General features: G+C 67.8%; 50 protein-coding genes. 27 read left to right on the top strand and 23 right to left on the bottom strand.

Going from position 1 to position 52,856, the window contains the following annotated elements:
• Window positions 1-2: 2 nt before the first annotated feature.
• The 5 genes from ABD743_RS24440 to ABD743_RS24420 all read right to left on the bottom strand — a co-directional run bounded on the left by ABD743_RS24440 (window position 3) and on the right by ABD743_RS24420 (window position 6,241).
• Window positions 3-866 carry an ABC transporter permease gene (locus ABD743_RS24440; RefSeq protein WP_344724518.1) on the bottom strand — a complete coding sequence of 288 codons (864 nt, stop codon included), beginning with the start codon at window positions 864-866 and terminating at the stop codon, window positions 3-5.
• Window positions 847-1,881 carry an ABC transporter permease gene (locus tag ABD743_RS24435; protein ID WP_344724517.1) on the bottom strand — a complete coding sequence of 345 codons (1,035 nt, stop codon included), beginning with the start codon at window positions 1,879-1,881 and terminating at the stop codon, window positions 847-849. Before ABD743_RS24435 ends, ABD743_RS24440 begins: the two co-directional genes overlap by 20 nt.
• Before the next feature lie 43 nt (window positions 1,882-1,924).
• Window positions 1,925-3,493 carry an ABC transporter substrate-binding protein gene (locus ABD743_RS24430; protein WP_344724516.1) on the bottom strand — a complete coding sequence of 523 codons (1,569 nt, stop codon included), beginning with the start codon at window positions 3,491-3,493 and terminating at the stop codon, window positions 1,925-1,927.
• A gap of 24 nt (window positions 3,494-3,517) precedes the next feature.
• On the bottom strand, window positions 3,518-4,822 hold the full coding sequence (locus ABD743_RS24425; RefSeq protein WP_344724515.1) for a Rieske 2Fe-2S domain-containing protein: 1,305 nt from the start codon (window positions 4,820-4,822) through the stop codon (window positions 3,518-3,520).
• 150 nt (window positions 4,823-4,972) lie between these two features.
• Complete coding sequence (locus ABD743_RS24420) at window positions 4,973-6,241, bottom strand: Rieske 2Fe-2S domain-containing protein (RefSeq protein ID WP_344724524.1); 1,269 nt, start codon at window positions 6,239-6,241, stop codon at window positions 4,973-4,975.
• 380 nt (window positions 6,242-6,621) lie between these two features.
• On the opposite strand from ABD743_RS24420, the gene ABD743_RS24415 reads away from it, so the two are divergent.
• The 5 genes from ABD743_RS24415 to ABD743_RS24395 all read left to right on the top strand — a co-directional run bounded on the left by ABD743_RS24415 (window position 6,622) and on the right by ABD743_RS24395 (window position 11,067).
• Window positions 6,622-7,656, top strand: a complete 1,035-nt coding sequence (locus tag ABD743_RS24415) for an amidohydrolase family protein (RefSeq protein ID WP_344724514.1) — start codon at window positions 6,622-6,624, stop codon at window positions 7,654-7,656.
• 8 nt (window positions 7,657-7,664) lie between these two features.
• The gene (locus tag ABD743_RS24410) at window positions 7,665-8,666 is read left to right on the top strand and encodes an amidohydrolase family protein (RefSeq protein WP_344724513.1); all 1,002 of its coding nucleotides are present in this window, start codon (window positions 7,665-7,667) and stop codon (window positions 8,664-8,666) included.
• Between the two features lie 8 nt (window positions 8,667-8,674).
• Window positions 8,675-9,712: a DODA-type extradiol aromatic ring-opening family dioxygenase gene (locus tag ABD743_RS24405; protein ID WP_344724512.1), complete on the top strand. Its 1,038-nt coding sequence runs from the start codon at window positions 8,675-8,677 to the stop codon at window positions 9,710-9,712.
• 148 nt (window positions 9,713-9,860) lie between these two features.
• Window positions 9,861-10,238 carry a hypothetical protein gene (locus tag ABD743_RS24400; protein ID WP_344724511.1) on the top strand — a complete coding sequence of 126 codons (378 nt, stop codon included), beginning with the start codon at window positions 9,861-9,863 and terminating at the stop codon, window positions 10,236-10,238.
• A 25-nt stretch (window positions 10,239-10,263) separates the two neighbouring features.
• Entirely contained in the window at window positions 10,264-11,067 is an 804-nt protein-coding gene (locus tag ABD743_RS24395) for an IclR family transcriptional regulator domain-containing protein (RefSeq protein WP_344724509.1), read from the top strand.
• 12 nt (window positions 11,068-11,079) lie between these two features.
• On the opposite strand, the gene ABD743_RS24390 is transcribed toward ABD743_RS24395, so the two are convergent.
• Window positions 11,080-11,706 (bottom strand): CoA transferase subunit B, encoded by a 627-nt coding sequence (locus ABD743_RS24390; RefSeq protein WP_344724507.1) that lies wholly within the window; start codon window positions 11,704-11,706, stop codon window positions 11,080-11,082.
• Window positions 11,703-12,449: a CoA transferase subunit A gene (locus ABD743_RS24385; protein WP_344724506.1), complete on the bottom strand. Its 747-nt coding sequence runs from the start codon at window positions 12,447-12,449 to the stop codon at window positions 11,703-11,705. Before ABD743_RS24385 ends, ABD743_RS24390 begins: the two co-directional genes overlap by 4 nt.
• A 472-nt stretch (window positions 12,450-12,921) precedes the next feature.
• Between ABD743_RS24385 and ABD743_RS24380 the strand changes: the two genes are divergently transcribed.
• The 4 genes from ABD743_RS24380 (at window position 12,922) to ABD743_RS24365 (ending at window position 17,729) form a co-directional block, all read left to right on the top strand.
• Entirely contained in the window at window positions 12,922-13,968 is a 1,047-nt protein-coding gene (locus ABD743_RS24380) for a helix-turn-helix domain-containing protein (RefSeq protein WP_344724505.1), read from the top strand.
• A gap of 312 nt (window positions 13,969-14,280) precedes the next feature.
• Entirely contained in the window at window positions 14,281-15,615 is a 1,335-nt protein-coding gene (locus ABD743_RS24375; protein ID WP_344724504.1) for a cytochrome P450, read from the top strand.
• Between the two features lie 105 nt (window positions 15,616-15,720).
• Window positions 15,721-16,068 (top strand): DUF485 domain-containing protein, encoded by a 348-nt coding sequence (locus tag ABD743_RS24370; protein ID WP_344724503.1) that lies wholly within the window; start codon window positions 15,721-15,723, stop codon window positions 16,066-16,068.
• Window positions 16,068-17,729: a solute symporter family protein gene (locus ABD743_RS24365; RefSeq protein WP_344724523.1), complete on the top strand. Its 1,662-nt coding sequence runs from the start codon at window positions 16,068-16,070 to the stop codon at window positions 17,727-17,729. The genes ABD743_RS24370 and ABD743_RS24365 overlap by 1 nt, the downstream gene beginning before the upstream one ends.
• Before the next feature lie 127 nt (window positions 17,730-17,856).
• On the opposite strand, the gene ABD743_RS24360 is transcribed toward ABD743_RS24365, so the two are convergent.
• The gene (locus ABD743_RS24360) at window positions 17,857-18,726 is read right to left on the bottom strand and encodes an arylamine N-acetyltransferase family protein (protein WP_344724502.1); all 870 of its coding nucleotides are present in this window, start codon (window positions 18,724-18,726) and stop codon (window positions 17,857-17,859) included.
• Between the two features lie 402 nt (window positions 18,727-19,128).
• Here ABD743_RS24360 and ABD743_RS24355 point away from each other — a divergent pair, with 402 nt between their 5' ends.
• The 12 genes from ABD743_RS24355 to ABD743_RS24300 all read left to right on the top strand — a co-directional run bounded on the left by ABD743_RS24355 (window position 19,129) and on the right by ABD743_RS24300 (window position 28,649).
• Window positions 19,129-19,596 (top strand): GNAT family N-acetyltransferase, encoded by a 468-nt coding sequence (locus ABD743_RS24355; protein WP_344724501.1) that lies wholly within the window; start codon window positions 19,129-19,131, stop codon window positions 19,594-19,596.
• Between the two features lie 193 nt (window positions 19,597-19,789).
• Window positions 19,790-20,809 carry an LLM class flavin-dependent oxidoreductase gene (locus tag ABD743_RS24350; protein WP_344724500.1) on the top strand — a complete coding sequence of 340 codons (1,020 nt, stop codon included), beginning with the start codon at window positions 19,790-19,792 and terminating at the stop codon, window positions 20,807-20,809.
• A gap of 126 nt (window positions 20,810-20,935) precedes the next feature.
• Window positions 20,936-21,373, top strand: coding sequence for a nitroreductase family deazaflavin-dependent oxidoreductase (locus tag ABD743_RS24345; protein ID WP_344724499.1), 438 nt, complete (start codon window positions 20,936-20,938; stop codon window positions 21,371-21,373).
• Window positions 21,374-22,081: 708 nt separating this feature from the next.
• Window positions 22,082-22,546: an MSMEG_3727 family PQQ-associated protein gene (locus ABD743_RS24340; RefSeq protein WP_344724498.1), complete on the top strand. Its 465-nt coding sequence runs from the start codon at window positions 22,082-22,084 to the stop codon at window positions 22,544-22,546.
• 15 nt (window positions 22,547-22,561) lie between these two features.
• A complete protein-coding gene (locus ABD743_RS24335; RefSeq protein ID WP_344724497.1) occupies window positions 22,562-24,253 on the top strand; it encodes a pyrroloquinoline quinone-dependent dehydrogenase in 1,692 nt (563 codons plus the stop codon).
• Window positions 24,254-24,313: 60 nt separating this feature from the next.
• Window positions 24,314-24,415, top strand: a complete 102-nt coding sequence (gene pqqA, locus ABD743_RS24330; protein ID WP_169395332.1) for a pyrroloquinoline quinone precursor peptide PqqA — start codon at window positions 24,314-24,316, stop codon at window positions 24,413-24,415.
• A gap of 107 nt (window positions 24,416-24,522) precedes the next feature.
• Complete coding sequence (gene pqqB, locus ABD743_RS24325) at window positions 24,523-25,413, top strand: pyrroloquinoline quinone biosynthesis protein PqqB (RefSeq protein WP_344724496.1); 891 nt, start codon at window positions 24,523-24,525, stop codon at window positions 25,411-25,413.
• 14 nt (window positions 25,414-25,427) lie between these two features.
• Complete coding sequence (gene pqqC / locus ABD743_RS24320) at window positions 25,428-26,162, top strand: pyrroloquinoline-quinone synthase PqqC (protein ID WP_379659252.1); 735 nt, start codon at window positions 25,428-25,430, stop codon at window positions 26,160-26,162.
• Window positions 26,152-26,466, top strand: a complete 315-nt coding sequence (gene pqqD / locus ABD743_RS24315) for a pyrroloquinoline quinone biosynthesis peptide chaperone PqqD (RefSeq protein ID WP_344724494.1) — start codon at window positions 26,152-26,154, stop codon at window positions 26,464-26,466. The genes pqqC and pqqD overlap by 11 nt, the downstream gene beginning before the upstream one ends.
• Window positions 26,466-27,548, top strand: coding sequence for a pyrroloquinoline quinone biosynthesis protein PqqE (gene pqqE, locus ABD743_RS24310; RefSeq protein ID WP_344724493.1), 1,083 nt, complete (start codon window positions 26,466-26,468; stop codon window positions 27,546-27,548). The genes pqqD and pqqE overlap by 1 nt, the downstream gene beginning before the upstream one ends.
• 108 nt (window positions 27,549-27,656) lie before the next feature.
• A complete protein-coding gene (gene rd, locus ABD743_RS24305) occupies window positions 27,657-27,884 on the top strand; it encodes a rubredoxin (protein WP_344724492.1) in 228 nt (75 codons plus the stop codon).
• Window positions 27,885-27,887: 3 nt separating this feature from the next.
• On the top strand, window positions 27,888-28,649 hold the full coding sequence (locus tag ABD743_RS24300) for a ribonucleotide-diphosphate reductase subunit beta (RefSeq protein ID WP_344724491.1): 762 nt from the start codon (window positions 27,888-27,890) through the stop codon (window positions 28,647-28,649).
• A gap of 29 nt (window positions 28,650-28,678) precedes the next feature.
• Here the strand turns inward: ABD743_RS24300 and ABD743_RS24295 are convergent, their stop codons facing one another.
• The 9 genes from ABD743_RS24295 to ABD743_RS24265 all read right to left on the bottom strand — a co-directional run bounded on the left by ABD743_RS24295 (window position 28,679) and on the right by ABD743_RS24265 (window position 37,313).
• Window positions 28,679-30,076: a DNA-binding protein gene (locus ABD743_RS24295; protein WP_344724490.1), complete on the bottom strand. Its 1,398-nt coding sequence runs from the start codon at window positions 30,074-30,076 to the stop codon at window positions 28,679-28,681.
• Between the two features lie 584 nt (window positions 30,077-30,660).
• Window positions 30,661-31,569 carry an NmrA family NAD(P)-binding protein gene (locus ABD743_RS24290; RefSeq protein WP_344724489.1) on the bottom strand — a complete coding sequence of 303 codons (909 nt, stop codon included), beginning with the start codon at window positions 31,567-31,569 and terminating at the stop codon, window positions 30,661-30,663.
• Window positions 31,570-31,783: 214 nt separating this feature from the next.
• The gene (locus ABD743_RS24285) at window positions 31,784-33,358 is read right to left on the bottom strand and encodes a GMC family oxidoreductase (protein WP_344724522.1); all 1,575 of its coding nucleotides are present in this window, start codon (window positions 33,356-33,358) and stop codon (window positions 31,784-31,786) included.
• A gap of 31 nt (window positions 33,359-33,389) precedes the next feature.
• Entirely contained in the window at window positions 33,390-33,635 is a 246-nt protein-coding gene (locus ABD743_RS44550; RefSeq protein WP_425566971.1) for a TetR family transcriptional regulator C-terminal domain-containing protein, read from the bottom strand.
• A gap of 88 nt (window positions 33,636-33,723) precedes the next feature.
• A complete protein-coding gene (locus ABD743_RS44545; protein WP_379659254.1) occupies window positions 33,724-33,951 on the bottom strand; it encodes a DUF899 family protein in 228 nt (75 codons plus the stop codon).
• Between the two features lie 31 nt (window positions 33,952-33,982).
• Window positions 33,983-34,468, bottom strand: coding sequence for a lipocalin-like domain-containing protein (locus ABD743_RS24280; protein WP_344724488.1), 486 nt, complete (start codon window positions 34,466-34,468; stop codon window positions 33,983-33,985).
• Between the two features lie 176 nt (window positions 34,469-34,644).
• A complete protein-coding gene (locus ABD743_RS24275; protein WP_344724487.1) occupies window positions 34,645-35,871 on the bottom strand; it encodes a CaiB/BaiF CoA transferase family protein in 1,227 nt (408 codons plus the stop codon).
• A 7-nt stretch (window positions 35,872-35,878) separates the two neighbouring features.
• Complete coding sequence (locus ABD743_RS24270) at window positions 35,879-36,703, bottom strand: enoyl-CoA hydratase/isomerase family protein (RefSeq protein WP_344724486.1); 825 nt, start codon at window positions 36,701-36,703, stop codon at window positions 35,879-35,881.
• Window positions 36,704-36,815: 112 nt separating this feature from the next.
• A complete protein-coding gene (locus tag ABD743_RS24265; protein WP_344724485.1) occupies window positions 36,816-37,313 on the bottom strand; it encodes a winged helix-turn-helix transcriptional regulator in 498 nt (165 codons plus the stop codon).
• 955 nt (window positions 37,314-38,268) lie between these two features.
• Between ABD743_RS24265 and ABD743_RS24260 the strand changes: the two genes are divergently transcribed.
• On the top strand, window positions 38,269-41,031 hold the full coding sequence (locus tag ABD743_RS24260) for a LuxR C-terminal-related transcriptional regulator (protein ID WP_465270068.1): 2,763 nt from the start codon (window positions 38,269-38,271) through the stop codon (window positions 41,029-41,031).
• 712 nt (window positions 41,032-41,743) lie between these two features.
• Here the strand turns inward: ABD743_RS24260 and ABD743_RS24255 are convergent.
• The 4 genes from ABD743_RS24255 to ABD743_RS24240 form a co-directional block, all read right to left on the bottom strand.
• On the bottom strand, window positions 41,744-42,901 hold the full coding sequence (locus ABD743_RS24255) for an acyl-CoA dehydrogenase family protein (protein ID WP_344724483.1): 1,158 nt from the start codon (window positions 42,899-42,901) through the stop codon (window positions 41,744-41,746).
• A gap of 187 nt (window positions 42,902-43,088) precedes the next feature.
• A complete protein-coding gene (gene trpA, locus ABD743_RS24250) occupies window positions 43,089-43,898 on the bottom strand; it encodes a tryptophan synthase subunit alpha (RefSeq protein ID WP_344724482.1) in 810 nt (269 codons plus the stop codon).
• The gene (gene trpB, locus ABD743_RS24245) at window positions 43,895-45,229 is read right to left on the bottom strand and encodes a tryptophan synthase subunit beta (RefSeq protein ID WP_344724521.1); all 1,335 of its coding nucleotides are present in this window, start codon (window positions 45,227-45,229) and stop codon (window positions 43,895-43,897) included. The genes trpA and trpB overlap by 4 nt, the downstream gene beginning before the upstream one ends.
• A 100-nt stretch (window positions 45,230-45,329) precedes the next feature.
• Window positions 45,330-45,620 carry an ester cyclase gene (locus ABD743_RS24240; RefSeq protein ID WP_344724481.1) on the bottom strand — a complete coding sequence of 97 codons (291 nt, stop codon included), beginning with the start codon at window positions 45,618-45,620 and terminating at the stop codon, window positions 45,330-45,332.
• Between the two features lie 1,536 nt (window positions 45,621-47,156).
• On the opposite strand from ABD743_RS24240, the gene ABD743_RS24235 reads away from it, so the two are divergent.
• Window positions 47,157-48,107, top strand: coding sequence for an alpha/beta hydrolase (locus tag ABD743_RS24235; RefSeq protein WP_344724480.1), 951 nt, complete (start codon window positions 47,157-47,159; stop codon window positions 48,105-48,107).
• 232 nt (window positions 48,108-48,339) lie between these two features.
• Here the strand turns inward: ABD743_RS24235 and ABD743_RS24230 are convergent, their stop codons facing one another.
• Both ABD743_RS24230 and ABD743_RS24225 read right to left on the bottom strand, forming a co-directional pair.
• A complete protein-coding gene (locus tag ABD743_RS24230; protein WP_344724520.1) occupies window positions 48,340-49,215 on the bottom strand; it encodes an alpha/beta fold hydrolase in 876 nt (291 codons plus the stop codon).
• Window positions 49,216-50,061: 846 nt separating this feature from the next.
• A complete protein-coding gene (locus ABD743_RS24225; RefSeq protein WP_344724479.1) occupies window positions 50,062-50,529 on the bottom strand; it encodes a peroxiredoxin in 468 nt (155 codons plus the stop codon).
• A gap of 355 nt (window positions 50,530-50,884) precedes the next feature.
• Here ABD743_RS24225 and ABD743_RS24220 point away from each other — a divergent pair, with 355 nt between their 5' ends.
• From ABD743_RS24220 to ABD743_RS24205, 4 genes are all read left to right on the top strand, one after another.
• Entirely contained in the window at window positions 50,885-51,265 is a 381-nt protein-coding gene (locus ABD743_RS24220; protein WP_344724478.1) for a hypothetical protein, read from the top strand.
• Window positions 51,266-51,377: 112 nt separating this feature from the next.
• Window positions 51,378-51,890: a fluoride efflux transporter FluC gene (locus ABD743_RS24215; RefSeq protein ID WP_344724477.1), complete on the top strand. Its 513-nt coding sequence runs from the start codon at window positions 51,378-51,380 to the stop codon at window positions 51,888-51,890.
• Window positions 51,891-51,895: 5 nt separating this feature from the next.
• Window positions 51,896-52,264, top strand: a complete 369-nt coding sequence (gene crcB / locus ABD743_RS24210; protein WP_344724519.1) for a fluoride efflux transporter CrcB — start codon at window positions 51,896-51,898, stop codon at window positions 52,262-52,264.
• A 28-nt stretch (window positions 52,265-52,292) separates the two neighbouring features.
• Window positions 52,293-52,778, top strand: a complete 486-nt coding sequence (locus ABD743_RS24205) for a universal stress protein (protein WP_344724476.1) — start codon at window positions 52,293-52,295, stop codon at window positions 52,776-52,778.
• Window positions 52,779-52,856: the final 78 nt, after the last annotated feature.

Here is a 52,856-nt window from a genome sequence, read left to right as displayed (position 1 = left end):
TCCTACCAGGCCATGATCGACCTCGCGACCCTCCGGATGTGGCTTTGAGGACAGCTCCTAGGGATGAGCACCAGCGCAGGGTCGGTCGAGAGGTTGGACTGGCCGCGGGCGATCATGTTTCCCCACGTGGGGTCGGGTGGCGGGATTCCGAGTCCCAGAAAGCTCAATGTCGCCTCGACGACGATCACGACCCCGAATGCCAGCAGGCTGGCGGTGAGCACGGGCGCCGCCGCGTTCGGCGCGATGTGACGGAAGAGGATCGCGAGGTCTCGCTGCCCGGCCACGCGGGCGGCCGAGATGTAGACGTGCTCGCGCTGCTTGAGTGTCGTGGCCCGGGCGATACGGGCGTACATCGGGACGGTGACGATCGTCAGCGTCCCGACAAGATTCGGCAGGCTCGGGCCCAGGTAGGTGGCCACGACAATTGCGAGTACCAGTGCCGGGAAGGCCATGAAGACGTCCAGCACCCGCATGATCGTCGCGTCGATCAGGCCGCCCTTGAAGCCGGCGAGGATGCCGATGAAGCCGCCGATCACGATCCCCGCCACATTGGTGCAGAACCCGACGATCAGCGAGGTCTGCCCGCCATGGAGCAGCCGGGACAGGATGTCGTTACCGAGTGGGTCGGTGCCGAGGACGTGTCCCGGCGAGAACAGCGGCTGCAGCGCCTCGGACAGTGATCCGTCATTCGGTCCTGGGAGGGACGGGATCATCGGCAGTAGGAAGCACGCCAGCGCGATCAGTCCGAACAGCACACCAGGCACCCAGAGGTCCAGATCGGCCGGAAAGCGCGCGCTGCGGGTGCGGCTCGGTGCGGCCGCCGCCGGCAGTCCGGCGACCGTGGGTTCAGGAGTTCGGACGGCCATGGCGGATCCTCGGGTCGAGTACTGCGTACAACAGGTCCGTGACGAGGTTGGCCAGCACGACGGCCGCGGCGATGATCAGCACCATCGTCTGGACCATGGGGATGTCCTGGAAGGTGATGGCCTGCATCAGCCCCTGGCCCATCCCCGGTATGGCGAAGATCTGCTCCAGGACCACCGTGCCACCGATGAACAGTCCGACCTGCCCGCCGACCACGGTGAGCAGGGTGAATACGGAGTTCCGCAGGGCATGCTTGAGCAGAACGCCCCACGGTGGCACCCCCTTGGCGCGTGCGGTGCGGATGTAGTCCTCGCCCTCCAACTGGTCGACGAGGTCGGCCCGCAGCTGACGGCTGTCACCGCAGAACATCACGAACACGAGCGTCGCGACCGGGAGCGCCAGCGATCGAAAGTGTTCAACCGGGTCGTCCGCGAATCCGACGTACCCCAGTGCCGGTACGACGCCGAGGAATACCGCGAACACGTAGATCAGCACGAGAGCGAACACGAAATGCGGCGCCGACAGGCCGATCATGCTGACGCCGATGCTGATTCGGTCCACCACTCCGCGCGGGCGGCGGGCCGCGAGCACCGCGACCGTGATCGTCAGCAGGACACTCAGCACGATCACATAGACGAGGATCTCCGCCGACACCAGTAGCCGCGGCATGATCTCCACGGCGATCGACTGCCCACTGGTCAACGACGGGTCGAAGTTCCCCGTCAGCACCCCGCCGAGCCAGCGGAGGTAGCGCTCGAAGAAGGGCTGGTCGAGATGAAGACGGGCCCGGAGCGCCGCGACGTCCTGCTCCGTCGCGTTCTCCCCCAGCAGCGCCTGAGCCGCGTCCCCCGGCAGCAGGTTGAGCAGGCAGAACGACAGGAACGTCGTTCCCCACAGCACCGGAACGGCCTGGAGCAGGCGCTTTCCCACCACACGGACCGTCGGCGACCCGAGCAGGCCACTGCCGATACCGATCCGCCCCCTCCGCCGGGTCGGCGACATGGCGTCGGCACTCACGATCGTCTCCCGTCCGTCGGGTTGGGTTCTCGGCCGGGACCGGCTACGCGCCGCGCGACGACACGCGTTCCCATGACGCCCATTTCGCGTTCTGGTCGAGCCCGATCACCGACTTGCGAGCGATGTAATAGCCATTGGTCTGATAGAGGAAGGTCGCGTAGGCCTCGTCGTTGATCACCTGGAACGCCTGCGAGTACAGGCCCTGTCGGACCGCCGGGTCATCCGACGAATGTGCCTGGTCCAGCAGCGCATCCAGCTTCGGGTCGGCCACTCCGCTGTTGGGACCCTTGCTGTGGAAGAAGTAGTCCGTGCCGAGCCGCAATGCGGGGTCGATGGCCCCGGAGAATCCGAGATAGACCTGCCAGTTCCCCGTCCGGTAGTTCTCCAGGAGGGTGGCCAACGGCTCGGGCGAGATCTCGGTCTCGATGCCGGCCTTCCGCCACATTGCCTGAATCGCCTCGGCCGTCACCAGAGTCTGGCTCTGAGCGGCGCCGAAACCGCCGAGCTTGACGTGCAGCCCACCGATCTCCCTCACCAGCTCGCTGGCCTTGGCGAGGTCGAACGTGCGGGTGCCGGGCACCTCCTCCTGAAAGAACAACCCGCCCTCGGCCGTCGGGGACTGCGTCGGCTTGTAGAGCCCCTTGCCGATGACGTCGGTGAGCGACTGGATGTCGGTCGCGTAGATCAACGCCTGCCGGGCCCGCGGGTCCGCCAGTGGTGGGTCGAGCGAGTTGAACTGCAGCTGTGCCGCCGCGATCGCAGGAATCGGGATGACGTTCAGCTGCGCCTGCGCCTTCGTGAGGATGTCGACGCTCGATATGCCGACGACGGCGTCGGCGGTCGAGGACTGCACTGCGGCGTACGCGCTTTCGTCGGAGCCTGCGGCCTGGAAGACGAGCCTGTCGAGGTAGGGCAGGTCCTTTTCCCAGTACGTCGGGTTGCGCTCCAGTTCGAGCCGCTGGCTCGCCTGGTTGCTGACCACCTTGAACGGCCCGGCACCGACCGGACGCTGGCCGAAGTCGGCGGCGCCGGCCTGCTCGAACGCCGTCGGGGACCCCATCCAGTTCATCGCGGTGTTGACGAACGCCGGGATCAGCGGCGGGTAGGGCTGGGAGAGCGACAGCACGACCCGCTCCGGGCCGTCCGCCGCCACCGAACCGACCACGGTGAACAGCGACGCGCACGGGCAGGCCGTGGCCGGGTCGAGGGCACGGCGCATGTTCCAGACGGCTGCGTCCGCGTTCAGCGGGGTGCCGTCGGAGAACATCAGCCCTGGCCGCAGCTCGACGGTCACCGTGAGGCCGTCGGTGGACTTGGTGAAACCGGATGCGAGACTCGGCTGGATCTCCCCGCCGGGACCCTGATGGAACAGCTCACCGAAGATGCTGTTGCGGAGTTCCGCGTTCGCCGTACCCGGCATCACCGGATCCAGGTTCGGCCACGTGTTGAACCCACCAGCCGTGATCACCGTCATCGAGCCACCGCGCGTCGGCGTCGCGGCGGCGGCGTCCCCACCTGCCCGAGTCCCCGCCGATCCACAGGCGGCCAGCACCATCAGCGCCGCGAGAATCGGCAAGATCGGTGAACGCATCAGTGCGACCAGTCGCCTCACGTCGTCTCCCTCGTTCGCCGCCGCTCACGGAGCAGTGGGCGACATTCCCTGGTCGGCCAGCAGCGCGTCGGCCTGCTCCTCGAGCAGCCGCTGGAAGTCGGCGTGCTCGGAGATCACGTCGAGCCCACGGGTGTTGAACAGCTCTGCACGTGCAGGCAGAGTCGGCTCGATGCCGTTCTCGAGGTCACGGGCCATCCGCAGCAGGGCGCGGCGCATCGCGACGATGGCGATGTCGCTGACCCCCAGGTGTTCCGCGCTGCGGTCCATGATCGCGCCCATCGACTCGGTGACCGCGCGGTCCTCGGCACCGGTGCCGCCCTTGACCCCGACGAACTTGTTCTTCTCGGCCTCGCGGTCGATCAGGTAGTCGTTGTCGAGGTTCGTCATGCCCCGCGGGTGGTCGATCAGATGCCCGGTGGAGAGCCGGTACGCCTCGGTCGACACGCTGGGCTCGTACCACTCGCCCTTCCTGAGGGCGCGGCTCGGGTTGTAGTAGACCCCGAACGACATGGTGTTCTCGTCGTCGATCGGCACGTTGATCTTGGCTGTACCGAACTGACCCGCCGACGGCAGCTGGGTCGCTGCCGGCGCGAGCCACTGCGTGATCCGCCAGTAGTAGTTGCCGTCGGCCAGGGTGCGACGGCCGCCGTAGAGAAAGCCGTAGTCGGTCTGCTTGACCGAGAGCCGCGGCGCCGTGTCCTGGATGACGAAGTGGCGATAGCCCTCGACCATCTGCGGTGGCTGCGGCGCGGTCTCCGGGTCGAGGAATCGGTGCAGGTAGGACACGTGCGCGGTGTCCACGTCGCCCTCCAGCGCCTGCAGGTAGTTCGACTCCTGCAGGAACGAGCTGGAGAGCCGCCGGTCGGCCGGCAGATCCATCCACTCATACCCGGGAAGCGGCGGCTGCTTGTCGCGTGGCCCCATGTAGACCCAGACGAACCCGCCGCGCTCCACCACCGGATAGCCGATCGTGCGCAACCTGTCCTTGTACGTGCTCTCCGCCGGCTCGGTCGGCATGTCCACGCACTGCCCGGACACATCGAACTTCCAACCGTGATACGCGCAGCGCAAACCGCCTTCCTCGTTACGGCCCCAGAACAACTGCGTCCGCCGATGCGGACACAACGCCTCCAGCGCGCCGACCTGGCCGGCGGTGTCCCGGAAGAGGATCAGGTTCTCACCGAGGATGCGGACCCGCAGCGGTGCACCGTCCGGCTCGGGCAGTCGCGCCGCCGTCACCACCGGGTGCCAGAACCTGCGGTAGAGGTTGCCCACCGGAGTACCTCGGCCGACCTTGGTCAGCAGGGCGTTGTCTTCCGTGCTCAACATGGGATCGTTCACCTCTCCGTTGCATGCCCGGCGGCCGCCGGGCACCACGCGACATGCACGAGGGCCGGCGGCCGGAGGCACCTTCACGGTGCGCGGCGGCGTTGCCGAACGATCGAGCTGTGGGTGGGGTGCCGGCGGCCGACGGGCTCGTCAGCGAGCGGGCGTCGCCGTCGGTCCGAGCAGGAGGTCGTCCGCGTGCGCCTCGAGCAACCGCTCGTAGTCGGCGTGTTCGGTCAGGATGTCCCTGCCGCGAACCCGGAACAGCTCCGGCCGCCGGGCGGCGGCCGGTTCCGTGCCCTCGTCCAGTTCGCGCAGCATGGTCAGCAGGCCCCTGCGCAGCGCCACGACGGCGATGTCACTGACACCCAGGTGCTCCTGGCTGCGGTCGAGCTCCCCCATCGACTCGGTGACTGCGCGGTCCTCCGCGTTCGTCCCGCCCTGGATGCCGACGAACTTGTCCTTCTCCGCCTCGCGGTCGATCAGGTAGTCGTTGTCGAGGTTGGTCGGGGCCCGCGGGTGGTCGATGACGTGACCACCGGCGAGTCGGGTGGGTTCGCCGGCGACGTTGCGACGGCGCTGGATGTCCGGACCCGGTGGCAGCGGGCCGGTGCGGCTCCAGATCAGGCCGGCGGAGAGTGTGTAGTTGTCGTCGATCGGCACCCGGATCAGCGCCTGCCCCAGGTCACCGGTCGTGGGGAGGTAGGTCGCCGCCGGGGCCATCCACGGGGTGAGGCGCCAGTAGTAGGTGCCGTCGGCCAGGGTGCGTCGGCCACCGTAGAGAAATCCGTACTCGGTGCGCTTCACGCTCAGCCGCGGCGAGATGTCCTGGCCGACGAAGTCCCGGTAGCCCTGGTTGAACACCGCCGGCCTCGGCGCGGTCTCCGGGTCGAGGTAGCGGTGCAGGTAGGACACGTGCGCGGTGTCCACGTCGCCTTCGAGCGCCTGCAGGTAGTTCGACTCCTGCAGTCCGGTGAAGACCATCCGTTGCGACTCCGGGAGGTCGAGCCACTCGTACTCGGGGAAGCCCGGCTGCTTGTCGCGCGGCCCCATGTAGACCCAGACGAACCCGCCGCGCTCCACCACCGGATAGCCGATCGTGCGCAACCTGTCCTTGTACGTGCTCTCCGCCGGCTCGGTCGGCATGTCCACGCACTGCCCGGACACATCGAACTTCCAACCGTGGTAGGCGCAGCGCAAACCGCCTTCCTCGTTACGGCCCCAGAACAACTGGGTCCGCCGATGCGGACACAACGCCTGTAGGACGCCCACGTCACCATTGCTGTCGCGGAAGGCGATCAGGTTCTCACCGAGAATCCGGACCCGGACGAGTGGGCCGTCCGGTCCGATGATCCGGGAGCTGAGAGAAATGGGTTGCCAGAACCGCCGGAACAAGGTGCCCATCGGCGTACCGGGACCCACTCGGGTCAACAGTTCATTGTCGCTCTGCGCCAACATGAAAGCGCAACCTCCTCGAGCGTCATTGCGCGAATCCTGCGAGGTGTCCGCCTAGCGAACGCATGTACTGAAGCCGAACGTACTCGGAAGGGTGACAGGGCGTCAACCCTCCGCAATCGGGCCACCCGTCGGCCCGAGCGCCGCCCGCCAGACTCAGCCTCCTTGCGGCTTTCGCCAGGCCATGGCCTCGTCGCACCTGAGCCGTCGATCGCCCCCGGGCTCCGGAGGGCGACGCGGGTGCGTCCGTTGACGGAAGCCATGAGGGTTGGCTAGCGTTCTCCACAAGAACGGCCGTTCGGCCAGCGAACACACCCGCCCCAGGTGAAGAGAGGCGAGGATCGCTCGTGGAAAAGATCGATGCATTCTGTCACATCATGCCGCCGGAGTACTACACGCGATTCTTCGAGCTCGATGGATCGATCGCTGCGGCCAACCTCCGCAACCGAGTGTCGGCCATCCCGTCATTACACGACATGGACGTTCGATTCCGCCTGATGGACGAGTTCGGCGACTATCGCCAGATCATCAACATCGCCGCCCCACCGGTCGAGGACCTGGGCTCCCCGGCAATCTCGAAGGAGATGTCCCGTATCGGCAACGAGGCGATGGCCGATCTGGTGCACAAGCACCCCGACCGCTTCGCGGGCTTCACCGCATGCGTCCCGATGGATGATCCCGAGGCCGCCGTGGAGGAGCTCGACTACGCCTGCAGCGAGCTCGGCGCACTGGGTGCCCAGATCTACACGAGCATGCACGGGCATCCGATGGACGAGGATCGTTTCGACGTCTTCTACGCGCGTGCGGCGCAGCTGGACAAGGTGATCCAGGTCCATCCGTGCCGCAACTCGACGTGGGCCGACTACCCGTCGGAGACGGTCTCCAAGTTCGAGCTCTGGTGGGCGCTGGGCTGGGAGATGGACCTGTCGATGTTCATGGGCCGCATGGTGTTCTCCGGCGTGCTGGAGCGGTACCCGTCCATCAAGTTCCTGATCCACCACGGCGGCAGCATGATTCCGCACTTCTCCGGACGGGTCGGCCCCGGACTCGACCAGCTGGGCGCCCGCACGCCGCCGGGACAGAGGGCCGATGTCGAGCACTTCCCGCTCTCCAAGCGGCCGCTCGACTACTTCAAGATGTTCTACGTCGACACAGCGATGTTCGGCGCTGCTCACGCACTGCGGTGCTCGATCGACTTCTTCGGGGTCGACCACGTGCTCTTCGGGTCCGACTGCCCGTACGACCCCGAGAAGGGCCCGGGCTACATCCGCTCGACGATCAAGAACCTCGGGGAGATCGGGCTCGACGACTCGGACCGTCGGACGATCTTCAACGGGAACGTGCGGAAGGTCTTCAACGACACACTCGACGCGGGAGTGTAGGTGCGCAGATGATCATCGACGTCCACGGGCACGTCAGCGCGCCTGCCGAGCTCTACTCCTACAAGTCCAACCTCCTGTCCAGCCGCGGTGCACACGGTCGCGGCGGCGCCGGGATCAGCGACGACCAGCTGCGTGCGGCTCTGAGGGCACCGAACCGCAGCTTCGGCGGCGTCTCACACCTCGACCACCTCGACGAGGCCGGCATCGACCTGCAGCTCATCTCGCCTCGGCCGTTCCAGATGATGCACAGCGAGTCGCCCGCCTTTCTCGTCGAGTGGTTCACCGCGGAGACCAACGACACCATCGCGCGGATCTGCAGCCTCGAGCCCGACAGGTTCCGCGGCGTGTGCGGGCTGCCGCAGAGCATGGAGCTCGAACCCGCCGCCTGGACCCAGGAGCTGCGCCGCTGCGTCCAGGACCTGGGCTTTGTCGGCGCACTGCTCAACACCGACCCGTACGAAGGTCTGCGGCAGCCACCGGGGCTGGGCGACCGGTTCTGGTACCCGGTGTGGGAAGCGCTCTGCGAGCTCGACGTGCCGGCGATGATCCACTCGGCCGGCTGCCGTCCTCCGGCCCGCGAGAGCTACTCATTGCACTTCATCCAGGAGGAGACGCTCGCGGTGGCGGCCCTCCTGCAGTCCTCGGTCCTCACCGACTTCCCGGAGCTGAAGATCGTCGTCTCGCACGGCGGGGGCGCGATCCCCTACCAGCGCGGACGCTTCAGTGCCGGCGCGATCCGGAGTGGCGGGCGCTTCGAGGACCAGCTGCGCAAGCTCCACTTCGACACCTGCCTCTACACCCGCGACGCGATCGAGCTGCTGCTGGGTGCGGTCGGGGTGGACCGCTGCGTCTTCGGCAGCGAGAAGCCGGGCACCGGATCGGTCCGTGACCCCGAGACCGGACGCTGGATCGACGACATCCACCTGCTCGTCCGGGACATCGAAAGCCTCGACGCAGGAGAGCAGAAGGCCATCTTCGAGGCCAACGCGCGCGCTCTCTACAGGCTCTGAGCGCGCGGATGGCCGACATCGTCGTGGGCATCGGCACCTCGCACGGACCGCTGCTCAACACACCGCCTGCCGAGTGGGGCCAGCGTGCCTCGGCCGACCGCCGCGACCCGCGGCTCGTCTACCGGGGCGAGGAGTTCACCTTCGAGGAGCTCGTGAGCGCCCGTGGCGTGGACTTCAGCGCGGAGTGCGCCCCCGAGGTCTGGCGTCGCAGGCACGCCGCGTGCCGCGCGGCCATCACAGAGGTAGGCGCGGTGCTCGGCACAACAGAGCTCGACGCGCTCGTGGTGGTGAGCAGCGACCACAAGGAGGTCTTCACCGACGAGCTGCTGGCGCCGTTCAGCTTCTACTGGGGCGACTCCGTGCCGCATGTTCCGTTCACGGCGGAGGCGCTGGACGGGATGGCACCGGGGCTCGCGATCGCCGAAGTCGCCAACGTCCCCGACGAGCCGACGGTCCGGCCGTGTCACAGCGAGCTGGCCGTGCATCTGATCCGCATGGCCTCAGCGGCAGGCTTCGATCCCGCCGCGTCACGGACGCTGCCACCCGGGCGGTACGGCGACGGCGGCATCCCGCACGGCTGGGGTTTCATCTACCAGCAGGTACTCGGCGGCACCACGTCGATCCCTGTCGTGCCCGTGTTCGTCAACACCTTCTGGGAGCCCAACCCGCCGAGCGCGATGCGCTGCTACGACTTCGGTCGTGCACTGGGGGCGGCCATCCGCTCCTTCCCCGGCAACGCCCGCGTCGGGGTGGTGGCCTCCGGCGGGCTCAGCCATATGGTCGTCGACGAGGAGCTGGACCGCGGGTTCCTGGACTCGCTGATGACGCGTGACCCCCTGTACCCAACCCGGCTGAGCCCAGAGGTGCTCCGGTCCGGATCCTCCGAGCTGCGCAACTGGATCGTCGTGGCGGGCGCGCTCGCGGACACCGATCTGCGGCCGCGGTTGATCGACTACCAGCCGTGTTATCGGTCCGAGGCAGGAACCGGATGCGCAATGGGCTTCGTGGCGTGGGAACGGCCCGCCGCGACGGGCGAAACACGATGAGGCCGCTCGCCTGAACCTCTGATGGGCAGACGGGCGTCCTTGACCAGCAGTTCCGGCCAGCACTAGGGTTCGCATTACGGATGAACGTTCGCCCTTCGAACCACCTGGGCCGTTCGTATGTGGCCCGACAACGTATGGGGAGAATCTGATGCGGTCGACAGACGGGGTGAACGGCACGTCCACGGGAGGCGCCGGCGCTCCGCCCGAGCCGGTCAACCCGTGGTTCGTCGTCGACGTCGAGCGACTGGACCGCGCGACCGTGGCGCGGGTGGTGCGCCAGGTCGCGGCGTCGGAAGGGCTCGACCAACTCGCCTACCGGGAGACCGAGATCGACGCGCTGTGGAGCCTGGCCGACATGGCGGCGCGCGCGGGACTACCGGGCGCCGAGGTCGCGCTCTCGCTGCTCTGGACCGCGCACGATGCCGTCGGCGTGGGTGACGTGGACGTCGCAGTCGAGGCCCTCAGCAAGCTGCAGGATCTGGGCGGGCTCGAGGACCTCAACGACGCAGGCCGGGCCGCACTCTAGCCCGCGGCAAGACGGAGACGACCCGATGAACGATGGTGGCACTGCGCCCGTGGAGTTCGTCCAGTCCCTGGAACGTGGTCTGGCGGTCATTCGGGCCTTCGACGCCACGCACGCGCAGCTGACGCTGAGCGAGGTTGCGCAGTCGACCGGCCTGTCCCGGGCGGTCGCACGGAGGTTCCTGCACACCCTTGTCGCGCTCGGCTACGTCCGCACCGACGGCCGCGTATTCGCCCTGCGGCCGCGCGTGCTCGACCTCGGTTACGCGTACCTGTCGAGCCTGACCTTGCCCGAGATCGCCCTGCCACACCTCGACCGGCTCGCGCACCAGGTCAACGAGGCGTGCTCGATCACCGTCCTCGACGAGGACGACATCGTCTACGTCGCAAGGGTGCCGAGCCCGCGCATGATGAGTGTCGCGATCCGGGTAGGGACCCGATTCCCCGCCTACGCAACGTCGACGGGCCGGGTGCTGCTCGCCGGACGGCCGGACGACTGGCTGGAGGGCTACCTGCGTCGCGTTCCGCTCATCCCCATCACCGGCAACACCACAACCCACGTGCGGGACCTGCACGCGACGGTGAAGCGCTGCACGCTCGACGGATACTGCCTCGTCGATCAGGAGCTCGAGGAAGGCGTCCGGTCGCTGGCCATTCCCCTGCACGCCGATGACGGCACGGTCGTCGCGGCGATGAACATCTCCGCGCCTGCGAACAGCCAGGACCCGATGAAGATGGTCGACAGGCTCCTCGCGCCACTGCAGGAAGCGGGCCGGCTGGTCGAGGAGGACTTCAAGTTCCTCCCCCAACAGAAGGACTTGCTTCTGCGCTGAACGCCGCGCCCCTCAGTGCAGTGGTGCGCCGGTGGCGGCTCGTACCTCGTCGGGGGTGACGCCGGGGGCGGTCTCGATGAGTGTGAGGCCCTCGTCGGTCACGTCGATCACGGCGAGGTCGGTGATGATCCGGTTGACGCATGCGGCGCCGGTGAGCGGCAGCGTGCATTCCTGCACGATCTTCGGTGAGCCGTCCCGAGCGGTGTGTTCCATCATCACGATCACCTGCCGGGCGCCGTGCACGAGGTCCATCGCCCCGCCCATGCCCTTGATCATCTTGCCGGGCACGGCCCAGTTGGCGAGGTCACCGCGAGCACTGACCTGCATCGCCCCGAGCACGGCCACGTCGACCTGCCCGCCCCGGATCATGCCGAAGCTCGTGGCCGAGTCGAAATAGGAGGCCCCGGGCAGGACGGTGACGGTCTCCTTACCCGCGTTGATCAGATCGGCGTCGATCTCGTCCTCGGTGGGGTACGGGCCCACACCCAGGATGCCGTTCTCCGAGTGCAGCACGACGGTGCGCCCCACCGGGATGAACCCGGGCACGAGCGTCGGCATGCCGATCCCGAGGTTGACATACGAGCCGTCGGGCAACTCGGCGGCCACACGCGCGGCGAGCTGATCACGGGTGAGAGTCATGACCGCACCGTCCGGAACTCGATGGGCTTGTCGGCGTCGGGCACGTGCACCACTCGCTGCACCTGAATGCCCGGGGTGTGCACGGCGTCCGGGTCGATCTCTCCCGGCTCGACGAGGTGCTCGACCTGGGCGATCGTGATCCGCCCGGCCGCGGCGCACACCGGGTTGAAGTTGCGCGAGCTACGGCGGTAGACGAGGTTGCCGTGGCGATCGCCCTTCCAGGCGTGCACCAGGGCGTAGTCGGGGAAGATCGCCTCTTCGAGCACGTAGGACCGCCCGCGGAACTCCCGCACCTCCTTGCGCGGCGAGTGCACGGCCACGCCACCGTCGGCGGCGTAACGCCACGGTAGCCCGCCCTCGGCGACCTGCGTACCGACTCCGGCAGGGGTGAAGAACGCCGGGATACCCGCACCGCCTGCACGCAGCCGCTCCGCGAGCGTGCCCTGCGGGGTGAGCTCCAACTCGATCTCCCCGGCCAGATACTGGCGGGCGAACTCCTTGTTGTTGCCCACATACGAGCCGATCGTGCGCCGGATCCGACCCGCGGCCAGCAGCGTGCCCAACCCGTAACCGTCCAGACCGAGGTTGTTGCTGATCGTCTCCAGGTCCGTGGCGCCCTGCTCGAGCAGCGCCGCGATCAACGCGGCCGGCACCCCGGACATCCCGAACCCACCCACCGCGAGCGACGCACCGTCAGGAACGTCGGCCACCGCCTCGGCCGGAGACATGATCACCTTGTCCACAAGGCCACGTTAACGGTTCGTACAGAGCCCACGTAGTTGTTCGCACTGTGAGCCCCATTGCTCCCGCTGTGGTGTGCGGTGGGGTTGCAGCACATACCACCCGCTCTGAGACACCGACGGACTGCCGCCGCACACCCTGCTCTCGCCTGCCGGCACCCACGACAGCACGCTGTTCGAGCCCCTACTCGAGACCAACCCGGCGGTCTGCAAGTGCTGCAGCCGCAGCGAAGCTCCTCACCGACAAGGGCTAGGTTCCCGGTCTCCCGCGTCTACCTGCGGGCGCGGGATCAAGGTGCGCATCGCGCGCCGCTGCGTCGACAGCAGCACCACGGTCCGAACGTGGCTACACCTCAGATTTCTCCGAAGGGCGCACCATCAAGCAGAACGCGCGGATCTGGCGATATCAACATATCCGTCGCTCATAAGGCGTGGACGCGTAGTTCCGTGAGGCGTGGTGGGCTGGGCTGCTCGGATGGCAGGCCGGCCTGCTCGCCCCGCAGTGCCGCGAGGCCGCAGGCTTCGTCACAGCCGGCGGCCCGATACCTCGGCGGGCGCGGATGCTCAGAGCGTGCAGATCCATGAATTTTCCGGCGAGAGGCTGGAACAGATTGCCCGCGAACGCTTCATACCGGCAAATTTCCGGGCGCGTCCTGACTTCCGAGTGCGGATGGCGCTGCAGGAGATGGGCGAGGCCGTCACGCTCTCGCGGGTCTACGCCGCGGGGCCGCATCGGAACGTCCGGACCGAGCGGTTGGCCGCGAGGACGTCGGGCGACAACATGATGATCTTCATCGTTCATGTGGCCGGTGAGACCAGTGTCCATCAGCGCGACCGATTCGCCGAGTTGGCGCTCGGTGCAGGAGTACTGAGCGAGGCACGTAGTCCGTGGGAGATAACGTGCCCGACGCAGAGCCGGTGCCTGCTCCTGGGCTTTTCACGCGAGCTGCTCCCGCTCCGCACCGCAGAGATCACCGAAAGCTGTGCCCGCAGCATCGACCCGTCAGCGCCGGGCATGCAGATGCTGTCCGACTATCTGACTCGACTGCTCAACGTAGCCGACAGCCTCACCGCGGAGCAGAGGCTCGACGCCGGCCGCGCCGCGATCGATCTGCTCGCGATGGCTCTGCGGAATGTCGCACCCTCCGTGCCGGGCGGGGACGGCTCCGTGCGCGTGTTGCTGGACATGATGCGGGCGCACGTACGCGACCACCTTGCCGATCCGCAGCTGGGGGTCGTGGAGCTGGCGCGACGGCATCACGTGTCGGTCCGGCGTGCGTACTCGGTGTTCGAACGAATCGGGACGACGCCCGGTGCGTACCTGCGCGGGCAGCGGATGCTCGCGGCCCGGGCGATGCTGTCCGATCCGAGGTACGCCCGGCTCGGGATATCGAGCGTTGCGGCTGCGGTCGGGTTCCTCAACCGCAGATCGTTCGAACGAGCGTTCCGGCGGGAGTACGAGAGCACGCCGAGCGACTGGCGCCGGGAGCGCCTCCCATCCGAATCCGCCCCACAGCGGTGACGCAGGAAATGCCGCCAGGCTGAGAAGGAAACGCTTGCCCAGCTGAGGGCCAGCTGTGGTCGACTGGCCCGAACCAGCGACTTCTCAGATGCGATGACATGCCCGCACCGCGGATCCCGAGCTCCCGATGATCCGGCACATACTGCCCGCGGCGCGGTATATCCGAATTGCCGAATATCCCTTTCGACACCGGTCATCAAGACGGCGGCGGCCAAGGCTGAGCAGCTCTCCTCGGCACTGGGCCCGGATCCCGGGCGGCTTGCGAAGGCCCCGTCCGAGGCCTGATCAGCGTCAACCACATCGGAGGATCACATGGCCCGGCCCTATCCCTTCAACGAGTCCGATCGGCTCGAGCTCGACCCGACCTACCAGGAAGTGCTCCGCGACGAGCCGGTCTCCCGCGTGATGCTGCCCTACGGCGGGGAGGCCTGGCTCGCCGTCCGACACGCCGACGTCCGCACCGTGCTCAGCGACCCGCGCTTCAGCCGTGCCGCCGTGGTCGGACGGGACATGCCGCGGGTCAGGCCGGAGGTCGAGGAGAACGTCAACTCGACCATGAACATGGACCCTCCCGACCACACACGGCCACGCAAGCTCCTAGCCGGCGCGTTCACCACTCGGCGGGTGGAGGCGCTGCGCCCCCGCACGGCCGAGCTGACCGCGCAGCTACTCGCCGGCATGCGCGCGGCCGGCACCGGAGCCGACCTCGTCGAGCACGTGTCGGTGCCGCTTCCGCTCATGATCATCTGCGAGCTGCTCGGCGTGCCCGTTGCAGACCGGCCGATCTTCCGGTCGGCGTCCGACGCGATCATGTCGATGTCCGCGATCACCCCGCAGGAGCGGCTCGCCGCCAACGCCGACCTCGAGTCCTACATGGCAGGCATGGTGGCGCAACGGCGGATCACCCCGACGGACGACCTGCTCGGCGCGTTCGTCCGCGCCCAGGGCGAGGGCGATCGGCTGTCCGACGGCGAGCTGGTCGACCTCGGCATCGCCGTCCTCATCGCCGGTCACGAGACGACGATGAGTCAGATCGGCAACATGACTTACACCCTGCTGACCCGCCCCGGCCGCTGGGCGGCGCTACGGGGCGACCACGAGGTGGTCGTGCGGGGCGTGGAAGAGCTGCTGCGATACACCCCGATCCTTGCCTCCGGCGGGTTCCCGCGCATCGCGACGGAGGACGTGGAGCTCTCGGGTGTGACGGTGAGCGCGGGGGAGACCGTCGTGGTGTCACTCAACGCCGCCAACCGCGACCCCGAGCTTTTCGACGACGCCGACACGCTGCTGCTGGACCGGGCGGCGAACCGCCACATCGGTTTCGGATACGGAGCCCACCACTGCCCTGGTGCGGCGCTGGCCCGCATGGAGCTGCAGGAGGTTCTCGGAGGCCTGCTCCGCGAGTTCCCGGACCTGCGCCTCGCCGTGGCGCCCGAGGACGTGCAGTGGCGCACGGGCACCCGCGTCCGGGGCCCACGGGCGCTGCCGCTGGCCTGGGGCCCCGAGAACGGAGGTAGGCAAGACACGGCTCCCACCGACTCCACAGTGGCGTCGTTCCACCTCTACGACCTTCGGCCCGGCTGCCTTGGCTCGGCATGCCCCGGCCGTCCCATCGGACGAGATGCGTACACCCGTCGAGCCGAATGACTCTTCGCGTACGGCGGACTCCGCTTGACGTCCCGTAAACGTGCGGATAACAGGGGCGATTTCGCGCTACCGATACGGGTACCCCGGGGTGCGCGAGGAGGCATCGTGACACGTATCGATCCATCGGCCGGAAGGCCGGAAACAACCACTGTGTACGAGCAGGTTCAACGGACTGACGAGTTCCAGGATCTCCGGCGTCGGCTCCGCCAGTTCGTCTTTCCCATGAGCGCGGCGTTCCTGCTCTGGTACCTGCTGTACGTCCTGCTGGCCAGCTACGCGCCGGCGTTCATGGCCACCGAACTGGCAGGCAACATCACCGTCGGGCTGGTGATCGGGCTTCTGCAGTTCGTCTCGACATTCGCGATCACCGCCGCCTACGTCCACTACGCGAACCGGCGCCTCGACCCCAGCGCCGAGCGGCTGCGCGAGAGGATCGAAGGAGGGGACACGTGATGGATTACCTCGCGCAGGGCAGTTCGCCGGCGAGCGTCGGCAACCCCCTGCTGAACATCAGCATCTTCGCCGTGTTCGTCGTCATCACGCTGGTCGTCGTGTTCCAGGTCAGCCGCGCCACCACAACGGCATCCGACTACTACGCAGCCGGCCGCTCGTTCACGGGCGCGCAGAACGGCATCGCCATCTCGGGCGATTACCTGTCCGCAGCGTCCTTCCTGGGCATCGCGGGCGCGATAGCCGTCACCGGCTACGACGGCTTCCTGTACTCGGTCGGCTTTCTGGTCGCCTGGCTGGTCGCCCTGCTCCTGGTCGCCGAACTGTTGCGGAACACCGGCAAGTACACGATGGGCGACGTGCTGAGCTTCCGGATGCGTCAACGCCCGGTCCGCGCGGCCGCCGCCACGTCCACACTGGTCGTGTCCTTCTTCTACCTGTTCGCCCAGATGGCCGGTGCCGGCGCGCTGATCGCGCTGCTCCTGAAGATTCCCAACACGAACATCGTCGGTCAGGGCACGGTGATTGCGATCGTCGGAATCCTGATGATCGTCTACGTGCTGGTGGGCGGGATGAGGGGCACCACGTGGGTGCAGATCATCAAGGCCGCCCTGCTGCTGGGCAGCACCGCCCTGATCACGCTCTGGGTGCTCGCCTTGTTCGGTTTCAGCCTATCGGCTGTGCTCGGCCAGGCGGTGAGCGCGAACCCCGTACTGGAGACCGCCGGCCAGACCAAGCCACTGGGCGAGAAGCTGCTCGGTCCCGGTCTGCAGTACGGGGCGACGGCGACGGCGAAGATCGACTTCATCTCGCTGGCGCTCGCGCTGGTGCTGGGCACCGCCGGCCTGCCGCACATCCTCATGCGGTTCTACACGGTGCCCTCGGCCAAGGAAGCGCGGCGCTCGGTCGTATGGGCGATCTTGCTGATCGGGATCTTCTACCTGTTCACGCTGGTGCTGGGCTACGGCGCCGCCGCGCTGGTGCCCGGCGGCGCAACGACGATCGCCAACGCGCCCGGCCGGACGAACTCCGCCGCGCCGCTCCTGGCCTACGTGCTCGGCGGCGAGGTGCTGCTGGGCTTCATCTCCGCGGTCGCCTTCGCCACGATCCTGGCGGTCGTGGCCGGTTTGACGATCACCGCGTCGGCGTCGTTCGCCCATGACGTCTACGCCAACGTGATCAAGCGCGGGAAGGCACCGCCGGACTCCGAAGTGCGGGTAGCCCGGGTCACGGCGGTCGTGATCGGCGTGATCGCCATTGCCGCCGGCATCCTTGCCCGCAACCAGAACATCGCGTTCCTGGTCGCGCTGGCGTTCGCCGTCGCAGCGTCGGCCAACCTGCCGACGATCCTGTTCACCCTGTTCTGGAAGCGGTTCAACACCACCGGCGCCCTCTGGAGCATCTACGGCGGCCTGGCCAGCTGCGTGCTGCTGATCATCTTCTCGCCTGCGGTGTCCGGGAGCCCGACAGCCATGCTCAAGGACGTGGATTTCCACGTCTTCCCCCTTGCCAACCCGGGCCTGGTGTCGATCCCGCTGTCGTTCCTGCTGGGCGTCATCGGCACCTATGTCGGCGGGCGCCAACCGGTCGACGAGGCCAAGTTCGCCGAGATGGAGGTCCGGTCGCTCACCGGCGCCGGGGCGGAGAAGGCGACCTCACACTAGGCGACGTCCTGACTCCGGTAGAGCCACGCACTCGCACGGGCCTTGGCCGTCGCAACCGCGTCCGCGTGGTAGCCCGACGATTCACCGGCACCCACGGCATGGCACTGCGCTGCCGTGTGCGCTCGGCTCAGAACAGGCGCGTGAGAGCGACATCGAGGTCGGGCAGTCCGGAGAGGTCGATCAGGAAGTATTTCTCCAATGCGGCCCGAACAGCGGCAGGCGAATCCAGGCGGCGGCGCTCGGACGGCCCGTCGACGTGGTGGACAGCGAGCTCGGCACCCCGGGAAACGCCGCCTGACATGGTGTATTGGCAGCCGGTACCAGCAAGGCCGATCACCAGCTCGTTGACGAACATCGATTCGGGATGGTGCGAGCTGTACCACGAAGCCATCTGGTAGTCCGGGTAGAGCTGCTCGCTCAGGTCGAACCGGAACATCCGCCGCCATTGCTCGCCCGTGCGGCCTTCCATCACGTAGTCGGGGCCGTCGGGCAACAGGCGGAACGGACCATGTGGCGTGGCCTGCTCCACGTGCGGCTCGAGCGCGAGCACGCCGGTGATCGTCAGAGCGCCGAACCCGACATCGACGAGGTGCGGGCCTTCCGGCAGGTCGACGCGCACGAGCATGTGGCCGAGACGGGGCATGACCGCGTCCTCGGGCAGCTTCCACAGGACGCGGCCCGACAGGCCCGTGGTGTGGTAGCCGAGCGCGTCGAGGGCGTGGCGGAGCAGCATGTTGTTCTCGTAGCACCCGCCTCCACGCCCGCCGTGGACCAACTTGGCACAGAGGGCGGCCACGTCGAGGTGCACGTCGCGCCCGGTGAACTTGTCGAGGTTCTCGTAGGCGATCGACCGGGCGTGCGCGACGACGATCCGCTCAAGGGTGGCGCGATCGGGCGCCGCCGACTCCTCGACGCCGGACAGACCGATTCGGCGGAAGTAGGCGGCAAGGTCGACCGCAGCCGTCAGTGGAGCGGCGCCATCGTGGGTGAGAGTCATCGAGCGGTGTCCCGTCAGCTTCGAAGTGGCGAGGATCGGCCATGCATCGGATGCGGAAATCCATTCAATAATCATGATACCCAACCGTGTCCCGATCGACCGATGACAGCGAAGGAAACTATCGGGCCTAGTTGCGCATTACCCAAACACGCACAACTTCGGATATATCCCAAACCGGGATCAAGCTCACGATCGATGAGAAATGCGAGGTCGTGAGGACATCTTCGGCCCGAGTCTCGCCGAAGCACTGCCCGAGGATCAGATCGAGAAAAGTTCGCAGAGCCGGCCCAAAGCTTCTCCTCGGACTTCGAGAAAGCACATTGATCGGCGTCATGAGCCTCGACGGTCAGCCCCGACAAGCCACCTCTGCGGGTCACGGAGCCGAGATGCCATGATCCGCCCGTGCGCATCGCCGTCGCCGACCTCTCCGGGCCCGAGATCGCCGATCTCCTTGCCGAGCACATGAACGACATGCGTGCGACGTCGCCGCCGGAGAGCGTCCACGCCCTGGACCTCGAAGGCTTGCGTCATGCCTCCGTCACCCTGTGGTGTGTTCAGGATGGGACTGAGCTGGTGGCTGTCGGGGCGCTGAAAGAGCTCGATCCGACTCACGGCGAGATCAAGTCGATGCGTACGTCTGGGCCCCACCGGGGGCGCGGTATCGCCTCGAAACTACTGCAGCACATCGCCGACGAGGCGCGGCGACGAGGCATGTCCCGGCTGAGCCTGGAGACGGGATCTCAACCGTTCTTTGCGCCGGCCCGTGCACTCTACGCCCGCCACGGCTTCGTGCCTTGCGGCCCGTTCGGCGACTACACAGACGACCCCAACAGCGTCTACATGACCCGCGAGGTGTCGCCGATTCCCTGACACAGTGCCGGCCTCAGCGCTGTGACCACCACCGGACAGCGTGGATCGTCTGCAGTGCCATCCCGTCTGCCTGGCGCAGCCCGACCGCGCGGACGCTCGTGGGCAGCCCTCGATGCAACCGCAACGCGGGCGCGGCCCAACTCCCGCTGCCGGGGCGCGGAATGCCGCTCGCCGCCGCCGAGTTGGTTGCAGGGTGAAGAAGATAGGGTTCCTCTCCTTCGGGCACTGGTCGGCGGCGCCGCACTCGATGGTGCGGTCAGCTGCGGACGCCCTGCTGCAGTCGATCGAGCTCGCGGTTGCCGCGGAGGAGGCGGGCGCCGACGGCGCGTACTACCGGGTACACCACTTCGCCCAGCAGCTCGCCTCCCCGTTCCCGCTGCTGGCCGCGGCCGGGGCGCGGACCAGCCGCATCGAGCTGGGCACGGCCGTGATCGACATGCGGTACGAGAACCCGCTCTACATGGCAGAAGACGCCGGTGCCGCCGACCTCATCTCCGGTGGCCGGCTGCAACTGGGTATCAGCCGCGGATCACCGGAGCAGGTGATCGACGGCTTCCGCTACTTCGGGCACGTGCCGCCGGAGGGCACGAGCGATGCCGACATGGCGCGCGAGCACACCAAAGTGTTCCTCGAGGTGCTCAAGGGTGAGGGCTTCGCCCAGCCCAACCCGCGCCCGATGTTTCCCAACCCGCCGGGCCTGCTGCGGGTCGAGCCGCACTCACCTGGTCTGCGGGACCGGATCTGGTGGGGCGCAGGAACCCGGGCGACCGCGGAGTGGACGGCCGAGCAAGGGCTGAACCTGATGAGCTCGACGCTGCTCTCCGAGGACACCGGCGTGCCCTTCCACCAGCTCCAGGCCGAACAGATCCAGCGGTTCCGCAACGCCTGGGAGGCCGCTGGGCACAACCGCGAGCCGCGTGTCTCGGTCAGCCGAAGCATCTTCCCGATCGTCAACGACCTCGATCGGCAGCTCTTCTGGCAGCAGCGCGACAGCACCGACCAGGTGGGCTGGCTGGACGGCGGCAACGCCCGGTTCGGCCGGACGTACGCGGGTGAGCCGGACAAGCTGGTCGCCGAGCTCGCCGAGGACGAGGCGATCGCCGCTGCGGACACGCTGCTGCTGACCGTGCCCAACCAGCTGGGCGTCGAATACAACGCCCACGTCATCGAGAGCGTGCTCACCCACCTCGCCCCCGAGCTGGGCTGGCGCTGATCCAGCGGAAGAGGTCGGCGCTACACGTCCTGATAGCCGGGTACATCTGGTTGCTGCACGTCCCGGGCGGAATGTGGGCCGGCCTCTTCTGGTTGCTGACACGGCGGACTGGGTGCCGGTCTTCTGATGCAAGCTGCGAGGAGAAACGTGACAGATTGGGACGAATTCAACACGCGCATCATCAACGAGTTCCGAGCCAACGAGGGCCGGGTGGCTGAGTCCGACGGCCACCCGACGATCTTGATCCATCACATCGGCGCGAAGTCGGGCACCGAGCGGGTGACGCCTCTGGCCTCCTTCCCTGAGGACGGCGGGACCATGCTGATCATCGCTTCGAAGGCCGGGTCGCCGACCAACCCGGACTGGTACCACAACGTGAAGGCCAACCCGACGTTCACCGTCGAGACGGGTACCGAGACCTTCCTGGTGCACGCCGAGGAGGTGGTCGGGCCGGAGCGCGACGAGATCTTTGCGCGTGTGGCCGCCGATCGCCCCAATTTCGACGAGTACCAGCAGAAGACGACACGCACGATTCCCATCCTGCGGCTGACGCGGGTGGCCTGAGGCAGGGTCGGTCCCGATCGTCGTCGACCCGGTGGATCTCTGGGGCATCCTCGCTCGTCACCGAGCCGGCGGCCGTGAAGCACGTCGCACGCGTACAGGACGGCGGGCTGCTCTTCCACGACCTATCCGGCCGGTACCGCAGTCAGGTGTGGAGCAGCGGCCGCAACCGATCGACCGCCAACGGAGCAGAAGCTCCTACGAACGGTAGCTCTTCGCCAACGAACGGAGAAGGGCCACACAAATCGGCGGCCACCCTTGCCGAGTTAATCCTCGAGGCTGTACGGTCCTTCTCGTCTCGCATTTACGCAAAGAGCGTACCCCGAGCACGTTTCAATTGTGAGTCGGCCCCGCACAGGCCAGCGGGCGCACCGGATCTGGAATAGCGCCACCTACGCGATATCACACTGAGCCAACGGAGTTGCAGTGGGAGCATATCTCGGACGCCGCCACCAAATCAGTTGTGGACGACGCGGACAGTGACGGTAGCCGTCGTAGATCGATCGCCCCCCGAACAGCCGAGCCGAGCCCCTCTCGATCCTCTCCCCCGAGGTCGATGACGAGGTCCCGCACGTGGCGCAACGGATCGGGCAGGCTTGAGCGATCAGTGAACTGTTCAGCCGACTTGCAAAGCAGTACCAGATAGGCCGTCAACGCGTTCTGCGAGATCACTCGTATCGGAGTTTCCGAGCCGACGGAGAAGGGTGCTCAATGACGACTACTTCGAATGACCGATCAGACCAGTTGGACGAGGCCGGCCTGGCCGTGCAGAACAGGCTCGCCCTGGGCCGGCAACTGGGGACGGGGAACATCGGACACGCCGAGGAGGATTCCGACGGCCGAATGCGCGCCACCATCCGGATCCCGGAGGACGAGCTGGTCTGGGACCCGGCGATCATCATCCTGCCCCATGGCGGCGAGCTCGAGCTCACCCTCATCAATGACGACAAGAACACCCACTGCGCGGTGCTGCCCACCATCGGGGACCACCTGATCATCTGGTTGGTCAACCATTCCAAGGGGACGGCCACCCTCAACCTGCCGGGCCCGGGCACCTACTGGTACGGCTCCACGACCGGTAACGACGAGGGCCGCGGCCTGACCGGGGCGATCGTCATCGGCGGGGAAGTTCCGCCCGAGGCCAAGCTCGACCGCCCCGCCCAGCCGCGCCCGTAGCAGAAAGGAGCAGTGATGACCGACTACGTCGACGCAGGTCAAGCCGTACGCCTCACCTCACTGAGCGCCGTCAAGGGAACTGCGCCGCAGGTAACCGAGAACGTCAAGTACGAGCGCATTCTCGACGCGAGCTCGGAGCCACAGAACTGGCTCACCTACTACGGCACCTATGACGGCCAGCGCTACAGCACCTTGGACCAGATCAACAAGGAGAACGTCAAGCGCCTGACGCCCGCGTGGGTGTTCCAGGCCGGCGCGACCGGCATGCACTCCGGCGCGTCGACCTACTCGTTCGAGGCGTCCCCGCTCGTCGTGGACGGGATCATGTACGTCTCCGGCCCGGAGGGCAAGGTCTGGGCCATCGACGCGACGACCGGCGAAGAGCTCTGGCGGTTCAAGTACCCCTCCCCGTACGACGTCTCGCTGTGCTGCGGGAACGTGAACCGCGGCGTGGCCGTGGGGCACGGGAAGGTGTACCTCTGCACCCTCAACGCCCACCTCATCGCGCTCGACGCGACGAACGGCGAGATCGTCTTCGACGTCGTCAACGGCGATGTGCGCGCCGGGGAGAGCGGTACCGTCGCGCCGCTGCTGGTGAAGGACATGGTCATCATCGGGAGCTCCGGCGGGGAGTTCGGGGTCCGCGGGCACCTGGACGCGTTCGACGCCCAGACCGGGGAGCGCCGCTGGCGCTGCTACATGATCCCCAAGCCCGGCGAGCCCGGGTCCGAGACCTGGCCGGCCGACGGCGAGGCGTGGCAGCGCGGCGGTGGGAACTGCTGGGTCACCCCCACCTACGACCCGGAGCAGGAACTCCTCTTCCAGGGGACGGGCAATCCGGCACCCGACTTCGACGGCGGTGTCCGCGAGGGCGACAACCTCTACACCGACAGCGTCGTCGCGGTGGACGTGAACACCGGTCAGATCCGCTGGCACTACCAGTTCACCCCGCACGACCTGTGGGACTACGACTCCACGATGGAGAACCTCCTGTTCGACGCCCCCGACGGGCGCAAGCTGCTCGCGCACGCGGACAAGAACGGGTACTTCTTCGTCCTCGACCGGACCACCGGCGAGTTGGTCCGGGTGTTCCCCTTCGTGGACCGGATCACCTGGGGGGAGATCAGCCCCAACGGGAAGGTCACCCCCAAGGTGTATCCGGACAAGGAGGGCGAGCCGGTGCACTTCTGGCCGGGGCCCGCCGGGGGCAAGGAATGGACGCACATGTCCTACAGCCCCCAGACCGGGCTGATCTACGTGCCGGTCCAGGAAGTCGGGGCGACGGCCACCCGGCGGCGCCGCGAGTTCAAGGAGAGCATCCCGTACTGGGGCGCGGGCGTGGCCGTGGACCTCGAGGACTTCTACGGGTACGTGGCCGCCATCGACCCGCTGACCGGCGAGGAGAAGTGGCGCTGGCGCAACGAGTACCCGATGTGCGCCTCGACGCTGGCCACTGCGGGCGGGCTGGTGTTCCAGGGCACACCGACGGGTGATTTCGTCGCTCTGGACGCCGAGACCGGCGAGAAGCTGTGGTCGTTCCAGTGCGGAAGCGGGCACCACAGCAGCCCCACCCCGTACAGCGTCGACGGCCGCCAGTACATCGCGGTGCCCACCGGATGGGGTGGCTGGGTCGAGGGCTTCTTCCCCGGGTTCCTCGGCGCCAACGCAGGCGACGCGCTGTTCGTCTTCGCCCTGCCCGAGGACTAGGACGCAGGGCCCCAGCAGCACCGCACACGCGGCGAAGCAACGGAGAAAGGAGGTGACGGCGTGGAGTCCACCATCACCCAGCTCGAGTGGGAGGCCCCCGAGTTCGAGGAAATCGGGTGTGCCCCGGAGGTGACCATGTACATCGCCCGCTCGGAGGCCTGAGCCGACGCACGGGCACGACGACGAGGAGGGGCACCGGACGGGTCCGGCGCCCCTCCTTCCGTTCGGACGCACGACACGCGCCACGGCGCGGGACGGAGGACGCGGGGATGTGGCTGCGAGTGCTGGGATCGGCGGCCGGGGGCGGGTACCCCCAGTGGAACTGCAGCTGCCCGACGTGCGGCGCGGTCCGTGACGGGTCCCGGCCCGCCCGGGCGCGCACCCAGTCGTCGATCGCGGCGAGCCCTGACGGGCGGCGCTGGTTCCTGTTCAACGCCTCCCCCGACATCCGGACCCAGTTCGAGGCGTTCCCCGGCATGCACCCCGGCGACGGGCGGGTCACTCCGCTGGAGGCGGTGCTGCTCACCGACGCCGAGATCGACCACACCCTGGGCCTGCTGCTGCTGCGCGAAGGGCGCGGCATCCAGCTGCACGCGACGGCCGCGACGCACGCGACGCTGCGCGAGGGCACCGGGTTCCTGAACACGCTGGAGCGCTTCTGCCCCGTCGACTGGCGACCGGTCCTCCCGGGGCGGGAGGTGTCGCTCGGAGGGATCTCCTACCGGGCGTTCGACGTCCCCACGGCAAAGCACGACCGGTTCGGCATCGGGACCGACGACGGACGGGTGGTGGGCTACCGCCTGACCGACGAGAGCACCGGACGTACGGCGGTGTACCTGCCGGGTGTGCAGGAGCTGACGCCGGCTGTGCGCGACGAGCTCGACGGGATCGACTGCCTGTTCGTCGACGGCACCACCTGGCACGACGACGAGCTGATCCGGCTCGGACTGGCTGAGAAGACCGCCCGCGACATGGGGCACCTCGCGATCGGCGGGCCCGGGGGGAGCCTCGAGCTGCTGTCCCCGCTGCCGATCGAACGCAAGATCTACATCCACATCAACAACACGAACCCGATCCTGTTGGAGGACGCCCCGGAGCGCCGCCTGGTCACCGAGGGCGGCATGGACGTGGCGCACGACGGGCTCGAGGTGGAGGTCTAGGCGCTATGACGACGATGGCAACACCGACCAGCAACGGGGCGGCGGCGAGCGGACGGAACGGGACGACGGACCCGTCGACCGCGGCGTTCCTGGAGCGCCTGCGCGCGCATTCGAAGAGCTACCACAGCGCCCACCCCTTCCATGTGCGGATGAACGAGGGAACGCTCTCCCCCGCCCAGATCCGCGGCTGGGTGGCGAACCGCTTCTACTACCAGGAGAACATCCCCCGCAAGGATGGGGCGATCCTGTCCAACTGCCCCGACGTGGACGTTCGCCGGCGCTGGATCCGCCGGATCGTCGACCACGACGGGGTCGTCGCCGGGGAGGGCGGCATCGAGGCGTGGCTGCGCCTGGGCGAGGCATGCGGGCTGACGCGCCAGGAGATCCTCGACCACCGCCACCTCGTGCCCGGCGTGCGGTTCGCCGTCGACGCCTACGTGACGTTCGCCCGCACGAAGCCGTGGGTGGACGCGGTCGCGTCGTCGCTGACCGAGCTGTTCGCGCCGGACCTGATGGCCGAGCGCCTGGCCGCGTTCGAGCGCTGCTACACCTGGATCGACCCGGACGGGCTGGCCTACTTCCGGGCCCGGCTCGAGCAGGCGCCGCGCGACTCCGAGCACGCTCTGGAGGTCGTCACCGCACACTGCCTGACCCCCGACGAGCAGGACCGCGCCGTGGAAGCGCTGTCGTTCAAGTGCGACGTGCTCTGGTCCATGATGGACGCGATCGACCAGGCCTATGCCGAGTGACTCCGCGCTATCCCCGTCCGCCCCACCCGCGCTACCGGACACGGCCCGACCCCGGCTCGGGCCGCACCTGCGGCTGCGCTTCGACAGCTCACGCGGCAAGCACGTCCTGCTCGGACCGGAGTCGGTGATCGTCCTCAACAGAACCGGCGCGGACGTCGTCGGCCTGTGCGACGGGTCCGGGACCGTCGCCGAGATCGTTGACGAGCTGAGTGCCCGCTACCAGCGCCCGGTGGACGACGAGGTGCGGGACTTCCTGGCCCGCATGGCCGCTCGCCGCCACGTCACCGTCGAGGAGGCGATGTGATGGATAGGCCCTTCGGGCTCCTGGCCGAGCTCACCTACCGCTGTCCGCTGGCCTGTGCCTACTGCTCCAACCCACTCGAGCTCGCAGCCTACGACGACGAGCTGTCCACATCGGACTGGCAGCGCGTGTTCACCGAGGCGGCAGAGATGGGCGTGCTGCAGTGCCACCTATCCGGCGGCGAGCCGCTGCTACGCCGCGACCTGGTGGACCTGGTGCGCACGGCCGCCGAGCTGGGCATGTACACGAACCTGGTGACCAGCGCGATCGGGTTCTCCCGGCCGCGGGCCGAGGCGCTCAAGGCGGCAGGGCTCGACCACGTGCAGGTCAGCGTGCAGGCCGACGAGCCGGCGACGTCGGACCGGATCGCGGGCATCCCGTCGTTCGAGCGCAAGCTCAAGGCCGCCGCCGTGGTGAAGGACCTCGGCTGGCCGCTGACCGTCAACGTCGTGCTGCACCGGCAGAACATCGACCGGATCGCCGAGATCGTGACGCTGGTCGAGGAGCTGGATGCCGACCGCGTCGAGCTGGCCAACACCCAGTACTACGGATGGGCGTTGCGGAACCGGGCCGCGCTGCTTCCCAGCCGTGACCAGCTCGCCCGCGCCGAGGAGGTCGTGCGCGACGCCCGGGCCCGCCTGGGCGGCCGGATGGAGATCGTGCACGTCCTGCCGGACTACTACAGCGAGTACCCGAAGCCGTGCATGGGCGGCTGGGCGTCGCGCCAGCTCACCGTGGCGCCGAACGGCGACGCGCTGCCCTGCCCGGCCGCACAGACGCTCCCGCTGCCCCGGGCCAGCGTCCGCGAGGACTCCCTGGCGACGATCTGGGACGAGTCACCGATGTTCACCGCGTTCCGCGGCACCGGCTGGATGCAGGACCCGTGCCGCACCTGCGAGCGCCGCGATCTCGACTTCGGCGGGTGCCGGTGCCAGGCCTTCCAGCTGACCGGCGACGCCGCCCGGACCGACCCGGTCTGCCACCTCTCCCCCGACCACGGGCTCGTGACCGAGGCGGTGGAGAAGGCCAACGCGGGATCCCGCCCGGTGGACGAGCTGCTGTTCGCCCGTCCGCACCGCGGCTGAGCAAGAGGAGGTTGCGCCGATGACGTCGATGCTGATCTTCGCGACCGGCGCGGAATCGTTGATGTACAGCGCCGATGAGCCGGCAATTCATCGGTGGGAGCGCCCGGTATGAGCGTCAGTGGACAGACACGGGCCAAGGCGGCGACTACGCGATGGGTCTGCACCCCCTGTGGATTCATCTACGATCCCGAGGAAGGTGACCCGGACAGCGGCATCGACCCCGGGACGCCCTTCGAGGACATCCCTGACGACTGGATGTGCCCCATCTGTGGTGCCACGAAAGCGGATTTCCGCGAGCTGGAGCCGGGAGAGTTCCCGGAGGACGGAGGACCCTGAGTCGTGATCGCCGGATACGACCACTTCGTGACGCTCGCCGAGTCGCTGCAGTGGGACGAGACGGACATCGACTACTCGGCCGACCGCGAGGCGTGGCCACAGCTCACGGACACCGAGAAGTCCAAGGTGCTCGGACTGATCGCAGGCTTCGTCATCGCCGAGACAGCGGTGTCCGGGGAGCTCGGTTCCTACCAGGCGGCAGCGTCCGACAGCTCGATGGAGGCGGCCTTCCGCGCCCAGATCCGTGACGAGGCGCGCCACGCCCGCTTCTTCGACCTCGTCGCGGCCGAGGTCGCCGGCGTCCCGGGGGCCACACCCGCGGCACGGCGGGACACTCTGCGAAGCCTTGTCAGTATCGACCTCGTCGATCTGTTCGAGGAGCGCCTGCCGGCCACCGCCCAACGGCTCGCCACGGACCACGAGTGCCTGTCCGCCGCGGTCGGGCTGTATCACATGGTGATCGAGGGCGTGGTCCTCCTGGCAGGACAGCACGCGATGCTCGAGACGCTCGAGGGCCTGTCCGTCAAGCTGCCGGGTGTGCACAGGGGGAGCGAGCTGGTCCTCCGTGACGAGCGCTGGCACATCGGGTTCGGATCGCGCATCGTCCAGCGCGCCGATATCGGCCGGGACGAGGCGGACATGCTGCTCGAGCAGGGGCAGACGGCCGCGAAGGTGTGGGGGGACCTCATCACACCCGACGCGATCGAGACCGCCGTGCGGCAGCATCGGCGCCGGCTCAAGGCCGCCGGAATCAAGTTCTGGTGACCCCATGACTCGCGCTCGGGATGATGGGGTCAGAGCCCCAGCGCGTCACGGACGGCTGGCGTGTTCCTCCGGGAGACCGGCACCACGTCGTTGGCCCGGCCGTCCATGACCAGAAACAGCTCGCCTTTGAACCCGCGCTCGATTTCCCGGACACGACTGAGGTTGACCACGTAGCGGCGGTGCACCCGCAGGAAGCCGGCGTCGGCCAGCTCGTTGGTGAGCTTGTCCAGGCCCGAGGAGGCGGCGCGCAGTCGCCCCTGCTCAGTGAACAGCCACACGTCGTTGCCGTCCGACTCGGCGAAGCAGACTTCGGGCAGGCGCAGCAGCACCATCCGGTCCTCCTGCAGCGCGACGACCCGGCGCATCGGCATCGTGGATGGACCAGTGGGCGCAAGTGTGGGGAGCGGCTGCGCATCGGCGGAGACGCCGAGCAACATCAGGTGCCCTGCCAATTGCCCGGAGAAGAACACGGGCCGAACGGTGACCGGGACCGGCTCGTCGGCGAGATGAGTGAAGATCTGTGTCGAGCCGACCCAGTCGGGGTTCTGGGCGGCACGTCCACTCGCATACTCGGCAACCCGGATCAGGTCCGGCAGGGAGGTGCGCCATCTGATGGTGGGCTCGACCGCGGGCACCTCGGCGGGCACGCCCATGAGTACGCTGGCTCGCTCATCAGCGATCACCACATTCCCCACGGTGTCCACCGCGGCAACGGCGGCGGTGGCGCGACCTTTGACCTGGGCGAATGCGGCGATCAATTCGGCGGCGCTGTCCCGGGCGCGCCCTTTCAGCGTGCTCCTCGTCTGCGTGACCGCACGGGAGAGCCACCTGCCGGTGGCATCGGGCAGCGGGGTGCGCCAGCAGGAGATGTTGAGCACCGCGATCGGCTCGCGGGTCACCACGTCACGCACGGCTATACCCGCGCACGTCCAACTGTGGAACGCCTGGCACCAGTGCTCCGCGCCCCTGATCAGGACCGGGCCGTGCGTCTCCAGCGCGGTACCCATGCCGTTCGTGCCGGCTCCGGCCTCCGACCAGCATGACCAGGTGGCGAGATTGGCGTCGGCGGCTCTGGCCACCGTGTCGTTGTCACCCCAGGTCGCCAGGATTCGGCCGGTGGCGTCGGCGACGGTCACGATGCCGTTCAGGCCTTCCACCTCCCGCGCCATGGCCCCCGCAAGCCCGCCCAACTCGGTCAGAACCACGTCTTGTTCGAGCGTGTGGTCGCTGTGTGCCGCCGCCAGCGGAGCTTCGGTCAGGTGTGGATCGACCCGATACTGCTCGCGGCAGCGATGCCAGGAGATCACCACCTCGGGCCGGACACCACGGACATGATCCTCGCCCTGCACGAACCGCTCCCAAGCCGCGAACACCGTGCCCCGGCCAGGACTCGCCGACGTGATGTCGAGTCGGTGCACATCGCTCATGCTGAAGAACCGCCTTTGGTCCATCTCCACACCGAACAGCACCCAATTCGGGCCGCCGACCGCTCGTCTCCGCCAGGCCGACCGCAGCCAGGCACCGCGCGGCGCCTTCCCCCTTGATCACCCGGCGCCGTCACCATGTGTACCTTGCCCCGCCACGGTCTGCAACGGGACCGATGACCATCCCCGCGCTCCCGATGCCGGCCGAGACCAGCGCGGCGAGGAGGGAACTCGCGCAACGCCACCCGGACGAAGACGGTGCTCACCGACTTCGGCCGGTGCAGATCGAGGTCCTGCGCGACCGCGCGGCAGCGTCGACCCGGTGATCGTGCGCAAGCCGCCAACGCCGCCTGGACGGCATCGATGAGATCGTGCTGCCCCTGACTGACTGGTGAGGTGGGCCGCGCAGTTCGAGGAGGGCGCGCGCTCATCTCAGATGACGGATCTCCCGGTCGCTCGTGCGGATCATCCGCGGCCGGACCCGTCAGCTCGGGCACCTCGGCGAGCGCCGTGCGGTACTGCTCATCGAGATAGCCGGAGAGGTCGAGCTCGGCGACTAGACCCGGGTCGAGCAGCCGCAGGGCCATTTAGGGGGCAGGTACGAAGCGGGGGCCGCTGGTCTCGAAAGCGGAGAGGTTCTCGCGCACGTATTGCTCGACCGACAGGGGCGGCTGCCCACCCAGCTTCTCGATGTTGTCGTTGGTGCCGGCGAACACGCCGTTCTGGTAGTCGACGGCGACGTTGCTGAGGTGCTGGACGAGGTGCTCGTCGTACCCGCGCTCGAGCATCGCCCTGGCGAACTCCCCGACGCTGATCGGCTCGTAATGCACCGGGATGTCGAGCACGCCGGACATGGCCTTGGCGATGTCGTGGTGGTTCTGCTCGACCGGACCGTGCAGGGTGTAGACCGCGCGGTCGTGCGGCTCGGGGTCGAGTAGCAGCGCGGCGATCACGCGGGACTGGTCGGCTGCGGCGATCGGGGCGTGCCGGCCCTCGCCGAACGGGAGCCGGAGGTAACCCTCACCATCCCGCTTCTCCCACTGCACCGTCAGCCATTCCGCGAAGAAGGTCGGCCGGATGTGTGTGGTGATCAGATTGGTCCGGTCGAGCAGGCGCTCGCACAGCCAGTGTTGCCGGGCGGCGTTGCTGCCCGCCTCGCGGCGGGCGGAGATCTGGGACATGTTGACAACGGACCGAGCGCCGGCCTCGGTCGCCGCCTGGGCGAAGATGACGGTCGACTCCACCAGGCCCGGAAGGATCGGGTGGCAGAAGTAGGCGCCGGTGACGCCTTGCAGGGCGATGGTCACGCCGTTGAGGTCGTGCAGGTCCGCCACGACGATCTCGGCGCCGGCCTCGGCCAGCGCGCGAGAGCGTTCGTCCTCCCGATGCACCATCGCCCGGGCGCGGTGACCGCGCTCGAACAGCAGTTTGATCGCACCGCCGCCGGTCCTGCCGGTCGCGCCGGTGACCAGGAACAGCTCGTCATCGTGAGTCATCTGAACACCTTTCGTAGGACTGCCAGTTGCTGTCGAAGGGAGAACAGCGCGTCTCGGGTGGGCAGAACTCGCGCTGTCTGCGGATCAGGTTCGCGCCGCGGCGTTGACGAACAGCTGCTTCGGCACTGTGGACGCAGCAAGCCACTGGCCGTAGTCCTCGAGATCCCACCCTCGTCCGCCACTACCAAGAATGCGCGGAACTCCTGGATCTCCATCATCTGCGGATGAGATCGGCGGCTTTTTCGGCGATCATGATCGTGCCCGCGTTGGTGTTTCCCCGCACGATTTGTGGCATCACGGAGGCATCCACGACGCGTAGTCCGCCCACACCGCGGACCCGCAGGTGGGGGTCCACGACGGCGTCGTCGCCTGTTCCCATCGCGCAGGTGCCGACCGGGTGGTACATGGTCTGCGTCCAGCGGCGGGCGTAGGCGGCCATGGCGCCCCCGTCGAGGTCGGTCGGGATCGGAAGCAGCGGTTCGACCAGGTACTGCGCCACGGGATCGGTCTCCGTCATGGCGATCGTGTTCTGCAGTCCGTGGACGAGATCGTCGAGGTCGCGCTGGTCGTCGTACAACGCGAGGTCGATCTCCGGATGGCCCAGAGGGTCGGCCGATCGCAGTTTCAGGGTGCCGCGGCTGCGTGGCGCGAGCAGCGAGACGGCGGTCGTGAAGCAAGGGCGGCCGGGCGGAGCGAGGGTGTCTGCGAACGGCATGGCGCCGGCGTGCACCTGCATGTCGGGCACGGTCAGGCTGCCGCGGGTGGAGAAAAAGGCGCACATCTCGGAGGGGCTGGTGGCCAGGGGGCCGCGCCGGCGCTGGGCCCAGAGTGTCTGTGCCTCCGGGGTGGCGGCGAGGTCGGTGAGGTCAGGTCCCGTGATCACCTGGATCACCGGCACGGTGGGGTGGTCGTGCAGGTTGGATCCGACCCCAGGCAGGTCCACGACGACGTCGATGCCGAACTCGCGGAGGTGGTCGGCGGGACCGATACCTGAGAGCAACAGCAGCTGCGGGGAGTTGATGCTGCCGCCGCACAGCAGGACCTCCGCTTCGGCACGGACGGCGACCTCGCGGTCACCATCGCGATGGACGACACCGACGGCCCGGCCGTTCTCGGCGACCACTCTGGTCACCTGCGCGCCGGTGCGGACCTCGAGGTTGGGCCTTCCCAAGGCCGGTCGCAGGTAGGCATCCGCCGCCGACCAGCGCTGCCCGTCGTGGCAGGTCAGTTGGAATGGGCCGGTCCCCATCTGGGAGTCGCCGTTGAAGTCGTCGGTGCGGCGCAGCCCCCACTCGGCCGCGGATTCCACCCAGGCCAGGCAGACCTCATGATCGAACACCTTGTCCTCGACCCGCAACGGCCCATCTGTGCCGTGCAGCGGCCCGGCCAGGCGGTTGTTGCCCTCCGCGCGGACGAAGTAGGGCAGCACGTCGTCGAACCCCCAACCGGCCGCGCCGTGATGGTCACGCCAGCCGTCGTAGTCGGCGCGGTTGCCCCGGATGTAGGCCATTGCGTTGAGCGAGGAGGACCCGCCGAGCATCCGGCCGCGCGGCATCTGGACCGAGGTGCCGGTGTGGGTCTGTCTGACGGTGCTATAGCCCCAGTCACACTCGGTGCCCAGCAGCGTCGGGAAGGCTGCGGGGATCCGCACCGCCGGTGCGGTGTCCTCACCCCCGGCCTCGAGAAGCAGCACCCGCCGGCCCGGGTCCTGGCTCAGTCTCCCGGCCAGCACGCAACCAGCGCTGCCGGCGCCCACGATCACGTAGTCGAACACGTCCATATAGGACACGAGCACTCCTCGCAGAATAAATCGAACCGGCCTACCGCCCAGCACGCGGGCGACCGCCCGCTGGGCCCGCACCGCGGCGGTTGTGACCCCGAAGAGACGCACGACCTGGTTGAGACTCATGAAGATGCCGAGCAAAGGCGACCTGCTCCGGATCGGTGGCGGCGGCCAGCTCACCCGCAGCCAGCGCCTGGCTCACGTCTTCGGACAGCTGCCGCTGCCAGGCCGCGAAGGCTTGGACGACCATGTCGTGGATCGGTCCCGGCCGGGTGTCGCACATTCCTCCTTATCCCCGTGACACCGGAAGTCCCCGTGACGAGCCGGTGACCGGGCGGGAATCCTGTGCTCCGCTAGTACTGCAGCGAGGGCTAGGCAGCGGCCTCTCCACGTCCCTCCGGTGTCAGGTCGAGAGCGCCCCAGATCGGCCAGATCGGGTCCATTGCCGTTGAGTCCCCGCGCACGAAGATCCGTTCGCTCGCCCACCGATGGCGGATGCCGTCCTCGTCGCGGGAGAACACATTCAGGATCGACAGCTGGACACCGTCCGCTGTTTCGGCGTGATAGTCACGATTGAGGTTGTTGTTCTTCGACGACAGGAGCTGCAGGTCCCGTCAATGGCGCTGGGGTTCAGGATCTGGCGCGGTGCCAGACGAGGCGGGAGTCCTGGCGCTCGCCGTTGATCCAGATCGGGTGGGCCGGGCTCAGGACCAGTTCATCGCCGTCCAGCTTGAGCACGCGGACCTGTACGCCGTGGACCCAGTTGGGCAGCAGACTGACGGATACGTGGTGGTTGACCTTGCTGCCGTCGGCGGTGACGTCGTAGGTGCCGGTGTAGGCCAGGTAGCCCTCGGCCGAGATGGACTGCTCGGCTGCGGTCGCGCCCTGCATGTCGGCCTTGGCCAGCAGCGGCCGGTCCGCCCGCATGATCTGCGCGGACATGTACCCGTCCGGGGTGTACATGATGATGCCCTGCGCGTCCTTACCGAGTGGGTAGGTGATGTCGTCGCTGCCGACCTTCCAACTGGCCCACGACTCCAGGGTCCAGGCGCCGACCAGGCGGCCCTGCAGTTCGGCGGCCAGTTCACCGGCGGCCGGTGTCTCGGCGGTAGTCATGATGATGTGTCACTCCTCGTGTCGTTGTTCACCGTTGTTGTTTCGCGGCGATCAGCAGCACTGCGGTCACCGACGGCAGCGGGTCCGGGGCGGCGACCAGAACGGCGTGGCGAAGCCGAGGTAGGTGAGGCGGTAGAAGACTGCCGTGACAGCGGGCGCACGCTCACCCCCATCGCTCAGTCGATCGGATGTCCCGGCGCGACGAGGGCACCGGCGGCGGACAGCGCGGCGATCTCGGTGTCGCTGTAGCCGATCTCGCGGAGAATCTCGGTGTTGTGCTCGCCCTGGAAGGCCGGGATCCGCGCGGGTTCCACCGCAGCGGGCTTCTTCGTGCCGGAGAAGTGCCACGGGCGGCCGGGGACGGTGATGGTGCCGCCGGCGCGGTCGGTGGTCTCCCGCTTGGCGGTCCACTGCCGGGCCCAGTCGGTCTCCAGGATCTCCGCGGTGGTGCGGATCTGGCCGGTGGGGATCTTCGCCTCGTCGAACTGTGCGCTGAGCGATTCCAGGTCGTCGAAGGTCAGGATCCAGTCCTGCACGATCTGCCTGAGCGCGACGAGGTTCTGCTCGCGGTCCTCCGGAGTGCGGAAGCGCGGGTCGTCGGCCAGGTAGGGGCGGCGCATGGCGACCTGGTAGAACCGGAACCCCGCGCTGCCGACGAGGCTCATCGGGCTGACGAACGTCGTTCCGTCCGGACCGGTGAAGAACTGTGCGTCGTCCGCGCCGAGGATGACCCGTTCCGCGCCAACGTCTACACCGGACGCGTCGGCGCTCACGCGTTCGTTCATGGCGAGCATGACCGCGGCCATGGCCACGTCGATGTACTGCCCCTCGCCAGTCCGGTCCTTGTGGTGCAGAGCGCCGAGGATCGCGATCGCGGCGTGCAGGCCGGTGTAGACGTCGGCGTGGGAGAGCGAGTCGGTGCGCAGCGGCGACTCGGGGAAGTGCCGGGCGGTGATGTCGGTGATGCCGACCTCGGCCTCCACGGTCGGCGCGTACGCGGCGCGAGCACGCCACGAGCCGTGCTGCCCGTAGCCGCTGATGGACGCGTACACCACGCCCGGGTTGCGCTTGGCCACGTCGGCGTAGCCAACGCCGAAGGAGTCCAGCGTGCCGGGCCGGAAGTTCTCCACGATCACGTCCGCGGTGTCGCACAACCGCAGCACGGCCTCGCGGGAGCCAGGCTTGTTCAGGTCGATGGACAGGTTGCGCTTGCCGGCGTTCTGCTGCGCGAAGTACCCGGAGATCTGCCCGTTACCCGGGATCGCCTGCCGCGAGAGGTCGCCGCTCGGCGGCTCGACCTTGATCACCTCGGCGCCGAGGTCCTGCAGCGTCTGCGCGCAGTGTGGTCCGGACAGCACCCGGGAGAAGTCGACGACCCGGATTCCGGTGAGAGGTCCGCTCATGCTCGGTTCACTTCCCCTCGAACCGGGCCAGGCCCGGTCCGTTCTGCTTGAAGGAGTTCACGCCGGTGACGAAGTCCTCCGACCGGAAGATCGGCCGCTGCAGCTCCGCCATGGCCTCGTCCGCGGCGGTGATGCCCTCGCTGATCGCTATCGACACCAGCTTCTTGGTGGCGCCGATAGCGACCGTGGGGCCGCCGGCCAGCTCGCGGGCCAGGGCGAGCGCGGCGACGTCGAGCTGTTCATCACCGACAACGCGGTTGATGACGTTCCAGCGCTCCAGCGTGCGGGCGTCGTAGCGTCGGGCCAGCATCGCCATCTCCTTGGCGCGGGCCGCGCCGGCCCGCTGCGCGACTCGCTGAATGCCGCCCATCAGCGGGTGCAGGCCGACCCCACCCTCCACCGAGCCGATCTTCGCGGACTCGGTGGCGATGATGATGTCGCTGGCCAGGGCGAGTTCCAGGCCGCCTCCGACGCAGATCCCGTGCACGGCCGCGACGATCGGCACCGGGGTCCCGTCGAACGCGCGCAGCAAATCCAAGGTGGGCCAGTCGAGTACGCCGTCGGTGCCCCGGGTGTCGGCGAGCATCCTGTCGAGGTCGGCCCCGGCGGAGAAGTTACGCAACCCGCTGCGCAGGACCGCGGCGCGCGCGCCGGAGGTCGTCACCCAGCGCAGGGCGTCGGTGAGCTGGACGGTCAGGGCCGGGTCCAGCAGGTTGTGCGGCCGCGACTGCAACGTCAGCACGGCGATCGGACCGTCGAGTTCACGCCGGACCAGCACGCCGTCCTCGATCAGATCGGCGTCGCTGAGCCCCGTTTTCTCCTGTGTCGTCATGTGTTGCGCCCTCCGTCGAGATCTGGCTTTCGATATCGCAGCTAGTTCAATGCTAGCTGACTGCCAATCTGCAAGTCGACGTTGTGGCCTACACGACTCTGGCGAACTTGGCTCAGTCGACCGGTTCCGCCAGGGCGAACGGCGTGCGGGACCGCCACGGGCGGTACCAGCTGATCTCGGCGCGCTCGACCGTGCGGCCGCAGTGCGCGCAGTAGTGGCCCTCGGCGAGTTCCTCGCCGCACGTCGAGTGCAGGATCTTCATCGCGGGCCGGCAGCGCTCGCCGGACAGGGTGTGGGCCTGGCCCCAGCGGGCGAGGTCCTCGAAGACCGGAGTGAGATCCGCACCGGCAGAGGTGAGCCGGTACTCGTGGCGGGTGCGCCTGTCATCGCGGTAGGGCACCTTCACCAGGACGCCGGCCTCGACCAGTTTCGCCAGCCGGTTGGACAGGATGTTGTCGGAGATGCCCAGCTCGGCGCGGAACTGGTCGAACCGGGTGACGCCAATGTTGGCGTGCCGCAGGATCAGCAGGCTCCAGCGGTCGCCGACGATGTCGACGGCGCGGCCGATCGGACACGGGTTGTCCGGGAGGAGGGTGCACTGCTCGGTCATCGGGTCCTCCGTTCGGTGCGGTCCGTCCGGCCGCACCTGACTTGCAATGTAGAAGTCAAATATATAGCCCGTGCCCGCCGGCTACCACCTGCACAAGGTGTCCGCCGGGTCGGCATCACCGCAACGCGCCCTCGACCCCGGAGCCGGCGGTCACCGGCAGGCGCTGGTCGCCGCGGAGGTGAAGTCGCTCGCGTGGAGTTCGACGGCGGGATCTGGGTGGATCTCGTGATGGTCGAATTGGGGGTCAGTCATTGCGGACTCCCAGTGCCGACTGATCTTGGTCGCCGGCGGGGAACGTGACGACAGCGGCAAGATCGGCGTTCTACTCGGATCACTCGCCCCCGCGCTCGACCCGGCCACGCCCCGCGGACGAGACGAAGCGGAGCAGGTCACGGAAGCCCGGCCGGAGGTCGACGAGTCACTCCTGCTCGAGGGGCAAGTGCGCCGCTACCGTCCAACCAGCGTTGATCGAGCTATTTGAAATGTCGTCCATTCCCATCGAAAATCGACATACATAGCCACTCGACGGTGTATCGTGAGGCGAGCGACATGACAGGAACGGGGATCTCATCGAATTCAGCGATCTTGGACAGAAGTAGGATATCGCGCGTTCCGCGACGGGCCGTGCCGGACGCATGTGAATTCCGCTCATGGGACATGCTGCCGCGTCCATTCAACTTCTGGAAATCTGTCGAGCAGCTTCCCCAATGGCACAGAACACTACGTGGCCGGATATCGGACCAGCGTGCCGGTGTCGCCACGATCGGCATGCAATGGCGCGCGACCAGGTTGTTGATAGAGAACTCGCCAATGAGAGCCGATAGAGACCGCACGGGGTTGCATGGCGTGTTGCCGGTGAACGTGCATACGATAGAACTACGCGTTTCGCAGGCGGCTGTTGCCGGCCGCTTGATCGTCCGGTTTCGAATTGCGATGGTGGTGTGATCCGGTGTTGATGGATCGGTGCGACGAGCGGGAGGTGCTCGACCGGCTGCTTGCTGTCATTCGCGCGGGTGTGAGTCAGGCGCTGGTGGTGCGTGGTGAGCTGGGAGTCGGCAAGTCGGCGTTGTTGGAATACCTCGTCGGGCGAGCGTCGGACTGCCGGGTGGAGCGCGTGGTTGGAGTTCAGTCCGAGTTGGACCTGGCTTTCGCGGGGCTCCATCAGTTGTGCCTGCCGATGTTGGACCGCGCGGCGCGGTTGCCCGGGCCGCAGCGTGACGCGCTGCATACGGCGTTCGGGTTGCGCGGCGGACCGACGCCGGACCGCTTCCTTGTCGGCCTTGCGGTCTTGGGTCTGCTGGCGGAGGTGGCCCGTGAGCGGCCGTTGGTATGTGTGATCGACGACGCGCAGTGGCTGGACACTTCGTCGGTTCAATTGCTGACGTTCGTGGCCCGGCGGCTGCGGGCCGAGCCGGTCGCTGTGATCATCGCCGTGCGCGAGCCCCATGAGCTGGACTTTTCGAGATTGCCGGAACTCGTCGTGGGCGGGCTCCCGGAGACGGAGGCGCGGCTGCTGCTTGGATCTGTGCTGCGGGCTCGGGTGGACGAGCGGGTGCTGGACCGGATCATTTCCGAGAGTCGGGGCAATCCGCTTGCCCTCGTGGAGTGGGCGCGTGGGTCGACGGTGGCCGAGCTCGATAGCGGGTTGCTGAGCGTGGGCGCGCTGCCTGAGCGGATAGAGGCGAGCTACCTGCAGCGCATCGCGGCGCTTCCGGGGGCCACGCGGCGGCTGTTGCTTCTGGCCGCGGCGGAGCCGGTAGGTGATCCGGTGCTGCTCTGGCGGGCGGCTGGACTGCTCGGCATCGGCGCTCGAGCTGCCGGGCCGGCCACCCAGATCGGATTGATCGACATCGGCGCAGTGGTCCGGTTCCCGCATCCGCTCGTTCGCTCGGTGCTCTACCGGGCGGCATCGCTGAAGGAGCGTCGGGATTCACACCAGGCGCTGGCCGAGGTTTCCGATCCGGACACGGATCCCGATCGGCGTGCGTGGCACCGCGCCCAAGCGGCGCCCGGTCCCGACGACGGGGTGGCTGATGAGCTCGAGCGGTCAGCTTGCCGAGCGCGCGCTCGCGGCTGCTCGGCTGCGGCCGCGGCGTTCCTCGAGCAGGCGGCTGAGCTGACAGTCGGGCCGGCGCGCAAGGCGGAACGCATAGTGGCCGCGGCGCAGGCGAAACATCGGGCCGGCATGACCGACGCCGCCATCAGGCTGCTCTGCCTGGCACAGGCCGGCCACCTGGATGAGCTCCAACGTGCCAGGGCGGACTTGCTGCGTGCTCAGATCGCATTCACCACGCGCCACTGCATTGACGCACCCCAGCTGTTGCTGAAGGCGGCGAAGCGGCTGGAGCCGCTCGACGCCAAGCTGGCCCGTGAGACGTATCTGGAAGCCGTCTCGGCGGCAATGTTCACCGGGCCGCTGGCCGGCAGTGGCGGCCTGGCGGAGATCGCCGAGGCTGCGCGAGCCGCGCCGCACGCCGCGCCGCCCCAGGGTGCAGCAGATCTTCTTCTGGACGCCGTGGCGACCCGGCTCATGGATGGCTATGCCGCGGGGATGCCGATGGTGAGGCAGGCACTCTGCGCGTTCCGCAGCCCGGACCTTTCCCCGGACGAGGGGCTGCGCTGGCTGTGGCTGGCGGGCACGACGGCTGCGCACGCGTGGCAGGAGGAGGCTTGGGAAGCACTCGCGGATCGGCACGTCCAGCTCGCCAGGGAGCTCGGTGCTGTCGTGGTACTTCCGCTCGCGTTGACGTCACGGATCGTCGTTCACACATTCCTCGGCGAGCTAGCCGCGGCCGCGTCGCTGCTCAAGGAGGCCGACGAGGTCATCGAGGCCACCGGAAGCCCCCGCATGCCCCTGGCAGCGATGTTGATCGCTACGTGGCAGGGACGGGTGACCGCCGCCTTCCGCCTGATCGACGCGACGACCGCAGAGGCGGCGACGCGCGGCCAGGGCTTCGAGCTGACCACCGCCCAATGGGCCAAGGCGTTGCTGTGCAACAGCCTGACCCAATACGAGTACGCGCTCTCCGCCGTCGATGAGATCTCCCAGGCGCCTCCAACGGAGTTAGGCCTGCCGGCGTGCGGTGTGATGGTGGAGTTCATCGAGGCGGCTGCCCTCAGCGGTCAGCCCGAACGTGCCGCTTGCGCCCTCGATCGACTCGCGGAGGCGGCCCGCGCATCCGGGACCGACTGGGCACTGGGGATCGAAGCCCGCTCGCGAGCGCTGGTGAGCGAACCCGAGGCGGCCGAACCGCTCTACCACGAGGCGATCACCCGGCTCGGCCGTAGCCGCGTTCGCGGCGAGCTTGCGCGCGCCCATCTTCTCTACGGCGAATGGCTGCGTCGCGACGACCGTGCGGTCGACGCATGTGAGCAATTACGCATCTCCCACGAGATGTTCTCCACGATCGGAGCCAGAGCGTTTGCGCGCCGCGCCGCGCGCGAGCTGGAGCTAACCGGAGAGTCAGCTGCCAGACCTCCCAGGGTCTCCCCCGAGACCGACAACCTGCTCACCCCGCAAGAGGAGCAGATCGCAGGGCTCGCCTCCGCCGGGCTGACCAACGCCGAGATCGCCGCCCGGCTCTTCGTCAGCCACAGGACGATCGAATGGCACCTGAGGAAAATCTTCGCGAAGCTCAACATCACCTCACGCAGACAACTCCGCTTGGCTCCACACCGCTTTCAAGGAAGCGCAGATCAGCGGCAGAGGGAATGCTGAATCAGCTCGCCATCCGACGCGGCTCCATCAACCGCCCCACCTTTTGATCAGCTTGGGAACGGCGCGGCGTGTCGGACATCCACAGTAGACACCCCGAGATCACCGCAGAACCAGATTGAACAGATTTTACTGGAGCAGGCAGTGTGAGTACATTGCCTGAATCGCGAACTCTACGGTACCGGATGTACCCGCAGAGGCCCGGGAACCGGAAGGGGTCAGGAGTTCACACTCGTGGGATCCGGGTCTCATCAGAGCAGCATCATCGTGTCGCCGTCCTCAAGCTGCAGCCACTGAACAACCGAACCGTGCACTACCGCAGACAGCGTTAGCCGAGCGCACGAAGCTGGTTCACGGAAATCGACCGGTGGATCCTGGGGCCTCGTCAGCGCCACCACAGCGACGGCCAGCGGTGCGTAGCCCAACGCCGTGCCCTAGGTCGCCTAGTCATCCCGATCGGCGTTGAACATGCGGGGCTGATCATTGCCGCGCCCGCGGCTCCCACCGGCGAACGTCCTGCGGGCGACGCGGCGAGTGTCACCAGCTGCGAGACGGTGGGCGAGCTGGCCGCGCTGCTCCATCGCCGCGGCTGCTCCGCTCGTGGCACACCACGTCCGCCCCGCGCTGCAGCTGGAAGCCGTGGTGGCCGGCCCGACCATTCGGGCACCGACGGCCGCGATCCACACCGGCGGACGCCTAGCTGCCGCCGCGCCCCTCAGACGGCTCCCGTGACCTGCTCCTCGATGCCCAGCAGCGCGCGGCCGTAGATCTCCCTGCTCAGCGAGGACGACACCGCTGCGTGCCGGGACGCGGTGGCGAGATCGCGCCAGAACCGCTGCAGCGGGTTGCTGCGCCGGAAACCCGAGGCCCCGCCGACGTCGAGGAGGCGCTCGATCGCCTCCCGGCACCGGAGCATGACCACACCGGCGTCCATCCTGATTCGTGCCCGGGCCCCGACGTCCAGCCGATGACCCTCCGCGGAGGCCGCTTCGATGTCACCGGCCGCCCGGTAGGCGTGCAGCCGTGCGGTGTCGATGAGGGACACGACGTCCGCGATGCCCATTTGCACACTGGGTGAGCGGATGGCGTCCGTGTACACGGACCCGGTGATCGCCTTGCCCTTCGCCAGCGTCTCCAGGACGTGGTCGAGCGCGCCCTGCGCCATGCCGATGACCGGGCCCGCCATCGAGATCGCGAGCATCGAGGCGACGGACGCGTGGTAGACCCGCTCGCCCTCCTGCCACCTGTGGTTCGAGCCGCTCAGCTTCCAGGCTGGAAGGGTGCGGTACTCCGGCACGAAGACCTGACGAACGGTAAAGCCGTCACTGCCACTGCCCTGCATACCGGCCATGTCCCAGGTGGTGTTGATGGCGACGTCCGACGCAGGGAGTAAGGCGAGCCGGACATCGGGATGCTCTGCTGTGTCGGCCTCGACCGACACCTGGCACAACACCCATTGCGCCTGGTGGATCCCCGAGGCGTAAAACCAATCGCCGTCGATGATGATGCCGCCCGGTCGCCGGCGGGCCGTATTCGACGAAGCACCGTTCGTGGAGCCGCTGACGGCTGTCAATCCGTCCTTCCCCCAGACGTCCTGCCTGGCCTGGTCGTCGAAGAGCGCCGTCATGAACGCCGCGCCGCAACAAATCTTGGCAACCCAGGCGCTCGATCCGCAGCCGCGCGCGAGCTCGGAGAACACGTCGATGACGGTGCGAACGCCGGCCTCGCGACCGCCATACTTCCGCGGTGCTGTCAACGTGTAAAACCCGGCAGCGCGCAGGGCGGCGTGCACATCCGGGGCCGGGGTCCCGAGCCGCTCGGTCTCCGATGCGTGGGCTCTCAATAGGGGAACCAGCTCTCGGGCAGTGGCCATCAGCTCCGCGCGTTCAGCGGGCTCGTTAAGTGCACCGGATGAGAATGCCGCATCATTCACGGCAGCTCCTCCTTCTGTCGATGTTCATCGTCAACCACGCCCGGATTCGGACTCCCGGCGTGGGCCGCTTCGAGCATGGGCATGCCACTCGCGACCGAGCGACCGGTGCCCGTTCTGAATGGGTCGATCAGGCGGGGGTGGGCGCTGCGGGGCGGTCGGTGCGGCGGACGCCGTCGGCCAGCTCCTTCGCCAGCGCGCGGACCTGTTCGGCCCCGCCGTGTTCGGCGGCCGTGACGAACGCCGACCCGACGATCACCCCGTCGGCGAACGAGGCAACCTGCGCGGCCTGCTCACCCGAGCGGACACCCAGACCAACCCCGATCGGCAGGCCGGTGTGCGCACGGCACCGCGCAACAAGCTCCGGGGCCACACTGGCGACGCTGTCCCGCGCCCCGGTGACGCCCATCGTGGAGGTGGCGTAGAGAAAGCCACTGCCCGCGGCGGCGGTGAGGGCGATGCGCTCCTCGCTGGACGAGGGCGCCACGAGGAAGACCCGGTCCAGCCCGTGGGCCTCCGAGGCGGCCAACCAGTCCCCGGCTTCCTCCGGGATCAGGTCAGGAGTGATCATCCCCAGGCCGCCGGCCGAGGCGAGGTCACGAGCGAACGCCTCCACCCCGTAGCGCAGCACCGGGTTGAAGTAGGTCATGACCACCGCGCGGCCACCCGCGGCCGTCACCCGCTCCACCACCGAGAACACGTCACGCAGCTTCATGCCGGCCCGCAACGCGGTCTCAGCCGCCGCCTGAATCGTCGGGCCGTCCATCACCGGGTCGGAATACGGGATACCGATCTCGAGCAGGTCACAACCACCCTCGACCAACGCACCCAGCAACTCCACCGAACCCTCGACCGTCGGGTAACCGGCCGGCAGGTAGCCGACCAGCGTGCCGCGGCCCTGCTCCCGGCTCTCCTCGAAGATCTTCTCGACCGCGCTCATCGCTGCACGCCCTCCGCCTCGGCGGTCACGCGGGTGTCCCCGCTGGGGCGATCCTCGGGCGCCTCCGGGGTGGTGAGGGAGGCCTCCGCGATGGCCGTGCCACTCGCATCCTCCGCGCTCTGCTCACCCGAGATCATGCCGAACCACTTCGCCGCGGTGTCCACATCCTTGTCCCCCCGCCCGGACAGGTTGACCAGGATGACCGCGTCCGAGCCGAGCTCACGACCCAGCCGCAGCGCCCCGGCCACGGCGTGGGCGGACTCGATGGCCGGGATGATCCCCTCGGTGCGCGAGAGCAACGCGAACGCCTCCATCGCCTCCGCGTCGGTGATCGGCCGGTACTCGGCGCGGCCCAGGTCCTTCAACAACGCGTGCTCCGGACCGACACCCGGGTAGTCCAGCCCCGCGGAGATCGAGTGCGACTCCTTCGTCTGGCCGTCCTCGTCCTGCAGCAGATACGACATCGCACCGTGCAGCGCACCCGGGGAGCCCTCGGTCAGGGTGGCGCCGTGACGTCCGGTCTCCACACCGTCCCCGCCGGGCTCGAACCCGACGAGCCGCACCGACGGGTCGTCGAGGAAGGCGTGGAAGATGCCGATCGCGTTGGACCCGCCACCCACACACGCCGCGACCGCATCGGGGAGACGGCCGGTGCGCTCGAGCACCTGCTCACGCGCCTCCAACCCGATGATCCGGTGGAAGTCACGCACCATCGTCGGGAACGGATGCGGACCCGCCACCGTGCCCAGCAGGTAGTGCGTGCGCTCGACGTTGGTGACCCAGTCACGCAAGGCCTCGTTGATGGCGTCCTTCAACGTGCGCGACCCGGTCGTGACCGGCACCACCCGCGCCCCCAACAGCCGCATCCGCGCCACGTTCAACGCCTGCCGCTCGGTGTCGACCTCACCCATATAGACCACGCACTCCAGGCCGAGCAACGCACACGCCGTGGCCGTGGCCACCCCGTGCTGGCCCGCACCGGTCTCCGCGATCACCCGCGACTTACCCATCCGCTTCGTCAGCAGCGCCTGACCCAACACATTGTTGATCTTGTGCGAGCCGGTGTGGTTGAGATCCTCACGCTTGAGCAGAATGCGCGCCCCGCCCGCATGCTCGCTCAGCTTCGGCACATCCGTCAGCGGGGACGGGCGCCCCGAATAATCCCGATGCAGACGATCCAACTCATCGAGGAAGTCCCGATCACCCCGCGCCTTGTCATACGCAGCAGCCAGCTCATCGAGAGCCGCGATCAACGCCTCCGGGACGAAACGGCCACCATAACGGCCGAAATGACCGCGCTCATCCGGCTCGTGACCCGACGGGGTCGCGATACCGTCACTGGCCTTGCTCGAAGTGCCCGAACCACTGGTCGTCAACACGCCTCCCTTACCACCTGCTGTCTTCGGCAACCGCTCGTAAACGAACTCGCCCCTAAGAAGCCCATCCAAGCTGCCGCATGGTGATCCCATCGTTCCAAATCTTGGTCATGTGTCGGATCTTGCCGCCCTCGAAGTCCATGACATAGACATATTCGGCCTTGGTGGTCTTTCCGGTCGGAGGCACCGGGCCACCCTCGCCGGTGTGTGTCCCATGGAAGACGCCAAACGCCGCCACGTTTTTGCGTGCTTCGTCGACTGCGAACGATCGCACCTCGGGGATACCATCGGGCAATACTTCGAAAAGTCCCGCCATGAACTCGACGTACGCTTCCAGCGTGTCCATACCGTCCAAGGAGTCAGGGCGGAGAAGGTTGCGCCGGGGTGACAGTACTGTTCGCACGCCTGCCAGCCCTTCCCAGTGTCGCAGGCATCAAAGAATCGTTCTGCAGTGACTCGTATTGATGTCATGGGTCTGTCCCTTCCCTTGATACCGCGGTCCAGCTGAATTGAACAGCGAGTGTGTGACTGTCTTTTATTGGATCAAGCACCTTGCCTGCGGCGACGAGGGGACGCTCACATTCGGAGATCGCTGCGGTGCTCGCACGGTGAAAGTGGTGACGACACAGCCGCGCAGTGCCTGGCTTCGCGCGACGACTGGGCCTGCGCCCTCGGACACCAATTTCGGCCTCGCGGGCCGGGCGCACGTTCGTGTCCGTCCCTCCTCGTTGTCGGGCACCCGGGGCTTTCGGTCACCTCGGGGATTCCGGTTAGGACCGGGTTTTTGGTCACGACGGAGTTTCGGTACCGACGGTGCTGGAACCGCTGGGGTGCGGAGCGCCAGGATGGGGATCGGGGCGCCGATCACGCCCGCTGAACCCGATGTCGCAGTAGAGCTGCGGGCGGGTTCCCCGCAGCACGAGCCCCCATACGGCCCCGGCCAGGGCGACTGCGCCGAACGTCAGTGGCAGATGAGCAGCAGCACATCGATGCTGCCGCCGTCAAGCATGTGCGGGTGCGCAATCTCAGGACTGGCCGAGGATTCACGACAACAAGGGATTTCTCCAGAAGGGGTACAGACTTGGGCCATCGGGCATGTCCATGGCGACGCCGTGGCGATCACCTACCGGTACTGCTGCGCAGTCTTGACCATGACATCCAGCGCTGTGCGTGCGTGCTCCGCGGGCAGGGTCGGCAGATGCTGCACGATCTGTCCGCTCCCTGTCTCACGTACTCCTCGATCACCGGCAGGTTGTCGGGGGAGACCGCGTATGCCTACTCCATTGGCCGGCATTGCCTCGCCTCTCGACACATTACGACTCGGTGATTCACCACCTGGGAGTCGCCTTCTGAGCGAGGATGGCGACACGGATGACGATGTTCCACTGAAGCCGCGCTCGCTCCAGTGCAAACCCCTGGTGGTTGCCCCGCCAGGGGGCTCTGCAGATACCCCCGTGCCCAGGATTTCGCATTTCGGGCACAGCGGGTTCACGGTATCGCGGCCGCAGAGGCGGAAAGGGTGCCTATCCAGCGAGACCAGACGTCCACCTGTGGCAAATACCTCGAAGCGTCATAAACGAGTCACAGAGGAGGGCGATAAATCATCTTTACACGGATCGCGGAACCTTATGCGTGGGGTACGCGCATCCCTCGGGACAGGGAAATGCGACCAGGGGTTCACACGGGAGCGATCGAGGTTTCATCGGAGCAACATTGCCCGCATTGCGATCCCCGGCCGGCGGGGCGTCGAGGGACGCAAGATAAATCGGACAAAATGACATGGCGCCGCCGAACGGTATCCCGGGCAGAACGGTGATGACAATGTCGGCCGACAGGCCCGACGCCCTCAAGAGTCAAATGATCATCCACAACACGAGGAGACGTGGAACCGTTGGACTATGCGATCGACCCTGAGCTTGTCGCCCTGGTAGATTTGCTCCCTCGATTCAACCCCGATGACCTCAGCGAGGCACGGGCGACGATGCAGCAACTGACCGCGCGGCTTCCCCCGCCGGACACAACTGGTGTGTCGATCAGCGAGCGGGCCGTTCCCGGACCGGAGGGTGCGCCGGAGGTGATCGTCCGGATCTATCTCCCGGCTTCGCGCAGCGGTCCGGTCGGCGTCCTCGACTTGCACGCCGGCGGGTTCGTCCTCGGCGACCTGGACCTGAACCATGGAGCCAACGTCACCATGGCGCGGGACACGGGCGCGGTGGTTGTGTCGGTGAACTACCGGCTGGCACCCGAGCATCCCTACCCAGCGGCACTGGAGGACACGTACGCGGCCTTGAGCTGGTTCGCCGAGCACGCTGATGAGCTGGATGTCGACCCGGCACGGATCGCGGTCCACGGCATCAGCTCCGGCGGTGGAATCTGCGCCGCGCTGGCTCTGCTCGTCCGCGACCGGGGCGGCCCCGCGATCGCTTTCCAGTACCTCGGTGTGCCCGAGATCGACGATCGCCTGCAGACCGCCAGCATGCAGGCATTCACCGACACGCCGATATTCAACCGGCCCGCCGCGGTGTTCAGCTGGGATGCATACCTCGGTGACGGCGTCGCCGGAGGCGCCGACGTGCCGGTCTACGCCGCACCCGCGCGCGCCACCGACCTGTCCGGACTGCCGCCGGCCTACGTCTCCGCGATGGAGTTCGACCCCCTGCGCGATGAGGGCCTCTCCTACGCTCTGGCGCTGCAAGCAGCCGGGAACCAGGTGGAGCTGCACCTGTTTCCCGGCACCTTCCACACTTCGGCGATGTTCTTGGCACACACAGCGATCAGCCGGCGCGAGCAGACCGAAAAGATCGCGGTGTTGCGCCGAGGCCTCGCCGTGTGACCGGCTCGGACGAGCCGTCGGTGCGCTGTTCCGTCCGAGACGAGGGCCGAGTGCTCACTACCTTTGACGAGATCTACCGCACCTCAGACACGGCGCTGCCATAGCCCCCAGTCTTACTGGCCGAGATCGATTCGCCGGGCAGTCCGGCGCCGAGCCGCTCGCCCGACGAGCCGTGGCTTCCTTCGCTCTGCTGCTCGGGGCCATCGGCGTGCCGCGACCGGCTCCCGCGGAATCACCTCGTGAATTCCACCACGGTTCGCACGAACTCGTCCTGCTGCTCCAAGTAGCCGAAGTGGCCACTCTGGTTCAGCTCGAGCATCTGTGCGTTCGGCACCCCCGTACGGATCTCCTCCGACCACCGCCGTGGGCAGATGAAGTCGTAGAGGCCTGAGATCACAAGAGTCGGCACATCGATACGGTCGAGCGTGCCGCGTACATCCCAGTCGCTGTCTTTCCGTTCGGGATCCCACGTGACGTCTAAGGTGATCGGCCCCCTCCGCTCGACGGTCTGCCAGTAGTTCGCGAAGTAGGCCGGCAGGATCGCCCGCAGGAAGTCCAGACGCGCCTCCCGATCGGCGACCTGCGTGGTACGGACCGCCGACGAGGAATGCCACGCGCGGCCGGCCTTCTCGGCGTCAGGCTGATCCGGCCAGCGCGCGACGAACGCATCCATCTGGCGCGTCGCCTCCTCGAACAGTTCGGCTGAGTAGACGGGAGCGGTGCTGTAGGCGACCAGCCCAGCAAGCAGACCGGGGTTCTGGCTCGCCAGTTCGAGACCGACGAAGCCGCCGTGCGAGTGGCCGATGAAATAGGGCTGGTCGGCAGCGAGATGGTCGATCACACCCTTGGCGAAGCGGACGTAGGTCGGCACGCTGTAGTCTCCACCGGGGAGCAGGTCGCTGCGTCCGGTACCGACGGGGTCCACATATACCATTGTCAGATACTGCTCGAGTAGCGGCATCCGTATGTAGTCGGAATTGATACCGGGGCCACCTGAGTGAACGACACATACCGGACCACTGCCGCCAACCTCGTACGCCTGGCGGATTCCTTCGAATTCGAAGTCATGCCAGCCGGACACGAGGCCGGCAGAACGACTACTGGACATCACATCTCGCTTCCATCGAGCAACCGCAAGTGCGCGGTCGAGCACCTGAAGGATGGACTGGATGGCGACGCATCACGTCATGCGTGCCGACCGGTCCGACCACCTGCCACACGATGATCAACGGCCGATACGCCGATCTTACTCAGGGGAGCGCGAAATAAAGATGTTGGGCGATGCAACACTCGGTGGCCTACGTCACTCCGCTGATGGCGCCTACGGGTCAGGCATGAGAAATCGGCAGCAATGAGGACACTGCGACGACGCAGCGAAAACAGAACTCAATAATCGGTGCCGAGGCGACCAGCCGAATTGTGTCGCCGGATGGCGGAACGGATTATGTTGTTCCGATGAAGCCGCGATCGCTCCCGTGCGAACCCCTAGTTGCTTCCGCACCCAGGGCCGTCCACAGGTCCCCGTGCCTGAGTTTTCGCAGTTCGGACTACAGCCGGGTTCCGCGCGTCGCGCCCATCGGGAAGCTGGCCGTCGCGCCGGAGCGAACCTGACGACAAGATCAGCACCCGTTGGATCGCTCATCCCGACAGAGCCCTCCGCGCCGATCGTGTCGAGCTCAGCGATCATCACATCGTCAGCGCGACAACTGTTATCGGGCTCGGTCGTCGTCCGGTGGCCGTTGAGGTTTGGCACGGACCATACGCAGCGTCATCCAGCTCGCCGCGGCAAGCAGGCTTCGCGCTGTGCAGGGTCGTGGAGGCCCACCCGCTCGGCGAGCCGCTGTCCTGGCTGCACACGCCGCCGTATCGCCGGGCCGAGTAGACGCGGCTGGGCCTGTATGGACGATCGTGTACCGGATCGCCATCGCACACACGACCTCGCCGGCGGTCCTGCCTAGCGAGCGGCCCGATGCCTCTTGAGGGCTTCGATCGCCTGGTCCGCGTGCAGATCGAACTGCGTCTCGCTCGCGATCGTATGGATGAGGCGGCGGTCCTGACCGATGACGAAGGTGATCCGTCGGGTGTGGAGGCCGCCGGGCAGGAACCACCGGTAGGCCCCGAGTTGCTTCGCCACCTTGTTGCCCGCATCGGAGAGGAGGGGGTAGCCCAATGCGTTCGAGGTGGCGAAAACGCTCTGCTTGGTGACGTTGTCGCTGCTGATGCCCACCGGGTGGGCACCGACCGCGGCGAACTCGCCGGCCAGATCACGGAAGCGGCACGCCTCCTGCGTACAGCCGCCACTGGAAGCGATCGGATAGAAGAACAGGACGACCGGACCATGCACCAGGAGGCTGCTGAGCCTGCGGGGGGTACGCGTTTCATCCTCCAACTCGAAGTCGTCGACCTGGTCGCCGATCTGCATACCGGACCTCCTGGCAGTGATTATGGGCGAGCGCTCGCATCCGATGTTCGCCAGCGGAGCACGAACGGTTCACGAGCTTCAAGCAGCACCGCCTCCGCGTCCACGCCGCGGATGTTGTGGACGCCGCGACCAGTAGTCATGTTGACGCGTGCGGCGCGATCTCCTGCGGACCCTGCTCCCGTCTCCGCTCCTCGCCGGACTCGGCGGTCCCGCCCCGGTCGAGGAGCGCGAGGACTGCCGATTCGTGTACTTCGCCCGGTTCTTCAGAGGCGACGGCGGGTTCTCGGCGCTGCACGGGCGGTCCACGTGCCCTACAACTCGGTCTCCGTGGTGACGCTGCCGCAGGCAACGGGACGTGGAGCGTGAAGCTCGTGACCTCGACGTGGGATCGGGAGCTGCGGGGCTGCGCGATGTAGACCGCTCTCGGACGGGAGAGATACCGCGCGCCGGCAGCGCGGACAGCCCCGGGCAGCGTTCGCCGCGGTGGGCCGAGGCGACCGGCAACGTGGTCGAGCCGTGGTACCGCCACGCCGGCGACCGGCAGCGGCTCGCCGAGGTCGAGAACCACCGCACAGGCATCCCGCATCAGCTCGACGACAACGCGGCAGCAACCGCCGAGGCACTGCAGGCAGGGGCCCGCCACGAGCCGGAGATTCTGCGCGGCCTGCTCGACGTCGGCCCCGTGCAGGCACTGCCCTGCGAGGTCCTGGCTCGCCAGGCACAGCAGACCTGGTGAGTGGTGCGATGGTGCTGGCGGGCGTGTTCCGCCGCTGCTCTGGCTGCGGCATTCCGGTGCAATCGATGCGACCAGGGTGTGGGTCGGTGGCTACGGGAGTGAGGTGGGTGAGATGGACGCGGATGTCCCCCTCGACCCTGACGAGACAAGCAGCGTCGACCCCGACGTCGATGCCGGCGCACCACTGTGGCGGCGGGAGCTCGCGGGGCATCCGCTGGACGTGTTGGGTGCGATCGCCGTCGGCGGCGTGATCGGAACCGAAGCGCGCTACGGAATCGGGCTGGCGTGGCCACACGCACCCAGCGGATGGCCGTGGGCGACCCTGCTGATCAACCTCTCCGGCTGCCTGCTGATCGGCGTGCTCATGGTCGTCATCACCGAGTTCGTCGAGCCGCATCGCCTCGCTCGCCCGTTCCTCGGCGTCGGGATCCTGGGCGGCTACACCACCTTCTCCACCTACACCGTCGACGCCATCTCACTGGCCGACGGCGCCCGACCCGGCCTGGCCGCGGCCTACCTCGTCCTCACCCCGATCCTCGCCGTGCTCGCCTGCGCACTCGGCGCAGGCACCACCCGCCTGGCCGCCCGCCTCACCGGCGTTCGACGCCCCACAAGCGGGCGGTGACAGCGATGGAGGTGCTGTGGGTGGCACTCGGCGCGGCGGTCGGCGCGCCGATGCGCTACATCATCGACCGCACGGTGCAGGCCCGGCACCGGACACGGTTCCCATGGGGCACCTTCGCCGTCAACATGATCGGCTCATTCGTACTGGGCGGACTGGTCGGAGCCAGCAGCGCGCTCCCACCGGCGGTCGAGACAGCAGCCGCGGTCGGCTTCTGCGGTGCGCTGACCACCTACAGCACCTTCAGCTACGAGGCGTTCGCCCTGCTGGAGGGCCGCGCCCGGGCGGTCGCCGTCGCCTACGTGGCAGGCAGCGTCGTCGCCGGGCTGGGCATGGCCGTGCTGGCCTGGTGGAGCGCCCGCGCACTGCTCGCCTGAGGGACGATCGGAGGAGGGACCCACGCTGATGACTACAGACCCGAAGGACGCGACAACAACGCTCATCGTCGGCTACAGCAACGACGCGGCCGGCGACCACGCGCTGGCAGTTGCCGCCGACCTGGGCCGCCGTCTGCCGGCCCGGATCCACGTCGTGCACGTGGTCGACATTCACGATTACCCGGTCGACAGCGACACCGCCGGCTGGGAGGAACAATGCCGGCAGGAGCTGGCCGAACAACGCGGGCGGGTCGCGCACATGCTCACCGACCTCGAGCTGGACTGGACATACGAAGCGCGGCGCGGTGATCCGGCCGCCGAGCTGGCCCAAGCGGCCGAGGAACAAGACGCGCTGCTGATCGTCGTCGGCACTCGCGGTGAGGGACTGCGACTGGTGATCCCGCGGCTGGTCGAGCCGTCGGTGTCGCACGGAGTGATCCACTGTCAACCCCGGCCGGTGGTGGTCGTCCCCGCACCCGAAACCCATCCCGGCACTGCGCCCGTGGACAGTTAGACGCTGAGCCGATGGAGGTCACGTCCCCGCTGGTGGTGTAAGTCCGGGGTCCCCGTTCGGCGTGCCTGAGCACGTAGG

This window comes from Pseudonocardia yunnanensis (genome assembly GCF_039534065.1).
In the GTDB taxonomy this organism is placed as follows: Bacteria; Actinomycetota; Actinomycetes; order Mycobacteriales; family Pseudonocardiaceae; genus Pseudonocardia; species Pseudonocardia yunnanensis.
This window is presented reverse-complemented; position numbering and strand designations above follow the sequence as displayed.

Excerpts from the sequence above, each read along its gene's own strand:
- ABD743_RS24360 (WP_344724502.1), bottom strand. The coding sequence starts at position 18,726 with ATGACTCTCACCCACGATGGCGCCGCTCCACTGACGGCTGCGGTCGAC.
- ABD743_RS24395 (WP_344724509.1), top strand. The coding sequence starts at position 10,264 with ATGAACGATGGTGGCACTGCGCCCGTGGAGTTCGTCCAGTCCCTGGAA.
- ABD743_RS44550 (WP_425566971.1), bottom strand. The coding sequence starts at position 33,635 with ATGTGCGACACCCGGCCGGGACCGATCCACGACATGGTCGTCCAAGCC.
- ABD743_RS24340 (WP_344724498.1), top strand. The coding sequence starts at position 22,082 with ATGACGACTACTTCGAATGACCGATCAGACCAGTTGGACGAGGCCGGC.
- ABD743_RS24425 (WP_344724515.1), bottom strand. The coding sequence starts at position 4,822 with ATGTTGAGCACGGAAGACAACGCCCTGCTGACCAAGGTCGGCCGAGGT.
- ABD743_RS24335 (WP_344724497.1), top strand. The coding sequence starts at position 22,562 with ATGACCGACTACGTCGACGCAGGTCAAGCCGTACGCCTCACCTCACTG.
- ABD743_RS24405 (WP_344724512.1), top strand. The coding sequence starts at position 8,675 with ATGGCCGACATCGTCGTGGGCATCGGCACCTCGCACGGACCGCTGCTC.
- ABD743_RS24275 (WP_344724487.1), bottom strand. The coding sequence starts at position 35,871 with ATGAGCGGACCTCTCACCGGAATCCGGGTCGTCGACTTCTCCCGGGTG.
- ABD743_RS24390 (WP_344724507.1), bottom strand. The coding sequence starts at position 11,706 with ATGACTCTCACCCGTGATCAGCTCGCCGCGCGTGTGGCCGCCGAGTTG.
- ABD743_RS24345 (WP_344724499.1), top strand. The coding sequence starts at position 20,936 with ATGCAAGCTGCGAGGAGAAACGTGACAGATTGGGACGAATTCAACACG.
- ABD743_RS24365 (WP_344724523.1), top strand. The coding sequence starts at position 16,068 with ATGGATTACCTCGCGCAGGGCAGTTCGCCGGCGAGCGTCGGCAACCCC.
- pqqD (WP_344724494.1), top strand. The coding sequence starts at position 26,152 with ATGCCGAGTGACTCCGCGCTATCCCCGTCCGCCCCACCCGCGCTACCG.
- ABD743_RS24400 (WP_344724511.1), top strand. The coding sequence starts at position 9,861 with ATGCGGTCGACAGACGGGGTGAACGGCACGTCCACGGGAGGCGCCGGC.
- ABD743_RS24410 (WP_344724513.1), top strand. The coding sequence starts at position 7,665 with ATGATCATCGACGTCCACGGGCACGTCAGCGCGCCTGCCGAGCTCTAC.
- ABD743_RS24280 (WP_344724488.1), bottom strand. The coding sequence starts at position 34,468 with ATGACTACCGCCGAGACACCGGCCGCCGGTGAACTGGCCGCCGAACTG.
- ABD743_RS24205 (WP_344724476.1), top strand. The coding sequence starts at position 52,293 with ATGACTACAGACCCGAAGGACGCGACAACAACGCTCATCGTCGGCTAC.
- rd (WP_344724492.1), top strand. The coding sequence starts at position 27,657 with ATGAGCGTCAGTGGACAGACACGGGCCAAGGCGGCGACTACGCGATGG.
- pqqE (WP_344724493.1), top strand. The coding sequence starts at position 26,466 with ATGGATAGGCCCTTCGGGCTCCTGGCCGAGCTCACCTACCGCTGTCCG.
- ABD743_RS24215 (WP_344724477.1), top strand. The coding sequence starts at position 51,378 with ATGGACGCGGATGTCCCCCTCGACCCTGACGAGACAAGCAGCGTCGAC.
- ABD743_RS24240 (WP_344724481.1), bottom strand. The coding sequence starts at position 45,620 with ATGGACACGCTGGAAGCGTACGTCGAGTTCATGGCGGGACTTTTCGAA.
- ABD743_RS24255 (WP_344724483.1), bottom strand. The coding sequence starts at position 42,901 with ATGGCCACTGCCCGAGAGCTGGTTCCCCTATTGAGAGCCCACGCATCG.
- ABD743_RS24295 (WP_344724490.1), bottom strand. The coding sequence starts at position 30,076 with ATGAGCGATGTGCACCGACTCGACATCACGTCGGCGAGTCCTGGCCGG.
- crcB (WP_344724519.1), top strand. The coding sequence starts at position 51,896 with ATGGAGGTGCTGTGGGTGGCACTCGGCGCGGCGGTCGGCGCGCCGATG.
- ABD743_RS24290 (WP_344724489.1), bottom strand. The coding sequence starts at position 31,569 with ATGACTCACGATGACGAGCTGTTCCTGGTCACCGGCGCGACCGGCAGG.
- ABD743_RS24260 (WP_465270068.1), top strand. The coding sequence starts at position 38,269 with ATGGATCGGTGCGACGAGCGGGAGGTGCTCGACCGGCTGCTTGCTGTC.
- ABD743_RS24265 (WP_344724485.1), bottom strand. The coding sequence starts at position 37,313 with ATGACCGAGCAGTGCACCCTCCTCCCGGACAACCCGTGTCCGATCGGC.
- ABD743_RS24380 (WP_344724505.1), top strand. The coding sequence starts at position 12,922 with ATGGCAGGCCGGCCTGCTCGCCCCGCAGTGCCGCGAGGCCGCAGGCTT.
- ABD743_RS24270 (WP_344724486.1), bottom strand. The coding sequence starts at position 36,703 with ATGACGACACAGGAGAAAACGGGGCTCAGCGACGCCGATCTGATCGAG.
- pqqC (WP_379659252.1), top strand. The coding sequence starts at position 25,428 with ATGGCAACACCGACCAGCAACGGGGCGGCGGCGAGCGGACGGAACGGG.
- ABD743_RS24230 (WP_344724520.1), bottom strand. The coding sequence starts at position 49,215 with ATGTCCAGTAGTCGTTCTGCCGGCCTCGTGTCCGGCTGGCATGACTTC.
- ABD743_RS24440 (WP_344724518.1), bottom strand. The coding sequence starts at position 866 with ATGGCCGTCCGAACTCCTGAACCCACGGTCGCCGGACTGCCGGCGGCG.
- ABD743_RS24375 (WP_344724504.1), top strand. The coding sequence starts at position 14,281 with ATGGCCCGGCCCTATCCCTTCAACGAGTCCGATCGGCTCGAGCTCGAC.
- ABD743_RS24225 (WP_344724479.1), bottom strand. The coding sequence starts at position 50,529 with ATGCAGATCGGCGACCAGGTCGACGACTTCGAGTTGGAGGATGAAACG.
- trpA (WP_344724482.1), bottom strand. The coding sequence starts at position 43,898 with ATGAGCGCGGTCGAGAAGATCTTCGAGGAGAGCCGGGAGCAGGGCCGC.
- pqqB (WP_344724496.1), top strand. The coding sequence starts at position 24,523 with ATGTGGCTGCGAGTGCTGGGATCGGCGGCCGGGGGCGGGTACCCCCAG.